The 55514-nt window shown below is 57.0% G+C and carries 53 protein-coding genes and 1 tRNA gene (1 of these 54 running past the window's edge); 23 read left to right on the top strand and 31 right to left on the bottom strand.

All coding sequences use genetic code 11. The features are described from left to right. The 3 genes from H6F57_RS11000 to H6F57_RS10990 all read left to right on the top strand — a co-directional run. Window positions 1–272 carry the final stretch of a glycosyltransferase family 9 protein gene (locus H6F57_RS11000; RefSeq protein ID WP_190630830.1) on the top strand. The gene continues 670 nt to the left of window position 1, outside the view, so 272 of the gene's 942 nt are visible here — the last part of the coding sequence; its start codon lies beyond the left edge, outside the window; its stop codon occupies window positions 270–272. 115 nt (window positions 273–387) lie between these two features. Continuing rightward, complete coding sequence (locus tag H6F57_RS27980) at window positions 388–918, top strand: hypothetical protein (RefSeq protein ID WP_190630829.1); 531 nt, start codon at window positions 388–390, stop codon at window positions 916–918. Window positions 919–1125: 207 nt separating this feature from the next. Further along, window positions 1126–1809, top strand: coding sequence for a ferritin-like domain-containing protein (locus tag H6F57_RS10990; protein WP_190630827.1), 684 nt, complete (start codon window positions 1126–1128; stop codon window positions 1807–1809). 12 nt (window positions 1810–1821) lie between these two features. On the opposite strand, the gene glsA is transcribed toward H6F57_RS10990, so the two are convergent. The 12 genes from glsA to lysA all read right to left on the bottom strand — a co-directional run bounded on the left by glsA (window position 1822) and on the right by lysA (window position 15860). Further along, window positions 1822–2808 carry a glutaminase A gene (glsA, locus tag H6F57_RS10985; RefSeq protein ID WP_190630825.1) on the bottom strand — a complete coding sequence of 329 codons (987 nt, stop codon included), beginning with the start codon at window positions 2806–2808 and terminating at the stop codon, window positions 1822–1824. Window positions 2809–2945: 137 nt separating this feature from the next. After that, window positions 2946–4010, bottom strand: a complete 1065-nt coding sequence (locus H6F57_RS10980) for a TIGR00730 family Rossman fold protein (RefSeq protein ID WP_190630823.1) — start codon at window positions 4008–4010, stop codon at window positions 2946–2948. Window positions 4011–4246: 236 nt separating this feature from the next. Next, window positions 4247–4567, bottom strand: a complete 321-nt coding sequence (gene trxA / locus H6F57_RS10975) for a thioredoxin (RefSeq protein WP_190514528.1) — start codon at window positions 4565–4567, stop codon at window positions 4247–4249. 741 nt (window positions 4568–5308) lie between these two features. Continuing rightward, on the bottom strand, window positions 5309–7018 hold the full coding sequence (gene ureC / locus H6F57_RS10970) for an urease subunit alpha (RefSeq protein ID WP_190630822.1): 1710 nt from the start codon (window positions 7016–7018) through the stop codon (window positions 5309–5311). A gap of 222 nt (window positions 7019–7240) precedes the next feature. Beyond that, window positions 7241–8197 carry an RNA polymerase sigma factor, RpoD/SigA family gene (locus tag H6F57_RS10965; RefSeq protein WP_190630820.1) on the bottom strand — a complete coding sequence of 319 codons (957 nt, stop codon included), beginning with the start codon at window positions 8195–8197 and terminating at the stop codon, window positions 7241–7243. A gap of 96 nt (window positions 8198–8293) precedes the next feature. After that, a complete protein-coding gene (locus H6F57_RS27975; RefSeq protein WP_277873667.1) occupies window positions 8294–8425 on the bottom strand; it encodes a hypothetical protein in 132 nt (43 codons plus the stop codon). 252 nt (window positions 8426–8677) lie between these two features. Next, the gene (locus H6F57_RS10960) at window positions 8678–11683 is read right to left on the bottom strand and encodes an SMC family ATPase (protein ID WP_190630818.1); all 3006 of its coding nucleotides are present in this window, start codon (window positions 11681–11683) and stop codon (window positions 8678–8680) included. Between the two features lie 138 nt (window positions 11684–11821). After that, window positions 11822–11911 (bottom strand) — tRNA-Ser (locus H6F57_RS10955). 91 nt (window positions 11912–12002) lie between these two features. Continuing rightward, window positions 12003–12536, bottom strand: coding sequence for a CDP-diacylglycerol--glycerol-3-phosphate 3-phosphatidyltransferase (gene pgsA, locus H6F57_RS10950; RefSeq protein WP_190630816.1), 534 nt, complete (start codon window positions 12534–12536; stop codon window positions 12003–12005). Window positions 12537–12675: 139 nt separating this feature from the next. Beyond that, window positions 12676–13431 (bottom strand): isoprenyl transferase, encoded by a 756-nt coding sequence (locus H6F57_RS10945; protein WP_190630814.1) that lies wholly within the window; start codon window positions 13429–13431, stop codon window positions 12676–12678. Continuing rightward, the gene (gene cdaA / locus H6F57_RS10940; RefSeq protein ID WP_190630812.1) at window positions 13428–14348 is read right to left on the bottom strand and encodes a diadenylate cyclase CdaA; all 921 of its coding nucleotides are present in this window, start codon (window positions 14346–14348) and stop codon (window positions 13428–13430) included. Before cdaA ends, H6F57_RS10945 begins: the two co-directional genes overlap by 4 nt. Before the next feature lie 96 nt (window positions 14349–14444). Beyond that, window positions 14445–15860: a diaminopimelate decarboxylase gene (lysA, locus tag H6F57_RS10935; RefSeq protein ID WP_190630811.1), complete on the bottom strand. Its 1416-nt coding sequence runs from the start codon at window positions 15858–15860 to the stop codon at window positions 14445–14447. A gap of 214 nt (window positions 15861–16074) precedes the next feature. On the opposite strand from lysA, the gene H6F57_RS10930 reads away from it, so the two are divergent. The 6 genes from H6F57_RS10930 to H6F57_RS10905 all read left to right on the top strand — a co-directional run bounded on the left by H6F57_RS10930 (window position 16075) and on the right by H6F57_RS10905 (window position 23033). Continuing rightward, window positions 16075–16740 carry a GNAT family N-acetyltransferase gene (locus H6F57_RS10930; protein ID WP_277881774.1) on the top strand — a complete coding sequence of 222 codons (666 nt, stop codon included), beginning with the start codon at window positions 16075–16077 and terminating at the stop codon, window positions 16738–16740. A 199-nt stretch (window positions 16741–16939) separates the two neighbouring features. After that, complete coding sequence (locus H6F57_RS10925; RefSeq protein WP_073607044.1) at window positions 16940–19405, top strand: ATP-dependent Clp protease ATP-binding subunit; 2466 nt, start codon at window positions 16940–16942, stop codon at window positions 19403–19405. A 146-nt stretch (window positions 19406–19551) separates the two neighbouring features. Continuing rightward, complete coding sequence (locus H6F57_RS10920; RefSeq protein WP_190630807.1) at window positions 19552–19725, top strand: hypothetical protein; 174 nt, start codon at window positions 19552–19554, stop codon at window positions 19723–19725. A 218-nt stretch (window positions 19726–19943) separates the two neighbouring features. After that, window positions 19944–21311 carry a 23S rRNA (uracil(1939)-C(5))-methyltransferase RlmD gene (rlmD, locus tag H6F57_RS10915; RefSeq protein ID WP_190630805.1) on the top strand — a complete coding sequence of 456 codons (1368 nt, stop codon included), beginning with the start codon at window positions 19944–19946 and terminating at the stop codon, window positions 21309–21311. A 37-nt stretch (window positions 21312–21348) separates the two neighbouring features. After that, entirely contained in the window at window positions 21349–22386 is a 1038-nt protein-coding gene (lpxD, locus tag H6F57_RS10910) for a UDP-3-O-(3-hydroxymyristoyl)glucosamine N-acyltransferase (RefSeq protein WP_190630803.1), read from the top strand. A gap of 20 nt (window positions 22387–22406) precedes the next feature. Next, window positions 22407–23033 (top strand): hypothetical protein, encoded by a 627-nt coding sequence (locus H6F57_RS10905; protein ID WP_199289958.1) that lies wholly within the window; start codon window positions 22407–22409, stop codon window positions 23031–23033. On the opposite strand, the gene lexA is transcribed toward H6F57_RS10905, so the two are convergent. The 4 genes from lexA to H6F57_RS10885 all read right to left on the bottom strand — a co-directional run bounded on the left by lexA (window position 23023) and on the right by H6F57_RS10885 (window position 27119). Further along, window positions 23023–23637: a transcriptional repressor LexA gene (gene lexA, locus H6F57_RS10900; RefSeq protein ID WP_190630802.1), complete on the bottom strand. Its 615-nt coding sequence runs from the start codon at window positions 23635–23637 to the stop codon at window positions 23023–23025. The two genes, H6F57_RS10905 and lexA, sit on opposite strands and share 11 nt — an antisense overlap. Window positions 23638–23957: 320 nt before the next feature. Further along, on the bottom strand, window positions 23958–25097 hold the full coding sequence (gene rpoD, locus H6F57_RS10895; protein WP_073606743.1) for an RNA polymerase sigma factor RpoD: 1140 nt from the start codon (window positions 25095–25097) through the stop codon (window positions 23958–23960). Between the two features lie 675 nt (window positions 25098–25772). Further along, the gene (gene cysE, locus H6F57_RS10890; protein WP_190630800.1) at window positions 25773–26510 is read right to left on the bottom strand and encodes a serine O-acetyltransferase; all 738 of its coding nucleotides are present in this window, start codon (window positions 26508–26510) and stop codon (window positions 25773–25775) included. A 126-nt stretch (window positions 26511–26636) separates the two neighbouring features. Then, entirely contained in the window at window positions 26637–27119 is a 483-nt protein-coding gene (locus H6F57_RS10885) for a hypothetical protein (RefSeq protein WP_190630798.1), read from the bottom strand. 143 nt (window positions 27120–27262) lie between these two features. Here H6F57_RS10885 and H6F57_RS10880 point away from each other — a divergent pair, with 143 nt between their 5' ends. Next, a complete protein-coding gene (locus H6F57_RS10880; RefSeq protein WP_190630797.1) occupies window positions 27263–27418 on the top strand; it encodes a hypothetical protein in 156 nt (51 codons plus the stop codon). A gap of 26 nt (window positions 27419–27444) precedes the next feature. On the opposite strand, the gene H6F57_RS10875 is transcribed toward H6F57_RS10880, so the two are convergent. After that, on the bottom strand, window positions 27445–27840 hold the full coding sequence (locus H6F57_RS10875) for a polymer-forming cytoskeletal protein (RefSeq protein WP_190630795.1): 396 nt from the start codon (window positions 27838–27840) through the stop codon (window positions 27445–27447). Between the two features lie 472 nt (window positions 27841–28312). Between H6F57_RS10875 and H6F57_RS10870 the strand changes: the two genes are divergently transcribed. Next, entirely contained in the window at window positions 28313–28756 is a 444-nt protein-coding gene (locus tag H6F57_RS10870) for an orange carotenoid protein N-terminal domain-containing protein (RefSeq protein ID WP_190630793.1), read from the top strand. A gap of 205 nt (window positions 28757–28961) precedes the next feature. Further along, a complete protein-coding gene (locus H6F57_RS10865; protein WP_190630792.1) occupies window positions 28962–29948 on the top strand; it encodes an ATP-binding cassette domain-containing protein in 987 nt (328 codons plus the stop codon). Between the two features lie 127 nt (window positions 29949–30075). On the opposite strand, the gene H6F57_RS10860 is transcribed toward H6F57_RS10865, so the two are convergent. The 3 genes from H6F57_RS10860 to H6F57_RS10850 are packed head-to-tail and all read right to left on the bottom strand — an operon-like array spanning window position 30076 to window position 32470. Beyond that, entirely contained in the window at window positions 30076–30411 is a 336-nt protein-coding gene (locus tag H6F57_RS10860) for a cupin domain-containing protein (RefSeq protein WP_190630790.1), read from the bottom strand. 33 nt (window positions 30412–30444) lie between these two features. Beyond that, complete coding sequence (gene aroC / locus H6F57_RS10855; protein ID WP_190630789.1) at window positions 30445–31533, bottom strand: chorismate synthase; 1089 nt, start codon at window positions 31531–31533, stop codon at window positions 30445–30447. Window positions 31534–31582: 49 nt separating this feature from the next. Further along, a complete protein-coding gene (locus H6F57_RS10850) occupies window positions 31583–32470 on the bottom strand; it encodes a M23 family metallopeptidase (RefSeq protein WP_190630787.1) in 888 nt (295 codons plus the stop codon). A gap of 255 nt (window positions 32471–32725) precedes the next feature. Here H6F57_RS10850 and H6F57_RS10845 point away from each other — a divergent pair, with 255 nt between their 5' ends. The 3 genes from H6F57_RS10845 to H6F57_RS10835 all read left to right on the top strand — a co-directional run bounded on the left by H6F57_RS10845 (window position 32726) and on the right by H6F57_RS10835 (window position 35981). Further along, window positions 32726–33523, top strand: a complete 798-nt coding sequence (locus H6F57_RS10845; RefSeq protein WP_190630785.1) for an MBL fold metallo-hydrolase — start codon at window positions 32726–32728, stop codon at window positions 33521–33523. 99 nt (window positions 33524–33622) lie between these two features. Continuing rightward, the gene (locus tag H6F57_RS10840; RefSeq protein ID WP_190630783.1) at window positions 33623–33793 is read left to right on the top strand and encodes a ssl1498 family light-harvesting-like protein; all 171 of its coding nucleotides are present in this window, start codon (window positions 33623–33625) and stop codon (window positions 33791–33793) included. 115 nt (window positions 33794–33908) lie between these two features. Next, complete coding sequence (locus H6F57_RS10835; protein ID WP_190630781.1) at window positions 33909–35981, top strand: hypothetical protein; 2073 nt, start codon at window positions 33909–33911, stop codon at window positions 35979–35981. 94 nt (window positions 35982–36075) lie between these two features. On the opposite strand, the gene rpsU is transcribed toward H6F57_RS10835, so the two are convergent. The 5 genes from rpsU to polA form a co-directional block, all read right to left on the bottom strand. After that, a complete protein-coding gene (gene rpsU, locus H6F57_RS10830) occupies window positions 36076–36252 on the bottom strand; it encodes a 30S ribosomal protein S21 (protein ID WP_073606751.1) in 177 nt (58 codons plus the stop codon). A gap of 252 nt (window positions 36253–36504) precedes the next feature. Then, window positions 36505–37779, bottom strand: a complete 1275-nt coding sequence (locus H6F57_RS10825) for a metallophosphoesterase (RefSeq protein ID WP_190630779.1) — start codon at window positions 37777–37779, stop codon at window positions 36505–36507. A 219-nt stretch (window positions 37780–37998) separates the two neighbouring features. After that, window positions 37999–38745, bottom strand: coding sequence for an SDR family oxidoreductase (locus H6F57_RS10820; RefSeq protein WP_190630778.1), 747 nt, complete (start codon window positions 38743–38745; stop codon window positions 37999–38001). 120 nt (window positions 38746–38865) lie between these two features. Continuing rightward, window positions 38866–39255, bottom strand: coding sequence for a carboxymuconolactone decarboxylase family protein (locus H6F57_RS10815; RefSeq protein ID WP_190630776.1), 390 nt, complete (start codon window positions 39253–39255; stop codon window positions 38866–38868). A gap of 39 nt (window positions 39256–39294) precedes the next feature. Further along, window positions 39295–42219: a DNA polymerase I gene (gene polA / locus H6F57_RS10810; protein ID WP_199289962.1), complete on the bottom strand. Its 2925-nt coding sequence runs from the start codon at window positions 42217–42219 to the stop codon at window positions 39295–39297. Between the two features lie 249 nt (window positions 42220–42468). On the opposite strand from polA, the gene H6F57_RS10805 reads away from it, so the two are divergent. Continuing rightward, complete coding sequence (locus H6F57_RS10805; RefSeq protein ID WP_190630772.1) at window positions 42469–42639, top strand: chlorophyll a/b-binding protein; 171 nt, start codon at window positions 42469–42471, stop codon at window positions 42637–42639. Between the two features lie 375 nt (window positions 42640–43014). Here H6F57_RS10805 and H6F57_RS10800 read toward each other — a convergent pair whose 3' ends face one another. The 3 genes from H6F57_RS10800 to H6F57_RS10790 all read right to left on the bottom strand — a co-directional run bounded on the left by H6F57_RS10800 (window position 43015) and on the right by H6F57_RS10790 (window position 45236). Next, the gene (locus H6F57_RS10800; RefSeq protein WP_190630770.1) at window positions 43015–43923 is read right to left on the bottom strand and encodes a hypothetical protein; all 909 of its coding nucleotides are present in this window, start codon (window positions 43921–43923) and stop codon (window positions 43015–43017) included. 284 nt (window positions 43924–44207) lie between these two features. Next, the gene (locus H6F57_RS10795) at window positions 44208–44813 is read right to left on the bottom strand and encodes a hypothetical protein (protein WP_190630768.1); all 606 of its coding nucleotides are present in this window, start codon (window positions 44811–44813) and stop codon (window positions 44208–44210) included. 108 nt (window positions 44814–44921) lie between these two features. After that, window positions 44922–45236, bottom strand: a complete 315-nt coding sequence (locus H6F57_RS10790; RefSeq protein WP_190630766.1) for a YkvA family protein — start codon at window positions 45234–45236, stop codon at window positions 44922–44924. Window positions 45237–45496: 260 nt separating this feature from the next. Between H6F57_RS10790 and upp the strand changes: the two genes are divergently transcribed. The 4 genes from upp (at window position 45497) to lysS (ending at window position 48738) form a co-directional block, all read left to right on the top strand. Next, entirely contained in the window at window positions 45497–46150 is a 654-nt protein-coding gene (upp, locus tag H6F57_RS10785) for a uracil phosphoribosyltransferase (RefSeq protein ID WP_190630765.1), read from the top strand. Window positions 46151–46307: 157 nt separating this feature from the next. Continuing rightward, the gene (locus tag H6F57_RS10780) at window positions 46308–46634 is read left to right on the top strand and encodes a hypothetical protein (RefSeq protein WP_190630763.1); all 327 of its coding nucleotides are present in this window, start codon (window positions 46308–46310) and stop codon (window positions 46632–46634) included. Between the two features lie 108 nt (window positions 46635–46742). Then, complete coding sequence (locus H6F57_RS10775; protein ID WP_190630761.1) at window positions 46743–47027, top strand: YggT family protein; 285 nt, start codon at window positions 46743–46745, stop codon at window positions 47025–47027. Between the two features lie 169 nt (window positions 47028–47196). Then, a complete protein-coding gene (gene lysS, locus H6F57_RS10770; RefSeq protein ID WP_190630759.1) occupies window positions 47197–48738 on the top strand; it encodes a lysine--tRNA ligase in 1542 nt (513 codons plus the stop codon). Window positions 48739–49065: 327 nt separating this feature from the next. Here lysS and H6F57_RS10765 read toward each other — a convergent pair whose 3' ends face one another. Together H6F57_RS10765 and H6F57_RS10760 are read right to left on the bottom strand one after the other, a co-directional pair. Then, window positions 49066–49737 (bottom strand): helix-turn-helix domain-containing protein, encoded by a 672-nt coding sequence (locus H6F57_RS10765; RefSeq protein ID WP_190630757.1) that lies wholly within the window; start codon window positions 49735–49737, stop codon window positions 49066–49068. 27 nt (window positions 49738–49764) lie between these two features. Continuing rightward, on the bottom strand, window positions 49765–51282 hold the full coding sequence (locus tag H6F57_RS10760) for a hypothetical protein (RefSeq protein WP_190630756.1): 1518 nt from the start codon (window positions 51280–51282) through the stop codon (window positions 49765–49767). A 203-nt stretch (window positions 51283–51485) separates the two neighbouring features. Between H6F57_RS10760 and H6F57_RS10755 the strand changes: the two genes are divergently transcribed. Continuing rightward, on the top strand, window positions 51486–51851 hold the full coding sequence (locus tag H6F57_RS10755) for an NfeD family protein (protein WP_190630754.1): 366 nt from the start codon (window positions 51486–51488) through the stop codon (window positions 51849–51851). 302 nt (window positions 51852–52153) lie between these two features. On the opposite strand, the gene H6F57_RS10750 is transcribed toward H6F57_RS10755, so the two are convergent. Further along, window positions 52154–52675 (bottom strand): phycobiliprotein lyase, encoded by a 522-nt coding sequence (locus tag H6F57_RS10750; RefSeq protein ID WP_190630752.1) that lies wholly within the window; start codon window positions 52673–52675, stop codon window positions 52154–52156. 259 nt (window positions 52676–52934) lie between these two features. Here H6F57_RS10750 and hemE point away from each other — a divergent pair, with 259 nt between their 5' ends. Both hemE and H6F57_RS10740 read left to right on the top strand, forming a co-directional pair. After that, window positions 52935–53996, top strand: coding sequence for a uroporphyrinogen decarboxylase (gene hemE, locus H6F57_RS10745; protein ID WP_190630750.1), 1062 nt, complete (start codon window positions 52935–52937; stop codon window positions 53994–53996). 111 nt (window positions 53997–54107) lie between these two features. After that, entirely contained in the window at window positions 54108–54893 is a 786-nt protein-coding gene (locus tag H6F57_RS10740) for a PD-(D/E)XK nuclease family protein (RefSeq protein WP_190630749.1), read from the top strand. Window positions 54894–55514 lie beyond the last annotated feature (621 nt).

The following is a 55514-nucleotide window of genomic DNA, read 5'->3' as shown; positions in this document are numbered from 1 at the left end:
TGCCCAATCTAAAGATTCTGCGGCCTGAGACCCCAGGACAGACGGCAGCATTGATTGCCGCAGCTAACCTATTAGTAGCGGTAGAGGGCTATCCCCTAGCGCTGGCGATCGCCCTCAACGTCTACACCCTGGGACTATTCTCTGGCAATAGCAGAGTTCAGGCCATCACCGCAAGCGAAAATCGCTTGGTCGCCCTGACCTCCTCCACCGGCACCCTGGCCGATATTACCCCCGACCAGGTGCTCAAAAAAATCTGGAGCGAGGGCGCATGATGGCTCAGCTTGGTCTAGGGCTAACCTTGCCATAGCCACCCCATAGACTCGACATCTACTATGTCAGGGGGCCATCAGTACCCCAACTGTGCTCAGCTATTGGAGAGTTACACCTATGGATACGATCAAAGAGCAGGCCAATACTGTTAGCCAGCTATTATTTTCCACCGACACGGGCGACATCTACAAGCAAGCCCTTGCCCGCACCTGGGATATTCTGCGCGAAGTGGGCCTGCTGCTGTGGCTAGTTGTTTGCCTAGCCTTTGTGGGGGCCGAATGGTTTTACCGTACTGCGGTTGGCCTAGGGCGCAGCACCCGCGCCTGGTACATTGGCATCAGTGAAAAAGGCCCCACTGATGCCCAATCGATGACCTCTACTGGTCAGGCGCTGCTCGACACCGTGCAGTCAAGCACGGCTTACCTGCTAGCCCAGGCTCGCCAGCAATTGGGCATTCCAGAACCAGAGCCGCAGCCTGCCATTTCGCCTGTTCCTGCCCCCCCCATCACACCTCCATTCCCCACCCCAGTTGAGCCGCCAACCCCCAGTGGTCCGCCAGCCCCAGCTGAGCCCACCATTCCCGATGAACCCCTGTCTCCGGTTGCGACCGTGAGCGCCGGCCTGGAAGAGGACGATGATTTAGCTTAGGGAAAACATTCGCTAGGCCGTCAACCTCAACTAGCCTGGTGAAGTAACCGGCGTTATCGTCCTCTGAAACTTGTTCTCAACCACGCATGAAGCCGTAGTGACTTGGGTCGCTGCGGCTTTATGTGTTGGACGGTTGAACGAGCAGCACAAACAGCCAGAAATTTCTACAATAGCCAAAAGGATCCATGCCCTCAACTACCCCCAGCTATGCTCCAGCACTATTTATTTATCGGCTTCAGCGCCATTTACTATAGCCAAAGCACCGCCAACCCCCAGCGGCGCCCCCACTTGTTCGCCTCCCTAGCGCTGCAGGAGGCTGAGGGCAGTCGCACCGTCGCCCACATTCGCTCTGCCAAAGCCGCCGAGATTCCTCTCTGGCTAGATGAGCAGATGCAGCGCCACGTCAGCGATGAGGTGCGTCATGCTCAGATCTTTACCAAGGCTGTTGAACGCGAGGGTTACTTTATCGACTTAGACAGCGAAGCTGCCCAGCAGTCGCTCTCTAGCGTGGGCGAGTCCTCCATGCGGCGCTATCACCAGGTCGATGATTTAGCGGCGGCCCCCTTGCCCCACCTGTTGGCCAGCGTGCTGCTAGCCGAAGAACTGGGGGTGCGGGGTTTTCGCTGCATTCTCAAGGCCCTACCTGACCACCTCACCGCCACTCGGGCCGCGCTTGAGTCAGTGCTGTACGACGAAGAACGCCACGTGCGCTATCTCACTGATGCCCTGCGCTACTTCCGCGCCACCTCAGTCGTCGAGGCCTACCGCCGCGACATTGAAAGCAAGATGTTTAAGGATCTGGGCAAAGTGGTAGAATTTGTCACCAAGCCCGCCGCAGAACGGCCTAGCCTAGTGCAGCCCGGTCAAAAGCCAGAGCTATCCCTGGTGTGAGCAGGTAGGGGGCTAAGCATCTAGAGCTACGGCATCTAAGGGTTGAACGGCCTGGGCAAAGCGGCAGTGGCCCAGGGATAGGTCAAACAGATGAAACCCGTATTCTTGCGATAGGGCCTCAAAAACCTTGAGCCCGCGCACGCTGTTGCCGCGACTGTCGAGGAGCGGTGAAAACACGGCGATGCCAGCCTGGTTCGGTACCACAGCAAGAATGCCACCCGAAACACCGCTCTTGGCAGGTATCCCAACTCGAAAGGCCCACTCCCCAGCGAAGTTGTACATGCCACAGGTGTACATGACGCTGAGAATGTCGCGTATGTGCTTAGCCCCCACCGCTCGCTGCCCGGTGATGGGGTTAACCCCCTGATTAGCTAAGGTTGCGGCCATCACTGCCAGGTCATGGGCTGTAACCAGCACCGCACACTGCTGAAAGTACAGGTCGAGTGCTTCATCGATGGGCTGGTCGATCATGCCGAAGTTGAGCATCAGGTGGGCCATGGCCCGATTGCGGTGTCCGGTCGATCGTTCCGACATGAAGGTAGACACATCGACAAATACTTCGTCGCCGACATAGCGCTGAAACATTGCTAGCAGTCGGTTGAGGCGTTCAGCAGGGTCTTTGCCAGGGATGAGGCCGGTGGTGGCGATCGCCCCCGCATTCACCATTGGGTTATCTGGGCGCTTAGAGTCCTCATCTAGCCGAATTAGGGAATTGAACGGATCGCCGGTGGGCTCTACCCCCACTTTTTTGAGCAGTTTTTCACGACCATAGTCCTCCAGGGCCATGGCATAGACAAACACCTTGGAAATTGACTGAATGGTAAATTTCTGCGCCATATCCCCCACCTCGTAGGTGCGGCCATCGAGGGTGACAATGCTAATGCCAAACCAGTCGGGGTTAGCCCGCGCTAGCTCAGGAATATAAGACGCTACTCGGCCTTCAGAAACTCCCTTAAACTCGTGGTAAAGCTGCTCTAAAAACGCTTGAACCTGGGTCATTGGGGAGTCGGTGGGTAGTGGGTAAGTGAGTAGGCGAGTGCAGGAGTGAAAGATTACGGCGTGAAAACGTACTGGATTGCGGCAGGGATAACAAGCCACCTAACCCATCCACCCACCTACCCATCCACCTACATCACCTACTTCTGCTCGGGGTGCTGGGCCTCGGGGCGATGGTCGCTTAGATCGTTGAGCCGCCAGATTAGCTGGTGCAGCCGGCCAAAGTCGCGGTTGTTAAAATGCATCACCAACCGGGGCAAAGCGATGGTTTCGTCTTTCTGCTCTTCGGGCAGGGCGGCAGACTTTTCGATTGTTCCCTTGGCCAGAATGTCGCCAAATTCCTGATTGAGCAGGTCGACCGCGCCCTCGGGCAGATCGCTCTTGAGGCGAATGACGAGGCGATCGCTGGTATAGCGGCAGGAATGATATACCCGGTAAAAACTGCTGATGGCGTGGCAGGCGTCATCAACGTTGTCGGTAATCGTGTACAGGCTGGGGTCGTCGGGGCTAATGAGCCCTCGGCTCAGCAGGTGCTCGCGAATGTAGCTATCCCACCCCTGCCAGTAGTTACCGCCGGGATGATCGACCATGACGATGGGCATCGGGTCGGCCTTACCCGTCTGAATGAGCGTCAACGACTCAAAGGCTTCGTCTTGGGTGCCAAACCCTCCCGGAAACAGCACCAGAGCGTCGCTTTCGCGCAGGAAAAACAGCTTGCGGGTAAAGAAATACTTGAAATTGATCAGCTTAGGGTCGCCCTCCATCACCGGGTTAGCGCCCTGCTCAAAGGGCAGCTGAATGTTTAGCCCAAAGGATTGCTCTGCGCCCGCCCCGGCGTTACCCGCCTCCATGATGCCGCCCCCGGCGCCGGTCATGACCATAAAGCCCAGCTCGGTTATCTGCTTGGCAAACTTCTCCGCTAGCTGGTAGTCGGGGCTGATCGCCCCAGTGCGAGCTGAGCCAAAGATAGTAATTTTGCGGGTGTGCCGGTAGGGGGTAAAGACCTGAAATCCCTGCTCCATGTCCAGCAGAGCGGCATTCAAAATCTTCCAGTCGAGTCGGTCTGCCTCCCGTCCCATCATGCGCAGAATGGTCTCTAGCACCTGGCGAATGAGCTTGCCATGCTCTAAGTGAGACAATTGCTCAAACACCGTGGCCAAATCAGCCTGAATGTTGGAGGGTAAATTTGAGGGGAGCGCAACCATACGCTGTTGGGTCCATAGAGGTAGCACCCCATTCTAGCGACAATTTTGCCCCCTGCCGTGCAAAAACCCTCTAGCGAGAGACTAACTAACGCTAGAGGGTTGTATCAGATGTTAATAAGCTAGTGACCAAACCTGCAACGATGTACTTTCGCTGACGCTTAGTGAAAAGGTTGAAGCGATCGCCTTCGTCACACCGTGCGGATAAGCTGGGTAGATCTAGGCAGAGAAAGGTGGGCCTAGAGATACTTTTCGAGAGTGTTTGCTAGGGTGGTTTTGGGTACGGCACCCACCACCATGTCAACCCGCTGCCCCTCTTTAAAGATCATCAGGGTGGGGATGCTGCGAATACCATACTGGCTGGCCACGCTCGGATTCTCGTCGGTATTGACTTTAACGACCTTGATTTGGCCGTCGTACTGCTCAGAAATTTCTTCGACTACCGGAGCCACCATACGGCAAGGGCCACACCAGGGGGCCCAGAAGTCAACCAGTACGGGAACGGTGCTTTCAAGAACTTCTTGCTTAAATGTAGAGTCTGTTACCTGAGCGGCTGCCATGCCTTGTGTTCCTTGCCGTTATTAACCACACGCAATCTTATCATAGCCAACCCCCGGCTTCTTAGGCGAGCGGTCAATATCTACCGAGTGGATGGGCGCTAACTCAGCTAAACCGACCGTATTTCAGCGTTTTTGAGCCGAAGCTCCTTATAAATAAGGAACCGCCCAGACCAATGGCCTGGGCGGAGTGTGGTGTGAGGAGTGAACTCAAACATAAATGTTTGAGCGCAATTATATTCTACTGTGGACGCTTGGAAATCTGCCACCGCTCAATGACATTCGCAACAAATTTATGGTAACCACAAATTACCCCTGCCTTCAGGAACTTATGAAGTGGTTCAAGGTCTGCTGCTAGGGCGTTTTGGCAGCAGACGCCACTATCACTATTTAGAACTACGCTCTAGCTTCAGCACTAGCAGCCAATGCCACTTTTAGAAGCATTTTGTCAATCAATGTTCTGGCCTAGCCTGCCCAGCTAGCTGGTGACCTAAATGGATTGTTGCTGGCTGTCATTTACTCTGTCTCAACAACCAGGGCACGGGCTTCGGTTTTGCCGCTATTTCAACTTGGGTTATCTAGGCCATTGTAAACGTCTTCCGAAAAATCTTTGGTTTAATTTACTGGTGTTTTTCAATTGAGCTATTGGCTGGCCTTGCTTGTCGACAGCTGCTCAAGCAGCCAACACAGTCGATGTACCAACCCTGGCCCGATCCGTTGGGAATGCGCTTAACTCGACTGGGTTCAAAACAGAAAGTATCGCTGGGCCATAGGTAGAACCTCGGCCGGTTCACAGGTCAGCAACTCACCATCGGCCCGCACTTCGTAGGTTTCGACATTGACCTCCATGTGAGGCTGGTAGGCGTTGAGCTTCATGTCGGCCTTGCTGAGGCTGCGGCAGTTAGCCACAGCAGCGGTGGATTTGGTGAGGCCAATTTGTTCAGAAATGCCCAGATCCATCGCAGCTTGGGAAATAAAACTGAGGGAGGTGGCAGCGATCGCCCCCCCAAAACTTCCAAACATGGGTCGCATGTGCACTGGCTGCGGCGTCGGAATGCTGGCGTTGGCATCGCCCATCTGCGCCCAAGCGATTAAGCCGCCCTTGATTACAATTTCGGGTTTTACCCCAAAAAAGGCGGGCCGCCACAGGCAAATATCTGCCAGTTTGCCTGCTTCGATGGACCCTACGTGATTTGCAATGCCGTGGGTAATGGCGGGGTTGATGGTGTATTTGGCCACGTAGCGCTTGGCTCGTTGGTTGTCGTTGCGCTCAGAATCCTCCGCCAATGGCCCCCGCTGTACCTTCATTTTGTGGGCGGTCTGCCAGGTGCGAATCACCACTTCCCCCACCCGGCCCATGGCCTGGGAGTCGGAGGCGATCATGCTAAACGCCCCCAGATCGTGGAGGATGTCTTCGGCCGCAATGGTTTCGCGGCGAATGCGCGACTCAGCAAAGGCAATATCTTCGGGAATGCTGGGGCTGAGGTGGTGGCACACCATCAGCATGTCGAGGTGTTCGTCGAGGGTGTTGCGGGTGTAGGGTCGGGTGGGGTTGGTCGATGACGGCAGCACATTGGCCTCGCCACACACTTTAATAATGTCCGGCGCGTGGCCGCCGCCAGCCCCTTCGGTGTGGTAGGTGTGAATTACTCGATTTTTGAAGGCGGCGATGGTGTCTTCTACAAAACCCGCCTCGTTGAGGGTGTCGGTGTGGATCGCTACCTGGACATCGTACTCGTCAGCTACTCCAAGACAGGTGTCGATGGTAGCGGGGGTTGTGCCCCAGTCTTCGTGAAGCTTGAGGCCCATGGCACCCGCTTTCACCTGTTCCGTCAAGCCTTCCGGCTGAGCACTGTTGCCCTTGCCCAAAAAGCCCAGGTTCATAGGAAAGGCGTCGGCGGCTTGCAGCATGCGCCAGATGTTCCAGGCACCGGGGGTGCAGGTGGTGGCGTTGGTGCCGGTGGCCGGGCCAGTTCCGCCGCCGATCATGGTGGTGATGCCGGAAGCGATCGCAGTGTCGATTTGCTGAGGGCAAATGAAATGAATGTGGCTGTCAATGCCGCCAGCGGTGACAATCATGCCTTCCCCGGCCACTACCTCGGTGCCGGGGCCAATGATGATGTCGACATTGTCTTGAATGTAGGGGTTGCCGGCCTTACCAATTTTGTCGATTTTGCCGTCTTTAATGCCGATGTCGGCCTTGACAATGCCCCACCAGTCCAAAATTAGGGCGTTGGTGATCACCATATCCACAGCGCCCGCGTCGCGCCCGATCGGCGACTGACCCATGCCGTCGCGGATCACCTTGCCGCCACCAAATTTCACCTCGTCTCCATAGGTGGTGAAGTCTTGCTCGACCTCAATAATTAGCTCGGTGTCGGCTAAGCGAACGCGATCGCCTACCGTCGGGCCAAAGGTTTCGGCATAGGCACGGCGGTCCATGCGATAGCTCATGGGGACTCCTCAGTGGGGGCGAATCTAGCTAGAACCACTCTAGAATGCGGGATTTCCCCGGTTTGGTCAATTGGGCTACGGTTGTTAAACTTGGCGCGAAGGATCCCTTACCACCGTCATCGCCCTTTGTCCAACGCCAAAAAGATAGCCCAAGGGAATTTTCCCTTAGGCTATAGGGCTTAACGCGATTTGCGTTGCGACCCTACAAGAAGCGCATTTGCACTAGCTAGCCAGATATTCGCGAATGTCAGACTGGCGCTTGCGCAGTTTGGTCAGGGCTTCCCGTTCAATCTGGCGCACACGCTCACGACTGATGGAGAGCAGATCGCCAATCTTGGCCAAGGTCATTGTCTTGCCGTCGGTCAAACCGAAGCGAAGCGAAAGCACCTCTCGCTGTTGAGGAGTCAGATCGCCCATCAGCCGCTCCAGATCTTGGCGCAGCGAAACCTGGGTGGCAAAGTCTTCTGGCGAAGGGCCGTCATCTTCGAGCAGTTCACCCAGTTCGGTGTCCTGGTTATCGCCCACCTTTAGATCTAAGGAGAGGGGCTGGCGAGACTTTTCTAAGTAGTCGCGCACTTGCTTGGCGGTCAGGTCACACTCGATGGCTAGCTCAGCCACTGTGGCCGCTCGACCGTAGCGCTGAGACAGGGTGCGCTGGGCTTTCTTGAGCTTATTGAGCTTTTCAGTGATGTGAATAGGCAGGCGAATGGTGCGGCTCTTCTCCGCAATGGCACGAGTAATAGCCTGCCGAATCCACCAATAGGCGTAGGTAGAGAACCGGTAGCCCTTAGTGGGGTCAAACTTTTCAACCCCGCGCTGCATACCAATCGTGCCTTCCTGAATCAGGTCAAGCAGATCAACATTGCGCTTGATGTATTTCTTGGCTACTGAGACCACGAGGCGCAGGTTGGCTTCTACCATCTTGCGCTTGGCTAGGTTGCCGTCGCGCACGATCGCTTTGAGTTCAAGGATGGGCATGTCGACGGTGTTGGCCCACTGTTCCAGGGTCAACCCGTGGCCGGCTGTCTCTTCTAAAGCCTGTCGCTTGGCCTCTAGGGCCGACAGCTTTTGCACCTGCTTACCCAATACAATCTCTTCTTCGTGGGTAAGCAAAGGCACTTTACCAATTTCTTTTAAGTAAGTGCGAACTAGGTCGGTGGAATTTTGCACAGTTCTCATAGCGGCACGATGGGGAGAGAGCGACGGGAAACGGCGGGGCTCAAAGCCCAGCAAACCAGCAGTTGTCTGGCACAGAAACGACGGTTGGTTCGCAGCCTAGCGGCGAACTCGCACCGGCACCGGAATGGGCTCAGCCTCTAGAGCCGCTTCCTTAGCCTGACGCTTGAGAATGAGACCGGCAGCAACGGCGGCAATACCAACTTCTAAAAGGGATCCAACAACGCTCATAGGTAAAAGGTTATTAATGGGATATGTAAACAACTGTAACATTTATGAGGGGAGTCGTGAATGGTCATTAATACTCAGTTCGTTTTGATCCCGCAGGCTCTTACCCTTTAGATTAAAGCGATTGACTAGGGCGTATTGCATTCCAGAAGACATATTTCTGAGGTGGCTAAAGGGGAAATTCTTAAAATCTAAAAAGAATGTTAATAAAACTCTGAGAAGCTACTTAAAGATTTACGGAGTTTGGGGCTAGTTCTAAGCAGAGAGAGAAAGCTGCGATCCCTGAAGGGTTTTGGTCACATCGATACGGGTTTGAAAGGCCGCTCGAAAATGGGGAACGTGGGTAACGGTAAGAATGCAGGCAAAGTCAGCAGCGATCGCATTGATGGCCGCAATTAGGCGATCGCACCCCTGCTGATCTTGGGTGCCAAAGCCCTCATCGATGACGAGTAGCTGTAACGCCCGCCCCGATCGCTGAGCCAGTAGCCGGGCCAGGGCTAGGCGCAGGGCAAAGTTAACCCGAAACGCTTCCCCACCCGAGTAGGTTTCGTAGGGGCGGGTGCCCTGGGCGTCGGCAATCAAAATATCCAACGTGTCGATGACCCCTTGGCCCCGCTTGGTGGCCCGCTGGGTGGCAAACTGCACGTGGAGCTGGTGAGCACTCAGACGGCCCAGCAGGTTGTTGGTTTCAGCCTCTAGCTGGGGCAGCAGGTTTTCGATCATCAGCGCCTGGATGCCGTTGTGGCCGAAGGCTTGGGCCAGCTCTTGGTAGACCCGCTGACGCTGGCGCACGGCGGCCAGCTCTTGCTGCTTTTGGGCTAGTCCCTGGTGCAGCTCGTCGAGGTGCTGGCGGGCCTGGCCTAGGGCACCTAGCTGGGCTAGTAGAGTGTCGCGCTGGCGCTGACGGGCGGCGATCGCCTGCTCTAACTGTTCTAAATCATTCGCATCGTAGGCTAAGGCCTGGTGCTGCTCCTCTAGGGCGGCGATCGCCGTGCTCAACTGCTCTAGCTCCTGGCGCTGCTGCCGCTCCTGAGCCTGAAGCCCCTCGATCTTGGCTTGCCGCTGGGGCTGCTGCTGGCGAGCTGCTTCTAGCTCCCGGTAGCGCTGCCGCCAAACTTGGGCTGTTAGCAGGGCCTGACGCACCTGCTGGTGATGGTCAATGCGGTAACTGAGCTGCTCAAGGGCGGCTTGGGCTGCCACCAAGGCCTGGCCCTGGGTCCCACCCTGAAGCTGGGCCAGCTCAGTCTCAAGGGCAGTTCGGTCGGCCTCAAGCTGCTGCCGCCGCCGCTCGAGCTGCTGGCGTCTGCGGCGCGCCTGGGCCAGCTCGTGGTGCTTGATCTCAGCCCAGCGCAGCCGATTGACCTGGCCCCGGGTCAGGGCGTGGTTGCGATCGTCGTAGGCCAGCTGGGCTAGGGTGTCGTTGATCTGGTGCAGCTCCATGCGCAGGTCGAGGGCGTACTGGTTCTCGGTTAGGCACTGCTCTAGGCGCTGCTGCTCGGCCTCTAGGGCCTGAAGCCGCTCGTGGACGGTGGCTTGGGAGGCCATCTCCGCTGTGAGCTGGCCCTGCTTTTGCAGCACTGGGGCGTAGGCCTCCAGTTCGGCTTCGACCGCTCGATACTCCTGCCGCAGCACCTGAATTTCGCGCTCTGAAACAGCCAGCTGCTCGCGAATGACCCAAATCTCCTCTTGCAGTTCTTGCTGCTGGTGGCGATGGCGACCTTCAACCAGGGCGCGGTGACGGGCTTTGAGGGCGCGATCGCACAGCGGGCAGACGGCCTCCGGTTGAGCCAGCATGCCTAGCTTTTGGCCAAGTTGAGCAATTTGGGTTTCGCAGGTGCGCTGGTTAGACTGGAGCACTTCCATAAAGCTGCGCCGCTCTAGTCCCTTTTCGCGCACCTGTTCCTGGTAGGCCCGGCGCTGCTCTAAATAGCTCAGGGTTTTTGACACCTCCTGGGCGGTCGCCACCAGCTGGGGCGGATTCCCCTGATCCTGTTGGAGCTGCTGGGCGGCGGCGGCGAGTTCTTCTAGCCGAGTTTGAAGCCGGGTTTGAGCCTGCTGTAACCCGGCCTCTAGCTGTCGTCGTCGCTGCTGCAAGGGTTCAGCCTGAAGCTGAATCGCATCCAAGTGTTTAAGGCGGGCTTTGGCAATAAGAAACTGCTGGCGGGCCGCATCAACGGCTTCGCTTTGCAGTAGAGCTGTGTCTAAATCGGCGATCTGGGCCTGCAATGCCGCCAGCTGGAGCTGGGTTTGACCCAGGCGCGTGCGGGCTTCGGCCGACTGGGCTTGCCACTCAGTTTCTAAGCTCTGACGCTGCGCCTCTAGTGCCTGGTAGCGTTGGAAGTGCTGATTGAGCTGGGCATCTTCCGCCTCTAAAGCTGCCAGTTCAGCTAGCCCGATCTCAATTTCGGCGGCCTGGGCCAAACGCTGGTCCTGCTGCTGCTGCTCGCGGGTCAGCGCCGCCAGGGAAGTTTCGGTTTGGTGCAAAAGAGCCGTCAGGTGCTGGTGCTGTTGCCGCTGCATCTGAAGCTGTTGATCGCAGACACGGTGGGTTTGCTCCAGGGAGCGAAGCTGGTAGTGGTGCTGGCGATCGCGCTCCTGAGCCTGATCGATCTCGTGCAGCGACTGCTGGAGCTGGGCCTGCCGCTGTAGCGTCGGTTCGTAGTCAGCTAGGGCAGCGGTGAGTTCATCGAGCTGGGTCTGACGCAGGGTGGCCTCGGCCTTGGCCTGGCGAGCTTGCTCTTTCGCGCCCTCAGCTAGGTGGTCATACTGGTGCAGCTTAAGCAGATCGGCCAAAATTTGCTTGCGCTCGCCGGGCCGCTTCAGCATAAAGTCGTCGGCCCCACCCTGACGCAGGTAGGCAGAGTTAATAAAGGTGTCGTAGTCGAGCCGGAGGTGGCGGCAGATCAGCAGTTGAGTGGCCCGCACCCCGCGCTGGGTCAGTACCCGCCAGCCCTCCTCGGTGTGCACTTGAAACTCTAAACTGGTGCCCTGGCTGCGGTGGCGGCTGCGTATCACTCGGTAGGTGTGGTCACCCTGGTGAAACTGAAACGTCACCTGGGCTTCCATCTCGCCCTGGTGGATGATGTCGTCATCGGCGGCTACTCGGCTCTGGCCCCACAGCGCCCAGGCGATCGCCTCTAGCAGCGACGACTTGCCCGCGCCGTTAGGCCCCGCCACGCAGACCACATGCAGCCCGCTAAAGTCTAGGCTGGCATTGCGATAGCTAAGAAAATTCTTAAGGGCAATGTGCTTGGGAATCATGGGTACATTAGCACCATTATTCCTAGCCTACAGTACAGGAGAACTTTAAGTACACCTGTATCTTTAAGAGCCGCTGGTTTAGAAACAAAAGCAGCTGATATGAGTGCTCATATCAGCTGCTTTTGTAGACTCAAAATACGGAAGCGGTGGGATTTGAACCCACGAGGGAAGGTTTACTCCCCTACCTCCTTAGCAGGGAGGCGCTTTCGACCACTCAGCCACGCTTCCAAGAAGTAGTTCTTCGTTAGTTTAGCAGACACTCGGCAGAGACATAAAGCAACCCCCAGACTTTTTATGGCATTGGGCCCTGCCGTCCTGCTTAAGCGCTGCGGCTGGGCTGCATTTGGGGCCATAAATAGACCAAGCCTGATGCCAGGGTCAACGCCACCGCCGCCCAAAAGCAAATCTGCGCTGGCCCATCCCAGACTGCCGGTAGCGGAGCTAGGAGCAGGGCGATCGCCACAATCTGCACCACAGTTTTGGCCTTGCCCCACAAGTTTGCCCCCGGCACCGCGCCCCCCTGCATGGTCGGGTTGACCCGCCAGCCCGAAATTGTAATTTCCCGCGCCACGATTAAAAACACGCCCCAGCCGGGCACCTGGCCCAGCCCCACCAGCATAAGCAAGGGAGCCAGTACCAGCAGTTTATCCACCAGAGGGTCTAAAAACTTGCCTAGCTCGGTCACCTGGTTAAGCCTGCGAGCCAGGTAACCATCGAGCCAGTCGGTGCTCGCCGCCACCACAAAAATGCCCGCCGCCCACCACCGCTGGGTCGCCGTCGGTGCCTGGAGCAGCAGCAGCAGCAGGGGAACACCAAGCAGCCGGGAGACAGTGATCCAGGTAGGAATATTCATAAATTTTTGAATGTTTAGATTTGGGATGAATAGGTCAGCACCTAGCGTTTCTACATCAAAGTTCTTTTTGACCCAAAGTTTCTCTCCCCCTATGGAAAGGTATTTAGGGTGAGGGAGCGCTAAGGCGGATTAGGCAACTCTATCCCTTAACCTTGCCAAATCGGCGATCGCGCTGTTGGTAGGCGTAGATCGCTCGGTGAAATTCTGAGGTGTCGAAGTCGGGCCACAGGGTATCAGTCACATAGATTTCGGCGTAGGCCAGTTGCCACAGCAGAAAGTTACTAATGCGCATTTCGCCACTGGTGCGAATCAGCAGGTCGGGATCGCTGATTTCGGAAGTATAGAGGTGGCGGCTAAATAGTTCCTCGCTGATATCGCTGGGGTTTAGCTCGCCCTGCTGCACTTGCTCTGCGATCGCGCGGCAGGCCTGCACAATCTCCTGCCGACCGCCGTAGTTGGTGGCTACCGTAAAATCGATGCCGTGGTTGCCCTGGGTCTGAGTCACCGCCTGGTGAATCTCGCCCTGGAGCGATCGCGGTAGGGCCGCTAGGTTGCCCACAAAGCGAATGCGGACGTTTTCCTCCATCATCTCCAGCAGTTCCTGGCGCAGCACCCGCTCAAACAGCGCCATCAAAAAATCTACCTCTTCAACGGGACGGCCCCAGTTCTCCGTCGAAAAGGCGTAGGCCGTCAGCGCACCAATGCCCCAGTCGCGGCAGCAGCGCAGCAGGGTTTTGAGAGTATCTACCCCGCGGCGGTGGCCCATGATGCGCGGCAGCCCCCGGCGTTTGGCCCAGCGTCCGTTGCCGTCCATAATCACCGCTACGTGCTGGGGTAGGCGATCGGGCTTGAGGTCGGCAGGCAGGGCGTAGCGAACAACAGGCTTGGTGGTCATTTTTTCTCTCGGGGAGACGATGAGGGGAGACGAAACAAGCGCAGCACGTAGTTAACTCCAAGGCTGCCCAGCCGCCGACCAAGGCTTCTAAGCTGGGGTGCCACTGCCTCGCGATCTACCGATTTAGAAAACTTAGACCGCAGAATACTGCGCAGGCGACTGCTGGTTAGAGGCCGATCTAGAATACCGCCTTCCGCCAGCGAAATAGAGCCGGTTTCTTCGGATACCACAACACAAATACAATGCTCTACCCGTTCGGTAATGCCCATCGCCGCCCGGTGGCGCGTGCCGAGCTGGCGTGAGGCCACCCGCTCAGAAATCGGCAAAATTACCCCCGCCGCCGCAATGCGCGAACCTCGCACCAGCATCGCCCCATCGTGGAGCAGGGTGCTGGTTTGAAAAATGGTTTGAATCATTTCCTTCGACACTTCCGCATTGATGCGCACCCCCGGTACCGTAAAGTCGCGCTCGTCAATCAGCTTGTCGATTTCGAGAATGAGCAGCGCCCCGGTGCGGTTTTGGGACAGTTCCTTAACAGCGTCAACAATTTCATCGATCACGTTGTCGGGCTGGGGCATGGCTTCCCGAGACGGGCTGAGCAATTCCCATACCCGCCCCTGGCCCAGCAGCTCCAGCAGTCGCCGAAACTCCCCCTGAAGCATAAAGGCCATGGCCACCGCCGAGCCAATCACCAGCTTGTCGAGCACAAAGCCCAGTAAAGCTAGCCCCAAGAACTTGCTCAGGGCAGCCGCCAGCATCAAAAAAATCAGCCCCCGCACCATCCACAGGGTGCGCTTCTCGCCAATGATGACGAGCACCACATAGCTCAGCAGCAGCACCAGCGCAATATCGAGCGCCTGGAGCACGAACCTAACCTGGTCAAGGTTTGTTAGCCATTGCTCCCAGAGATAGTTCATGCAGCGTTAAAGGATGGTGTCTGAGCGGCTGTGTGATGGGTTGGCCCGGACAGCCCCCTGGCAAAACCCTGCCCAAGACTAGCAACGGTTAGCTGGCTAGGTAGACTTTGCTTTTGGCCTGAGGGTTTCGGGCAGACAGTCTTGCCGAAGCAAATCCGCCACGGTTTCTCGGCGAATAATGAGGGTGGCATCGCCGTCGGCCACCAGCACCGCCGCAGGCCGAGGTACCCGGTTATAGTTCGAAGCCATGCTGTAATTGTAGGCACCCGTGCCCGCAATAGTAACCACATCGCCACTCTTCAGCTCGGGCAGAGCCGCATCCTTAATTAGAATATCGCCAGACTCGCAGTGCTTACCGGCCAGGGTTACGGTTTCGGTCAGGGGATCGGCCATGCGGTTGGCCACCAGCGCCCGGTATACCGACTCGTAGGTGATCGGGCGGGGGTTGTCGGACATGCCGCCGTCAATGGCAGCGTAGGTGCGCAGACCGGGGATCACCTTCTGGCTGCCGACTCGGTAAGCGGTAACACAGGCGGGGCCAATCAGCGATCGCCCCGGTTCACACAGCAGCTTGGGCAGCGGAATGCTGTGTGCTTCACAGGCCGCAATCACGCTCTCGCATACGGTCTTCACCCAGGTGTCGATGCTCGGTGGGTCATCGCTCTCGGTGTAGCGAATGCCCAGACCACCGCCCACATCCAGTTCTGTCAGGGTGAGCCCGTAGCGCTGGGCCGTCACCATCCACTGGGCCATCACGCCCCCCAGGTCGGTGTGGGGGTTCAGCTCAAAAATCTGCGAGCCAATGTGGGCATGAACTCCCAAACACCGCAGCTGTGGCTGGCCCGCTAGGAACTCAAACACCGATTCGATCTGGTCGGGGTCAAAGCCAAACTTGCTGTCGAGGTGGCCAGTGCGAATGTATTCGTGGGTGTGGCACTCAATGCCGGGGGTAACCCGCAGCAAAATCGGCACGGTCTTGCCCTCTTTGGTGGCGATCTCGCCTAGGGTTTTGAGTTCTAGCCAGTTGTCAACGACGATGCGGCAGCCCACCTCGACCGCCAGGGTCAACTCTTCAAACGCCTTATTGTTGCCGTGGAAGTAGATGCGATCGGGATCGGCCCCGGCTCCGGTGGCCGTGAGCAGTTCGCCCGCTGACACCACGTCAATGCCCAGCCCCTCATCGGTCACAATGGCACACACCGCTAGGCAGTTCCACGCCTTCGAAGCGTAGATCACGAGCGCCTCGCCGGGGTAGTAGCGCTCAAACCCCTGGCGATATTGGCGGCAGGCCGTGCGCAGGGTGTGGTTGTCGAGAATATATAGAGGAGTGCCAAAGCGCTCAACCAAGTCCACCACATCGCAGCCGCCGACGCTGAGATGCTCGTTGGGGGTAGTGGTGGCGGTCAGGGGCAACAGCTGCTGGTTGGGGGACAGCGTTCCTTCGGTGTTGGCTGGGGGGAGGTACTGGCGGCTATCGGCGATCGAGGCCGGCAGGGGAGAAGTCGAAACCATAGACGTTGCGCTCACAGAAAAACGTTGTTCGAGGATTGATTTGAGACAGCTGTGACCTTGAACTGGCCAACCAGTTCTTTGACCTTGCGCCCGTGACCCCAACCCCCAGTGTACAATTAAGGGCTGTGCCAGTTTTCTTGCCCCAGAAATAAAAGCCGTAAAATTGGTGGGCTACCTTTCTTGCCAAGCTCCGTGCCACGACGACATTGCTGCCCTGGTGGCCCTTGACCAGCGCACTTTAGGAGGGCTGTGGTCAGCTGAGGGCTACGAGCGTGAGCTAAATAGCCCCAACAGCTGTCTGCTGATGCTGTTGCATAAACCCCATAGTATCCAGGGAGATCAGGCCGATCTATCGACAGCGTCGATGGCGGCCCTGCAAACGGCTTCAGATGCAGAAGATGCAGAACCACAGCCCGGCCCAGCACTGGGCTTAGACCATAGGGATGAACCCACTCTTCTGGGTCTGGGCTGCTATTGGGCAATTTTGGATGAAGCTCACATCACGGTGCTGGCCGTCGATCCCCGCTACCAGCGGCGGGGGTTGGGGAAATGGCTGCTAGTGAACCTGCTGGCGGATGCTTGCGATCGCCAAGAACCCGCCCCAGAAGGGGGCGATCGCGCTCTGACCCGCGCCACTCTAGAGGTGCGCCCCTCCAACAGCCGCGCCCTAGCCCTCTACGAAAGCTTTGGGTTTGAGATCTTGGGTCGGCGGCGGCGCTACTACGCTGACGGCGAAGATGCCCTGATTCTGTGGCAAAATTCCCTCAAAACCGCTGAATATCGCGATCAACTCCAGCAGCAACGCAGTGCGGTGAGTGAGCGACTTGAGCGGCAAGGATGGCAGATAGCGAATAAAAAATTGCCCCTCAACCGAACCTGAAACCGAACCTTAAAAGTTGAGAAAATTTACATTTTTCACAAACTCAACCTATTGACAGTGGGCGATCCCAACTATTTTCTAAGCCCAAAGGAGTAGTTAAAGGAAGCGCGGTAAACCGCCTGTTTAGTAGGGCACAACTGACAAAAATCGCTGTGCTAGAATTTGCCTATCCGGCACGCACCAGGTGATTAATACCATCATGTTTGAACGCTTCACAGAAAAAGCAATCAAGGTCATCATGCTGGCTCAAGAGGAAGCTCGTCGGCTCGGCCACAACTTTGTGGGTACTGAGCAGATCCTCCTGGGGTTAATTGGAGAAGGCACGGGCGTAGCCGCCAAGGTCTTAAAGTCAATGGGCGTTAACCTCAAGGACGCGCGCATTGAAGTTGAAAAGATCATTGGTCGTGGCTCCGGCTTTGTGGCCGTTGAGATTCCTTTTACCCCCCGAGCCAAGCGTGTGCTTGAACTCTCCCTGGAAGAGGCCCGTCAGCTCGGCCACAACTACATTGGCACTGAGCACCTGCTCCTGGGACTGATCCGCGAAGGCGAGGGGGTCGCGGCCCGCGTTCTTGAAAATCTGGGGGTTGACCTGTCTAAGGTGCGCACTCAGGTAATTCGCATGCTGGGTGAAACGGCGGAGGTGTCTGCCGGAAGCAGTGGTGGGCGCACTAAAACCCCCACTCTGGATGAATTTGGCTCTAACCTGACCCAAATGGCCGCCGATGGCAAGCTCGATCCGGTGGTCGGTCGTCAGAAGGAAATTGAGCGCGTCATCCAAATTCTGGGTCGCCGCACCAAAAATAACCCGGTGCTAATTGGTGAGCCTGGTGTGGGTAAAACGGCGATCGCCGAAGGTCTAGCCCAGCGCATCGGCAACGGTGACGTGCCCGATATTCTTGAAGATCGCCGCGTGGTCACCCTCGATATTGGTCTGCTGGTGGCCGGTACCAAGTACCGAGGTGAGTTTGAAGAGCGTCTGAAAAAGATCATGGATGAGATCCGCACTGCGGGCAATGTCATCCTCGTGATCGACGAAGTCCACACCCTGATTGGGGCGGGGGCTGCCGAGGGGGCGATCGACGCTGCCAACATCCTTAAGCCTGCCCTGGCGCGGGGCGAACTCCAGTGCATCGGGGCCACCACCCTAGATGAGTACCGCAAGCACATCGAGCGCGACGCTGCCCTCGAACGCCGCTTTCAGCCGGTGATGGTGGGCGAGCCCAGTGTGGATGAAACCATCGAGATTCTGCACGGTCTGCGCGATCGCTACGAGCAGCACCACAAGCTGAAGATCTCTGACGATGCCCTAGAGGCGGCCGCCAAGCTGTCGGATCGCTATATCGCCGATCGCTTCCTGCCCGACAAGGCCATCGACTTGATCGACGAGGCGGGCTCTCGCGTTCGTCTACTCAATTCCCAGCTGCCTCCGGCGGCGAAGGAGCTCGATCGCGAACTGCGCCAAGTGCTCAAGGACAAAGACAACGCTGTGCGTTCCCAGGACTTTGATAAAGCTGGGGAGCTGCGCGATCGCGAGATGGAGATCAAGGCCGAGATCCGGGCGATCGCCCAGAACAAGGTCAACGAAGACGCTGGCGGTGAAGACATGCCCGTGGTAGGCGAAGAAGACATCGCCCATATCGTTGCCTCCTGGACTGGGGTGCCGGTGAGCAAACTCACCGAGTCCGAGTCCGAGAAGCTGCTGCATATGGAAGATACCCTGCACCAGCGGTTGATCGGCCAAGACGAAGCGGTGAGGGCCATTTCCCGAGCCATTCGTCGCGCTCGGGTAGGCCTTAAAAACCCCAACCGACCGATCGCTAGCTTCGTGTTCTCCGGCCCTACTGGGGTTGGTAAAACCGAGCTTGCCAAATCTCTGGCCGCCTACTTCTTCGGCTCCGAAGACTCCATGATTCGTCTGGATATGTCCGAGTTTATGGAGCGCCATACGGTTTCTAAGCTGATTGGCTCTCCTCCGGGCTATGTGGGCTACAACGAAGGCGGTCAGCTGACCGAGGCTGTGCGTCGTCGGCCCTACACTGTGGTGCTATTCGACGAAATTGAGAAGGCTCACCCTGATGTCTTCAACATGCTGCTGCAAATTCTAGAAGACGGCCGCCTGACCGATGCCAAGGGTCGCACGGTTGACTTCAAAAACACCCTGCTGATTATGACCTCGAACATTGGTTCTAAAGTCATTGAGAAGGGTGGCGGTGGCCTCGGCTTCGAGTTTGAGCAAGACCAAGCTGAGTCGCAATACAACCGCATTCGCTCCCTAGTGAACGAAGAACTCAAGCAGTACTTCCGGCCTGAGTTCCTCAACCGCCTCGACGAGATCATCGTCTTCCGTCAGCTCACCAAGGACGAGGTCAAGGAGATCTCCGACATCCTGCTCAAGGAGGTGTTTGGTCGACTGACCGAGAAGAACATTCACCTCCAGGTCACCGAGCGCTTCAAGGAGCGCTTAGTGGAAGAAGGCTACAACCCCAGCTACGGGGCGCGGCCGCTGCGTCGGGCGATTATGCGACTGCTCGAAGACACCCTCGCCGAGGAGATTCTCTCTGGTCGTTTGGGCGATGGCGACACCGCCACCGTCGATGTGGACGACACCGGCAAGGTCGTTATCCAGTCCGAACAGCGTCGAGAGCTGATCTCCGCCGAGAGCTAGACGCTAAGAGCAAAACACTGGTGTAAATCATCTGCTGTTGGAAATGCCGTTCTCCTGAGAGGACGGCATTTTATCTCTTACTTTCAAGGGACATGCGACAGCGCCTTGAGCCGGTATGCTGACATCACCATTTGACAGGTTTCACCATGGGCGATACCACCAACTGTGAAAAATTGGCCAGCGTCTTTAACCAGGCCAGCCAGCAGGGCAAAAGTGCCTTTTGTAAAATGCTTTGGGGTAATCAACCGGAAACCGTGCAGGCGCAGCTTAAACCTCTACTCAGTGCTGAAACTGTAGAGGCTTTGCGCGACGAAGATTAGCTACGAACCCGTTCGTCTCCATCGATTTAGGTTAAAGCGCTGGGTTCAGGGTGCTGCCGCAAACCTTACTTCCTAGGGCTTAGATCGTTCACCGTCAAGCTCTCCCCCTATTTTCTAGCCAACGGGTTGGGTTTCGTTAGGTCACGGGTCCCCCCATCGGTCGTTTCCCTTGCTACAGTCGATAGGCAGATGAGCACAAGCACAGCAGGAGTACGGCCATGGACCAGTGGCAACAGGGGGAAACCCTTGATCTGGAAATTACTGACCTGAGTAGCAGCGGCGACGGCATCGGCCGCTGGCAGGATCGGGTGGTATTTGTGCCCGACACCGTACCCGGCGACCTGGTGCGGGCCCGGTTGGTGCAGGCTAAGCAAACCTTTGGTCGGGCCAAGGTGCGGCAGTTGCTGACCCCTTCTCCCGATCGCATTCGAGCAGCCTGCATCGTGGCTGACAAGTGCGGCGGTTGTCAGTGGCAGTCCATCAGCTACCCATCCCAGCTGGCGGCTAAACAGCAGCAGGTGCTCGATGCCTTTACGCGTCTAGGTGGCTTTGAAAATCCCAATGTGCTGCCGATTTTAGCGTCTGAAGCTCCCCTAGGCTACCGCAATAAGGCAACCTATCCCCTAGGGCGATCGCCCGAAGGTCAGGTTAAGGCAGGCTACTTTCGCCAGGGCAGCCACAAGTTGGTTAACCTCAACCAGTGCCCCGTGCAGGACGAGCGTCTGAACCCACTGCTGGCTGAGATCAAGCGCGACATTCAGGAGAGGGGCTGGTCGATCTACAGCGAGGGCAAGCACCAGGGCAGGCTGCGCCACCTGTCGCTGCGGGTAGGCCGCCGCACCGGGCAGATGCTGCTGACCCTGGTATCCACAGCGCCTAATCTCAAGGATATAGAATTGCAGGCCCAGGAGTGGCGAGAGCGTTACCCTGACCTCGTCGGCGTGTGCGTCAACCTCAATCCCGAGAAGACCAACGCCATTTTTGGGGCCGAAACCCTAGTGATTGACGGCGTGCCCTACATTGAAGAAGTGTTTGCCGGGCTGCGGTTTCGCATTCACGCCACCACGTTCTTTCAGGTCAACACCGAGCAGGCTGAACAGGTGTTGCAGATTATTTTGGATGAGCTACAGCTCACCGGCAGCGAAACCATCATCGACGCTTACTGCGGTGTGGGCACCTTGACTCTGCCTCTGGCTCAACAGGCCAAGCGGGTGATGGGCTTAGAGGTTCAAGCAGAAGCTGTGGCTCAGGGCTTAGCTAACGCAGGGCTCAACGGTATTGACAATGTCGAATTTCGTGCCGGGGATGTCGGGGCATTGCTGGCTGAGGCTGCCGCCAGCCTGAACGATCCGCTAGATATAGTCGTGCTTGATCCGCCCCGCAAAGGTTGCGATCGCCCGGTGCTCGATGCTCTGATCGAACTTCGTCCACCCCGCATTGTTTATATGAGCTGTGACCCCGCTACCCTGGCTCGAGACCTCAAAATTCTGCGGGATGAAGGCGGTTACACCCTGACCAAGGCCCAACCCGCCGACTTCTTTCCCCAGACCCCCCACGTAGAATGCGTCGCATTTCTGGTAGCGTAAAAGCCAGATTGGTTTTACTGCGTTTCTCTCAGCTCCTATGAAGTTCAGCACCATTGCCGACAAAATTCAGATTACCGCTGCCTCTAGTCTGACTGCCAACCCCGGCTACGATCCTGATATTGCTGGGGTAGCGGCCGTCGACCAGGCCTCGGTCGGCACGCTGAGCTACATCGAGGGAGACAAGTTTGCCAACTTTGTGGGTACTACTCAGGCCAGCGCCCTAATTTTGCCTCAGAATCCCCTGTTGCAGGCCAAAGCCACCGAACGCGGCATCGCGTGGCTCAGCACCTCCGACCCACGCCTGGCCTTTGCGCGGGCCATTGCGCTGTTCTATACGCCCTACCAGCCGGCCCCTGGTATTCACCCCACTGCCGTTATCGATCCCACGGCCACCTGTGGCGAAAATGTCTCCATTGGGGCCAATGCGGTGATTCAAGCCGGAGCCTACTTAGGAGAGGGGGTCTGCGTTCACCCAAACGTGGTGCTCTATCCCCAGGTGCGGGTGGGCGATCGCACCGTGCTGCACGCCAACTGCACCATTCACGAGCGCACCCAAATCGGCGCTGACTGCGCCATCCACAGCGGTGCGGTGGTTGGGGCTGAGGGCTTTGGCTTTGTGCCTACCCCCCATGGCTGGGAGAAAATGGAGCAGTCAGGCATTGTCATTATTGAGGACGGCGTGCGAGTGGGCAGCAACTCCACCATCGATCGCCCTGCTGTAGGCACAACTCGCGTGGGGCGCGGCACCAAGCTCGACAACCTGGTACACATTGCCCACGGCTGCCAGGTGGGCGAAGGGGTGGTGATGGCCGGTCAGGTGGGCATGGCCGGGGGCGTTACCATCGGCAACCGGGTGATTTTGGCGGGGCAGGTAGGCATTGCCAACCAAGCCGTGATTGGCGACGGCGCGATCGCCACTGCCCAAGCCGGCGTCCACGGCGACGTCGCCCCAGGCGAAATCGTTACCGGCTCGCCGGCTCTACCCCACAAAGTCTCTCTTAAGGCCTCAGCGGTATACCGTCGTCTGCCCGAACTGTACAAGACGATTCAGCGTCTGCAAAAGCACTTATCCTAAGCTCCCTGTAGTCTCATCCCATGACCTCTGCCTCCCCAGATGACACCCCCGACATTCAGCAGGAATTGCGCCTCAGCCGTCCGTTTACCCTAGCTGACGCCATTGGCCAGGAAGCGGGCAACTTCATGAAAGGGGAATCGCCAATTCCGCGGCTCGTGCAGGCTAGTCATGGTGCCCAGCAAGCGCTGAAAGAATCTTTGGTGGATGGCCCTGGCGCTCTGCACCGGGTGCTGGAACAGTGGCTGGTGGATGATGAGCGCCGCCTCAGCCAATACGTGGGGCACCCTGCCGAGGCGGTGAAAGATTTGCTGGTAACGGTGCTGCGATCGCCGGTAACCCTCTACGAACTGGTGCGCCAAACCGATGTCGCCTGGGGCCAGATTTACGACAGCCGCCCCCACTTTCAGCAGCCCGGGCAGCCCCCTCACCCCGATGATCAATATACCCACGAGTCGGTACGAGAGACGTTGGAGCAATGCCTGTACTGCCTCAACCACCCGCCCGTGGCAGAACCGGAACCAGACTCCGAAGCTACCCTGCCGCAGACAACCGCTCGAACAAACTTACTGCTAACCATTAAAAAACCGCTGTTGTGGTTAACAACAGCGGCCAGGAGCACTAATCGCTTGAAAAACGTCAGACGGTAAAGTCTGGATCGATGCCGCGCCACACGGCCACTAGTCGACCCTGTACGTCTACGAGGTCTGCCGGAAACTCCATAACAGGGTACTTAGGGTTGGCAGGTTTGAGGTGCACCTGGTTACCCTGACGATGAAATGACTTGAGGGTAGTGCCGTTCTCAACCCGAGCTGCAACAATGGTCCCCTCACGAATGCCTTGGGGATCTTTTACCGGACGCATAATCACCACATCCCCATCCTGAATCATGGCCTCGATCATGCTGTCTCCAGTGACTTTAAGGGCATAATCGCCAGACTGAATGGGCAGCCCGTTGAGATCGAGACGCTCAACGGTATCGGTAAACGCTTCGTTGACAAAACCAGCGGCAATAGTGCCAAGAATGGGCACACCACGGACATTATCCCGAACGCGAATGGTGCGCGCTTTCCCTTCGCTCCACTCAATGTAGCCCTTGTTCTTGAGATGCTCTAGGCGACTTTGAATGGGTGCAGGAGAACGCAGGTTCATCGCCCGCATCATTTGGCGAATGGAGGGGGAGTGCTGATTAGCCCGGATGTATTCAACCAGCCAGTCGTAGAGCTCTTGTTGGGCAGTTGTTAAGGATTCCATAGAGATTTAGCCACGGCATTGGATCATATCATGGAACAAGTGTACCAACTGAGCGGCAATCTGTCTACTTTATCAACAAACCGTTGGGTAAGTCAGTACTAATGCCGAACCTGATGACAATTATCCAATACGAGTCAGCTACGTCACAGGAGCAACGGCCATCTGTCCCTATTAATTAGCTAGTGTCTAACTTAGAATTAGCCTGGCCAGGGCAGCCATTGCCGTACCAATAAAAAAGGCTGCCTGCAGGCAGCCTTTTTTATTGGTTTCGTTCAGTATTGTTCTAATACTTCAACCAAAGAACCGAACTAAGGTTGACCCTAGCGAATGTACTCTTTCAGGATGCTGTTGCGGTTAGGGTGACGCAGCTTGCGCAGGGCCTTGGCTTCAATCTGGCGAATGCGCTCGCGGGTAACGTTGAAAATCTGGCCAATTTCTTCCAGAGTTTTCATCCGACCATCGTCGAGGCCGTAACGTAGGCGTAGCACATCCCGCTCGCGGGGGCTGAGGGTGCCCAGAACGCTTTCCAGGTCTTCCCGGAGAAGGCTCTTAGATACTTGATCTTCAGGGGTTTCGCCGTCCGATTCGATAAAGTCGCCCAGGCGAGAATCTTCTTCTTTACCGATGGGAGTCTCAAGGGAAATGGGCAGCTGGGCCGATTTGGCAATAAACCGCAGCTTCTCGATGGTCATTTCCATGCGAGTGGCGATTTCTTCTTCGGTGGGCTTGCGGCCAAGTTCTTGGGAGAGCAGCTTGGTGGTCTTTTTGATACGAGAGATGGTCTCGTAAAGGTGCACCGGCAGGCGAATAGTGCGCGACTGATCGGCGATCGCCCGGGTGATGGCCTGACGAATCCACCAGGTGGCGTAGGTCGAGAACTTGTAGCCCTTTTCGTGGTCAAACTTCTCAGCGGCGCGAATCAGGCCCAGACTGCCTTCCTGAATCAGGTCTTGGAAGGAGAGGCCACGGTTCATATACTTTTTGGCGATCGACACCACCAAGCGCAGGTTTGACTGCACCATTTTATCTTTGGCGCGGCGACCAATGTGCAGACGGTGGCGGAAACTGGCTAGGGTGTAGTCTTTGCCTTCGTCTTGGCTGACGGCAGCAGCCCACTCAATATCAGAGGGATCGCGCTCAAGGGAGTCGAACAGCTCGTCGTGGAGTCGCTCTAGCTTGAGTAGGTCGGCGATCTTACGGGCTAGCTCAATTTCTTCTTCGGCCCGCAGTAGGCGAATACGGCCAATCTCTTGCAGATAGAGACGAATAGAGTCTTCGGTGTAGTGGCGCTTTTTGGTTTGAGCTCGGCGGCGGGTTACCTTCCCCTTCGGCGCTTTGTCATCGGCGCCGGCCTCGTCATCTTGGGCAACAAAATTCTCGTCACTATCATTACCGTCGATCAGTAGATCGAGTTCAGTTTCAGGGTTGATGGTGCCGAGCAGATGATTTGCTTGGGTCATGCCGCGATCCTCGTGCTCCTTAAAGTTGAAAGACAAAGACTGTGATCAGATTAACAGCTCCTTCGATAGATGCCCACAGTTCCGAAAAAGTGTGGATCTACTTTTGGAGAATCCAGTGATAAGTGCCTAGCCACCTAGACGTTTACGACACTGGCTTGGTGCTGTTGGCCCAGGTCGCCGCCGCCTCTATCTAGAGAAATACTTCAGCGCCGCCATGGCCTTTCAATTTTAACTGCAATGTCAGGTGATGTACCACCCTAACTTTGGCAGAAACGATCGAATCGGCTGAAATGCTTAAGCTGCAACCAAAACGCCCTCTCTAAAACTAAAGGCGATCGCTCAAAAACTGACCTACTAGAACAAGTAAACTACTCTCTTTCTTAATATTTTCTTTCTTATAGAGATAATCACACAGCTTTTCGGGACTTCCCAGAGTGTAATTTGTCCCAATTGGTTTAAATATTACTCAGGCAAATCTACTGTTTCGATCGCCAGATTTTGTAAGCAATTCCTTACATTTGAGATTGATTGGCGGAAATTTTCTCAGCGTCATTACGGAGCATGTTTTCGTAATAGACTTGGATCCAAAATAAACGTCAAGCAGGCCCGGCGTTACGATGCTGGGCCTGCTTGACGTTCAATAACACTTTCGTTCTGAAATATAGAGATGCTTGATTAAATACCGCTACCGTCTAGAAATTCTTCGAGGACGCGGTCTTGCAAGCGGCAGTAAACTCCGTCTTGAGCGCGAACCGCACCCACTAAAACAGGTTCGCGGCGCACTTGCCCTAGAGACTGGACTTCTTTTTCTAGCGCTTCAATGCGATCGAGCAGGGCGCGAATCACTTGGGCTTCAGAGTCCGGTAGGCGGCCGTGCTCTAGGGGTTCTACCCGCTCCCCAGCCCGATACACGATGCGTCCGGGTACACCGACTACAGTGCAGTCGGAGGGTACTTCTCTTAGTACTACCGAACCAGCACCAATGCGTACATTGTGGCCGAGATAAATATTGCCCAGTACCTTGGCACCGGCTCCAACGACCACGTTGTCGCCCAGGGTGGGATGACGCTTGCCAACTTCCTTGCCAGTTCCCCCTAGGGTGACGCCCTGGTAGATCAGGGCGTAGTCACCAATAATCGCGGTTTCACCAATCACCACCCCCATGCCATGGTCGATGAAAACGCCCTTGCCGATGGTAGCCCCTGGGTGAATTTCGATGCCGGTGAGAAACCGCGCTAGGTGAGAAATGATGCGAGGCACCACGGGCAGGCCCAGGTTCCAAAGCCAGTGACTGAAGCGATGCAGCCCTAGGGCATGCAGGCCAGGATAGCAGGTGAGTACCTCTAGCCAGTTGCGGGCCGCTGGGTCACGCTCGAAGACGATGCGAAAATCGGCAATCAGGGTGGTGAGCACAGGCAATAGAGTTAACTGCAGCTTCACTATCCTAACGTGGCCACGTCCTTGACCAACACCCTTCGCTGGTGTGGATTGCTCTGGGTCGGCGTTACGGCCTAGCACTATGGCCGTAGCAGGCAAAACCTAGGGCTTAGCATTGAGGGAATAGTTGTAGCGCTGCCCCTGCTGGTGGGAGCCTACCCAAATGCTGTAGGTACCTGTTGGCCAGTTTTGGTCTTGGACAAGGGCATCAGGATTGCGGCGATCGGTGTCGCTGCCGCAGCGCACGGTGCTGTCTGGCCCTTTAATGAGCAGGCTGGTGTCGTTGCCGCCGCTGTTGACCTGAAGGGTGAGGGTGGCGAAATCTTGCTGCAACACCATGATGTGATCGGGGGCGGTGTCGGCAAACCCAGCGCAGATGGTGCCGTTGCGATCGCGCCCAGCAATACTAGATAGCGCAGAAATCCCGTTGGTAAAACCGCTGACGCTGGCGGTTGGGGTAGCGCTCGACAGCGTAAACGAATCAAAGTTGGCCTGCTGGGCCAGGGTGGGTAGCGCTGATGTCAGACCCACGGCAAGTCCTGCTGCTAGTGCCAGTGCCCCACGACGTTGATGCTTAATGGTCATGGCCCCAGCCTCCTACGGTTCAATTCTATGGTGCTCGGTAACCGCCGCGATCGGTAGTCATAATAGACAGAAGTTGAACTGTCTCCATTGACACCAGCCCAATATAAGTAGCGTATCTAGTGACGACCGCAGGAGGCACAGCGATGGAATCTGTGATGTTGATAATCTGCGTGATGGCCACGTGGGCGATCGCCAGCCTATTCGACAGCCTCACCCACATCAGCCAGCTATTAGCGCCTTCACCCTGGGTGCTAGGAGGCATAGCCCTGGTGTTGACTACCTGGATCATGCGCGATTAGCGGCGCGGCACTAATCGCTAGTTGAGTTAAAGCTCAGTCGTGCCGTAGAGCTCGGGCACCTCACGCACTGGCGGCAGTGACTTGGCATCTCGGGTCTCTATATATCCGGTGTAATAGGCACCCGGCTCTATTTCTAAAGCTCCGGCCACTACATCACCTTCTAACCGGGCCGTGCGGCTGAGAGTGAGCTTGCCTTCAGCAAACACCCGAGCCTTCAGCACTCCCTGCACCACAATGTTTTGAGCCTTCACCTCAGGGCCTTCGATCAACCCCGTAGAGGAGATCTCGAGATCACCTTTGATGTCTACGGTGCCGTGAATTACGCCGTCTACCCGCAGCATCCCCTCAGCGTGGAGCACCCCTTCAAACTCAGTTTTTTGACTCAAATAGGTCAATGGCGGAGCCGGTTTGCGTTTGAACATCAAGATTGCCTTCATAACTCTAGAGAACAGCACTCTAAGCAATGGCCTGAGCGAGATTAGCCCTAAAGGCGCTAGCTAACACTGCTGGAAGGGCACCTTAGCTGTGTAACTAAATATTAAAAGACAATGGCTCCGGCTCGGCAACAATCCCTTAAATAGCCAAGATTTCCCTCTCTTTGGGAGGGTGGGCGCGGCCATCAACCCTAGTTATGCTTTAAATCAAAAGAAACTTGGAAGAAAAACCCTGTAGTCAAAAACCTCAGGGATCAATATGAATAGACGCTAAACCCTGCTAAATTGACACGGCCTATTCTTCCTTTTTTCTGCTTTGACCCTTAAATTCACAGTTTTAGATCTGACTAGCCAGAGCTAAAATTCTCCCTCCAGCGATCGCAAACTGTGCGACAGAGCCCTCACCTGTTCTGCCGCATTGTTATCTAACCCCATAACAAGCCCTTACAGGAAACCTACCATGACCGCTATAGACGTTCGCCTTCAGTTTGAGCAAGCCGTTGAATCGTTTGAATCAGTCGATGTAGACTGCAAAATTGCTGTGCTTTGGCAGATTTACGACACCCTGGGGCAAGCTTTTGCGGCGATCGCTCCAGTGGCGCTCTTCTCCCAAGCCGTGCAACAGCTGCTGGGCCAGATTCAGCAAGTTGACCGCGACGATCAAGCGGCAATCTTGCGCGATATTCTCGCTGGGGCTGATACCCGATTCACGCAGGCTTACCAAACCCTCAACGCGAACATGAAGCTGGCCTTCTGGCACCGCCTGTTCAACCTCATGCCCGCTAACCGCCTGCCCTTAACCACTTGCCAAGACGGTTCAGCCGCAACTAAGGCGCTGCTCGCCCGCATCAACACCATGGGGCTGAACGAGCGCCTCCATTTTTTGCGTCGGGTGGTGGGCTAAGCCTGGGTGAAGTTACTTTTCTGCGCTCCGTAATGCTCGGGTGGGCAGGCGCTGGGGCGAACTTGGTTAAGGGGTAGCCAGGCTGCGTGAATTTGCTAACCTGGCTACTGGTCTGGCGATCGCGCAGCTTCTGCAGAAGGTTAGCGGTAAAGTGAAAGCCATAGGCCCCAAGTTGGGGTTCAGCTGCTCTATTCGCTGTTCTGCTATGCCCACCATTGATGTCAACCAGCTCAGCAAGCGCTATCCCATCGCCATCAAAGAGCCTGGGCTAGGGGGCACGCTAAGGCATTTCTGGCGTCGTCAGTACCGTTTGGTAGACGCAGTGCAGTCCATTTCCTTCCACATTGAGCCCGGCGAGGTGGTGGGTTTTTTGGGGCCGAATGGTGCCGGCAAGACCACCACCCTCAAGATGCTCACCGGGCTGATTCACCCCTCTGGTGGCACCGTGCTAGTTGGTGATCAGGTGCCTTTTCAGCGGCGAACTGAGTTTTTGCAGGATATTACCCTGGTTATGGGGCAAAAGCAGCAGCTGCTGTGGGACCTGCCTGCCCTAGATTCGTTGCGCATTAATGGCGCTATCTATGGTCTTTCTGACAAAGAATTTCGCTATCGCATTGACGAACTCACCGAGATGCTGGCCCTCCAGGACAAGCTGACTCAGCCTGTGCGCAAGCTGTCCCTCGGTGAGCGCATGAAGGCCGAAATGATGGCGGCGCTGCTGCACCGTCCCCGTGTCTTGTTTTTAGATGAGCCTACTCTAGGACTAGACGTTAACGCCCAGGTGGCGGTGCGAGAATTTTTGCGCGACTATAACCGTCGCTACGAAGCCACCATTTTGCTCACTAGCCACTACATGGCCGACATTACTGCCCTGTGTCGTCGCGTGCTGCTAATTTACCAGGGGCGGTTAATTTATGACGGCAGCCTAGAGGGGCTGCTCGATCGCTTTGCCCCCTACCGAGAAGTCACCGTAGATTTGGCCGCTGGCTGCGATGCGGCTACCCTGAGCCGCTACGGCGAATTAGAAAGCCTGGAGGGCTGCACCGCCCGGCTAATTGTGCACCGCGACACCCTGACTCAAACTGTCGCTCAGCTGCTGGGAGATTTAGACGTGCGGGATTTGACCGTCAGCGATCCGCCGGTGGAGGAGGTGATTGGGCGAGTGTTTGCGGCAGGATCCGCAGAGAGGTGAGAGGTGAGGGGTGAGATTGGTGGCTATAGCAAAAGAACGAAAAAAAAGAGCGAAGAATGCCTGACAGGCTTGAATCCTCACATTTTCGGCTTTTCTAACCCAGACTTCACTGGCTATGGAGCAATCGCTAAGTGCGGATGCCGAAGTAGGTGAGGATGAGTTCCTGAGCGCCGGTATTGGCGACTTCGTGGTATTCGCCGGGCTCGATCGCAATGCAGGTGCCGGGAGTCAGTGGATAGGCTTGACCGTCGACGGTAATGGTGCCATCGCCCGCTTCGACAAAGAACACTTCAGCCATGTCGGCGTGGCTATGGCCCTGGGCGACCTGGCCGGGGGCAAAGCGGGCCTGGGCAAAGTTAGTCAGATGGGGCAGGTCGTGCGATCGCAGCAGCACCCGCTTTTTAATTGCCGGGTTGTGGGAAACCGACTCCTCCTGTACTTGATCAAGGCCGGTGATTTTCATGGTCTGGCATCAGCTCCTTAAAACTGCCCTCAATTAAAACAGCTCACACTGACCGTGGTGGCGCAGCAGGTGATCACACAGCACCAAGGCCACCATGGCCTCGACCATGGGCACGGCCCGGGGCAGCACACAGGGGTCGTGGCGGCCCCGGGCGGATAGCACGGTGGCTTCGCCAGTGTTGGTGACGGTGTTTTGGGCTTTGCGAATCGTGGCGGTGGGCTTAAAGGCAACGCGAATGATGATGTTTTCCCCATTGGAAATGCCCCCCTGGGTGCCGCCGGAGCGATTGGTGCGAGTGCGCAGAGTGCCCGCCTCGTCGGTGTAGAACTCGTCGTTGTGCTCGCTGCCGGTGAGCAGGGTACCTGCAAACCCAGAGCCAATTTCAAAGCCTTTGCTGGCAGGAAGCGACATGACACCCTTGGCCAGGTCGGCTTCGAGCTTGTCGAACACGGGGGAGCCCAGCCCGACCTTGACCCCTCGAGCCACGCACTCTACCACACCGCCAACGGAGTCGCCCTGGTCGCGGATGGCTTCGACCCGGTCGATCATCTGCTCGGCGGCGATCGGGTCGGGGCAGCGAACGATGTTGCTCTCGACCTGCTCTAGGGTGACGGTGTTGGGATCCACGCTGCCCTCTAGATCCTGAATACGCTTGACGTAGCCAATGATTTCGGTGCCGGTGACCTGGTGGAGGATCTTTTTGGCGATCGCCCCGGCCGCTACCCGACCAATGGTTTCGCGCGCCGACGATCGCCCGCCCCCCTGGTAGTTGCGTAGGCCGTACTTAGCGTCGTAGGTGGCATCGGCGTGGGAGGGGCGATAGGCGGTGACCATCTCGCTATAGTCTTGGGGGCGGGTATTTTCGTTGCGCACCAGAATAGAGATGGGTGTGCCCAGGGTTCTGCCCTCAAAGACGCCAGAGAGAATTTCGCAGCGATCGCTCTCTTTGCGGGGAGTGGTAATTTTGCTCTGACCGGGGCGACGGCGATCGAGTTCGGCCTGGATTTCCTCGGCGGAAATTTCTAGGCGGGGTGGGCAGCCGTCGATGACCACCCCCACCCCACCACCGTGGGATTCACCAAAGGTGGTAATGCGAAATAAATCCCCAAAGGTGTTGCCCATAGATCGGTAATGCCGGCGTCGGCCCAGGTAGTTTTACCGATCCTACTATCTAGTTTCCTTGATTAGTTTCCGCCAGCTTCAAATAATAGTGAGGATTCACCGCCTGACCGTTGCGGTAGACGCTGTAGTGCAGGTGAGGACCAGAGGAACGCCCGGTGCTGCCCAGATAGCCCACTACATCGCCCCGCTGGACGCGATCGCCAATCTTGACCTCCAGCTTTGACAGGTGGCCGTAGAGGGTTTCGTAGTCGTAGCCGTGGTCGATTCTGACATGGTTGCCGTAGCCGCCGTTGTAGTCGGCCCGCACCACCACACCCTCGGCGGTGGCCAAAATGGGCTTGCCCACTGGCCCTTCGAAGTCGATGCCCTCGTGCATTTCGTAGCTCCGCTGACCGAAGGGGTTGGGGCGCAAACCAAACTCTGAGGAAATCGATGGCTTGCCCGCGATCGGTTTGCCATTAGGGAAGGCTGCCGCCTGCTCGGCCTCGGCCTCCAGGGTTTGCTCAAGGGCTGGCTTTACGGCCCGAGTCAGCATCACCTCTAGACTCGGCAGTTGACGGCGGGCCTTGTCGAACATGACCTCAGCCGGAGCCTCCTCCGCCACGCCGCCTCGGGGAGGAATCTCCGCCTTGGAGTTAGGGACGCGGGTATTTTCGGGGCTTTGCTCGGGTAAGCCAGCTCGACTTTTGAGCACCTCAATTTCGTTGCCGATAGCATCTAGCTCGGTGAGCACTTCGCTGGCGGTTTCAGACAAACTTTGATTGCGCTGGGCCAGCTTCACGTTTTGGTAGAGCAACAGGCTAATCCAGGCGAGGGGTAGCCCTACCAACACCGCTAGCCCTACCAGCAGCGGCACCGGGCGCAACCGGAGGGTGATAGGCGACTTGCCCGTTGCCGTAATCAGCACGGTGTAGGGCTTGGGCAAAAGACGGGGCATGGCAAAATTGGCGGCAAGCAATGATAGCAAACGTCAACTCTTAAACCAAGATGGATTATACGGGGATCAGCGCATTTGCACAATTTCGGGGATCGTTTGCAGAACAATGCTCCAGCGGCCCTAAAGCGCAATCTTGAAATGGCAGCTTGTCCTGGCACTGTTTCACCTGCTCTGGTTGCGCCTAGCTCGTTGGTCATGGATTTTGTAAAGAATCCGTTACACTAGGCGATATAGCGCTCTATAGAGAATCGTGCGATGGAAGTCACCTGGCTCGACAGCAACTCTTGGTTAATTACCATGGGCGAGCAGCGCATTTTGGTCGACCCCTGGCTGGTAGGAGAGCTGGTGTTTGGTCAGCAAACCTGGCTGTTTAAGGGAGAGCATCCCCAGCCTCAGCCGCTACCCGAGGCGATTGGCCTGATTTTGCTCAGCCAAGGGCTAGAAGACCACGCCCATCTCCCTACCCTCAAGGCCCTCAATCGCGCCATTCCGGTGGTGGGTTCGCCCAGTGCGGCGAAGGTGGCAGAGAGCCTTGGCTATAGCCAAGTGACCGCCCTTGGCCATGGCGAAACCTTTACCCTCAACCAGCGGGTGACCATTAAAGCGCTCCCCGGTTCTCCGGTGGGACCGCTGGTGGTTGAAAATGGCTACATTCTGCGAGACGTTTCTTGCGGTGAGGCTGGGGCCTCGCTGTTCTACGAACCCCACGGCTTTCACCGGCCTGAGCTGAAGGCGGAAGGGCCAGTGGATGTGGTGATTACCCCGGTGGTCGATCTGACCCTGCCCGTGGTGGGGCCAATCATTCGCGGTCAGCAAGGGGCTTTAGAACTGGTGGACTGGCTGCGGCCCCAGGTTGTGCTACCCACCGCTGATGCGGGCGCAGTCACCTATAGCGGAATGCTGATCAACTGGCTCAAGACGGTGGGTGATCCCCAAGCGCTACAGGCGGCGATCGCAGCCCAGGGATTTTCGACCCGAGTGCTTGCCCCAACCGTGGGTCAACCGCTGCCTTTAGACCTTGTGCCGCGCCAGCCTCTGTCAACGGGAGCTTAGTGGCACAGTGCGATCCCCATCAGTCGGAGGGTATCCAGAAAGGCTGTATTCAGGTAACCTTCTCTTAAGGTTAGTCAAGTTTTAAGAAGGATTATAGCTATGCCTTACACCACCGAAGAGGGCGGTCGCCTCAACAACTTTGCCACTGAGCCTAAGATGTATGAGGCTGAGCCCCCGGACCCTAGCCAAAAGCGCAACTATTTGATTTTGGGTGGTCTAGCCTTCGCTCTAATAGGTGGGTTGTTGGTGGTGGCGATCTCTGTCTCTTAAGAAATCTCTGCGGTTCAGCAAACGAATCTCAGCGGCAGCCGAGGCAGTCTATTGCCTCGGCTGCCTTGTATCTGGAGTCGGGATAGAGTAAACATAGCGTTTACCTCGGGTTAGCATGGCAAACTCGCCCCAATGGCTTGAGGGTGCAACGGGCAGCGGCAAGACCACCTGGCTGCTGGAACAGCTGCGCCCAGATACTTCGGCGCTACTAGAACTTGGCCAGAGCCACTTAATCTTTGCGGCCAACGGCGACAACCGCCTGCGGCTGGCCGCACGGCTGGGAGATGTCGCCCCCGGTGTGGCGGCGGTCACGACTACGCCCAACGGGTTTATTCAGGATGAGGTGACCCTATTTTGGCCGCTGCTGGTGGCCGAGCTGGGCCTGTCGCCCCAGTTTCCGCTGCGGCTGCGGCCTGAGAATGAGCAAGAGCTGGCCGCCGAGCATTGGCGTCAGCAAATCTTAGATGGCACCCTAGCGGTGGAGGGCTGGCTAGAGGCCCAAATCGTGCGGCGATCGCTCGATTTTTTGCAGCTGGCGGCCGCTGGCGGCATTCCGGCAGAAGACCTGCCCGTGCTGCTGCCGGAGGGCATTCCCCCAGGCTTTGCCCCCGAAGCGGTGTGGCAGGCCATTGGCAATGCGCTAGTAGACTGGCGCGACTGGTGTCTGGCGCGGGGTCTGCTCACCTATGGGGTAATGACTGAGCTTTACTGGCGGCATTTGCTGCCCCATCCCCTCTACCAAGAGAAACTGCTGGCCCGTTACGGCGGCATATTTGCCGATGACCTGGATGAGTATCCGGCGATCGCCGCTCAGTGGATTCAGGTATTCATCGACGCCGATCGGGCCGTGGCCCTTACCTGGAACCGCCACGGCAAAGTGCGGATGGGGCTAGGGGCAGACCCTGACGCCCTCGAACAGCTCCGAGATCAGTGCCAGGTGACCGACCAGACTATCCCGGCGACCGAGTCCTTGGCTTACCAGTGGGGCGATCAGGTGGTGGAGTGGGTGATGGATCCTCTAGCGCTACCGGAACCTCTACCCTGTTTTCAAACCCTGCAAACGGTGTCGCGGGGAGAGCTGTTGCGCCAGACGGCGGAGCGAGTAGTCGAGGTGGTGAATGAGGGAGTGGCTCCCCAAGACATTGCAATTATTGGACCGGGTTTAGATGCGATCGCCCGTTACACCCTGGCTGAAATTCTCAGCGATCGCGGGCTGCCTGTGGCTTCCCTCAGCGACCAGCGCCCCGTGATTCACTCGCCGCTGGTGCGATCGCTGCTCACCCTGCTGACCTTTGTATATCCCGGTTTGGGTCGGCTGGCCACTGCCGAGGAGGTAGCCGAAATGCTGGTGGTGCTGAGCCAGATTCCCCAGGCCCCTGAGGTCGGTCCCTGGTTTGAGGCTGTGCAAATTGACCCGGTGCGGGCCGAGCTGCTGGTTGACCACTGCTTTGAACCCAGCCTAGAGCAGCCCGAACTGTTGCCGGTAGAGCGCTTCGATCGCTGGGATCGGCTTGGTTACAAAGCCACCGAAGCCTACAGTCGCCTGCGCCAGTGGATCGAGCAGCAGCGTCAGCAGCGTCAGCAGCGCTTGACTCCGGGGGTGCTGAGCGTACTCGATCGCGCCATTCAAGCCTTTTACTGGGGCGGTAGCCACCTGCCCGCCGACCAGCTCGCCGCTCTGCGAGAGCTGATGGAAACCGCTCAGCACTACTGGGCAGTGGACGATCGCCTGCGTCAGGTAACGCCCATGCTGGTCAAAAAAACGGCTGAACCGATCCGCAATTCCTTAGAGCGGTTTATTCTGCTGCTGCGCCAGGGCACCGTGACCGCCAACCCCTACCCGGTAGAGTCGGCTCAGGTAATCACCATCGCCACGGTGTACCAATACCGCTTGCAACGCCTACGCCACCGCTGGCACTTTTGGATCGATGCCGGGTCGCCCCGCTGGCTGGCTGGTACCGACAACCTGCTGTTTGGCTATCCGCTCTTTTTGGGCTCGTACCGAGGTCGCCCCTGGACCACTGAGGATATCGAAATACTGCACCGCGATCGCCCCGAGCGCATTTTGCGCGATCTGCTGGGGCGAGTCAGCGATCGCGTCGTGCTCTGTCATAGCGAACTAGCGGTCAGCGGCCAAGAGCAAATCGGCCCCCTGCTCACCCTGGTCACCGCCAACGCCGACGCCTAGCCCCTTCCTACCGCCCACAACAAAAGAGGGACACTGGCTAGCAGCATCCCTCTTTTATCGTAGTTGCCTTGCCGTGTCTTACACGAACTGGGGCTTAACGAAAGCGCTTCTTGCGACGCGCGACGGCTTTGCGCTTTTGCTTCTCTTGAGGCGTCTCGAAGTGGCGACGACGCTTGACTTCTGAAAAAACACCGGCCTTTGAGACCTGCCGCTTAAAGCGGCGTAGGGCCGATTCAATGCCTTCGTTTTCACCTACAACGACTTGAGTCATACGAAATCGCTTCTAAACTCCTTGGATATGCACTAACGAATCAAACAACAGGTTGTTAAACCCACGGACTGTTCGAGATTGCCCCGGAGCGGTCGAGCCACCTCCCATTGCTCCAGGCAGAGTCGTTATGATTAGCTGTCAGTACGAAGTATATACAGACAGAAAAATTCGGGCATAGTTGTCCGTAATTTTTATCAGACTAGCACAAAAAATGCCGTTGCCCAGCCCAACCCCTCTGGGGCTAAACAGTGGCTAGGTAGCGTAGGTTTTGGGCCTAGGGAAGGGCAATTGCCCAGTGCAAAGTCCCTGGCCCAACCGCTGCTCACAAAAGGATTTTTCGTCGGGGGCCAGCTCGTCGTAGCTGACATCCCGCCGCAGCACAATGCCGTTGTGGCCCGCTAAAAACCGAGGCAGTTCTGCATACTCAATGGTGCGCAGGGTTTGCATGTCGTAGCTGGTGTAGGTGGTCAGCTCCGGGTCGGCAAAGTCAACGTCGATTACTGTTAACACCTTTCTGGGCGGCAGACTGCTGTCGATCAGGGCGCGCGGCCCAGACCCCAAAAGGCCAGTGTGCAACAGCTGGAGATTGCCCCGGTGGCCAGGATAGTAGGCGTGCTGGTGACCGCTGATGTAGGTGTGCACGTTGTAGCGCTCTAGCATGGCCCGCAGCTGATCGGCATTGTCGAGCACTTCGCCCGGTTTGTCGCGCCCCACCGATATGCCGTAGAGGGGCAGGTGGCTGAGCAAAATGCGGGCCTTGGCCTGCTGGGCCGCATCGCTGGCTAGAGCTTGCTCCACCCAGGCCAGCTTTTCCTCAGGCAGGCGGCTCGACGAGCCATCCCAGGCCATAAAGAAAATTCCCTGCTGCTCAAAGGTGTAATAGAAAGGAAAATCGGTGCGATCGATAAAGTTAACCCCAGGGCTATGCTCGGCGGCCGTCCAGTAGGCCGTGGCTAGGTCGCGCTCTTGCTGAAACAGAAATTGGTTGTTTGGTCCCCTGGCGCTAGAGGCATCGTGGTTGCCGATGGTAAAGCCAAAGGGCACGGATTGTTGGCGCAGGGGGGCCGCCACGTGGTCGTCAAACGCCTGCCACATGGCCCGAATTTGATCGGGTGTCAGTGATGGGCTTTGCCCCGCTACCATGTCGCCGCCGCATACTACCAGGTCAGGTTGCCAAAAAGGCAGTAGGGCGATCGCCTTATCCACCTCAGGGTCGTAGTCGGTCGAGCCGTAAGCGCTATTGAGATCGCTAATCGCTACCAGTCGCACATCTTTGCGAGGCGGGTTAGCTAGCCCTCCATCGACGCTGGCCACGATCGCCTGGGCTTCGGCAGATAGCTCTGGCGGAGCTAGAGTCACATCTGTCACTGCACCCTCGCGTGCCTCAGTGGGAGATACTGCCTCAGCCTCAGGGGCCGGGTCGGCTGGGGCATTGGGCTCAGAGAGCAGCGCCCGCTGGGAGCAAGAAAGGCATACGCTGAGCACTACGCCCAGGCAAAGTCCGGTAAAAAAACGTTTAAAACCCATAACCGAGGAAGGCCAAACCACAGGCCTAAACTTACCCTATCCATCCGACTTTTGTGCGGGGGATTAGGGCAAGTTTGCTGGTTGGATAGCTGGGTCGCAAGTCGAAAGGTTGGCAGGTTCGAACGTTCGGGCTTGCCCATCCAAGCGGCAACCTTGGGCGTTCAGATTGTCTATCTCAAACTCAGGTTCCCATGGCGGGAATTTGAAGAGATTTTCGGCTCACTTGCCGCCCGCTATATCGATAAATGACCCGGTGGTATAGGAGGCCTCCGCCGACAGCAGCCACAGAATCGCCTGGGCCACTTCCACCGCCTGCCCGCCCCGCTGCATGGGCACAGCCGACTTTACCCGCTCAACGCGATCGGGCTCGCCGCCGCTGGCGTGGATGGCGGTATAGATAAAGCCGGGGCGCACCGCATTGACGCGAATGCCTTCGGCGGCCACTTCTTTAGCGAGGCCAATGGTTAAGCTGTCGATCGCCCCCTTAGACGCGGCGTAGTCCACATATTCCCCCGGTGACCCCAGTCGCGCCGCCACCGACGACACGTTGACGATCGCCCCACCCACCCCGCCATACTTCGTTGACATGCGCTTTACAGCTTCACGCGCGCAGAGAAAGCTGCCGGTAACGTTGGCGGCAAAAACGCGGTTGAGCCGGGCAGCATCAAGTTCGTCTACGCGCCGCTGCTGCTCCAAAATTCCGGCGTTGTTGACGAGGGCCGTCAGCGTGCCCAGCTGCTCATCTACCGTTTGAAAGAGGCGCAAAACCTCGTCTTCTAGGGAAATGTCCGCAGCGACGGCGATCGCCCGTCCGCCCGCCCGATCGATCACATCAACCACCCCATAGGCCGCTGCTGAATTGTGGAGATAGTTGACGCATACTGCATACCCTCGCTCGGCGGCGAGACGGGCTGTGGCAGCGCCAATACCCCGACTGCTACCGGTAACAACTAAAACCTGTGCCATTTGCAAAGCTGAAACGACAATATTGGCTCAAACTCGGCAAATTTAGCGATTAGCTGCTACTGGGTGCAGGCGTGGCCCAGTTAAACGCTCACCCAGTCATCTACATTACTGAATTACTCTTTAAACCTGTTGGTTTAGGTCCAGCTCTGAAAAAACGTCTTTGGCGATTAACAGTGCATTGACCGCAGCGGGGAAGCCAGCGTAAACCGCCATTTGCATGATGATTTCAACGATTTCGTCTCGGGTGCAGCCCACATTCAAAGATCCCTGAATATGGGCCCTCAGCTCAGTGGGTGCATTGCCAAGGGTGACTAGGGATGCGATCGTGGCGATTTGTCGCTCCTTGGGCGACAGCCCCTCGCGGGAATAAATGTCGCCGTAGGGAAACTCAATGATAAATCGCGCAAAATCTGGGGCGATGTCACCCAGTGCATTCATCACACCTTCGCCAATGTGGCCATGAATTCTGGCCAGCGCCTCTTGCCCACGGGTATACCGAGTCGAATCCATCGGGATGTCCTTGCTCAAAAGTGGTTTGCCGGGCTGTTGTTACTTGGCTTCCATCCAGTTTGACCCGGCATGGGCTTCAACCTTGAGGGGCACCTTTAGCTCCACGGCAGATTCCATCACGGCGGTAATTTTCGGCTGGAGTTCTTCCCACTCGTCGGGGGGCACCTCAAAGACCAGTTCGTCGTGGACCTGGAGGAGCAGGTTGGCCTGATAATCCTTTAGCAGCTCGTGCAGGTGAATCATGGCAATTTTGATGATGTCGGCGCTGCTGCCCTGAATAGGGGCGTTGGCCGCTGCCCTAAGGGAACCGGCATCGAAGCCGTTAGAGCGCAGGGAATCTAGATCTATAGAGGCGGGATCGGTGCCGCGCAGCGATCGCAATTTCCCATCCGTAAAGTTGAAATACCGCCGCCGCCCGCAGATAGTCTGCACATAGCCGTGGGCGATCGCCTCTCTCTGCATTTGTAGCAGGTACTCAAACACCTTGGGGTAGCGCTCGTAATAGCGATCGATAAAGGTCTTAGCATCGGCGCGGTTGACCCCAGCCTCACGGGCGAAGCGAGAGGCCCCCATGCCATAAATAACACCAAAGTTGATCACCTTGCCCGCCCGCCGCTCTTCCGCTGTGATGTCGTCTTTCTCGAACAGCAGCCTGGCAGTGAGGCCGTGTACGTCGTCGTTGTTTTTGTAAGCCTCCACCAGCACGGGTTCACCGCTGAGGTGAGCCAAAATGCGCAGCTCAATCTGCGAGTAGTCTGCCGCCACCAGTTGCCAGCCGTTTTCAGGAATGAACGCTGCCCGAATCTTGCGGCTAAAGGCGGTGCGAATGGGGATGTTTTGCAGGTTGGGGTTCGACGATGACAGCCGCCCAGTAGCCGTCACCGCTTGGTTAAAGTCAGTGTGCACCCGGTGGGTTTCGGGACGAATCAGGGTGGGCAGGGCATCCACATAGGTGGATTTCAGCTTGGAGAGGGTGCGGTGCTCCACCACCAAATCCACCACGGCATGGTCGCCCTGGAGTTTCTCCAGAGTTGGCGCATCAGTGGAGTAGCCGCCCGACTTGTTTTTGCGCGACTTGCGCTTATCGAGCTTTAGCTTCTCAAAAAACAGCGTGCTTAGCTGTTTAGGAGACCCCATGTTAAAGGTTTCCCCAGCAGCTTCGTAGGCGGATTTTTCTAAACGGGCCAGGTCAGTTTCGAGCTGCTTTGAGAAAGTGGCCAGATAGTCGGGGTCAACGCGAATGCCCGTACATTCCATCTCCGCCAGCACCGGCTCTAGGGGAAGCTCAACCTCGGCAAACAGGGTTTTGAGATCGGGAACTTCATCTAACTCAGCCTGGAGCTTGGGTACCAGCAAATAGGTGGTGTGAACGTCGGCGCCGCAGTAGTTGGCCACATCGGCGATCGCCATATCGGCAATGGTCTTGCCCTTGGGCACCAAATCCTCATAGCTCTGGGCAGATAGGTTGAGGTAGCGCAGGCTCAGATCCGTCAGGTTGTGGCTGGTCTCAGGGTTGAGCACGTAGCTGGCCAGCATGGTGTCAAACACTACCCCCGCCAGCTGAATTCCCTGGTGGCGAAGGACGAGGCGATCGTACTTGGCATTTTGCAGCGCCTTGGGAAACTCATCGCTTTCAAGCACTGGGCGCAGCGCCTCTAGTACCGTTTCCAATGGCAAGGTTTCCCCCTCGCTGTGGCCCACAGGAATGTAAGCCATCTCATCGCGCCCGGTGCCCCAGCAGCAGCCGATGCCCACCAGCGCAGCATCCCTTGGCTCCAGCGATGTTGTCTCGGTGTCCCAGGAAACAGGGGTTTGAGGGTCTTTTTGGGCAGAAAGAATATCTAGCAGCTCGTAGAGCTGGGCCTCGGTGGTGATGATCTGAGGGGCGATCGCCACCTCATCCACTCCCTGGGCACTGTCGGTCTCCTCCGCCGTAAAGAAGGCCACATCCGCGCCGCCAGTATCCTGAAAGCGGCTGGAGCGACTGGGTTCTTTGCTGCTAGTGCTAGAACCCTCACTCAGCGCCTGGCTGGCTTTTGCCGCTGTTTCTTCTGCCGCTGCGCCCCCAAAGGCAATTTGCAGCTTGCCCAGCCGGTTGACAAAATTTTGAAACTCCAGCTTTTTGAGCGCCGGAATTACCACATCGGGGTCAAAGCCATCCAGCTTGCAGGTGGCTAGGTCGATAGGCAAATCTACATCGGTAACGATCTTCGCCATATAACGCGAATGGTAAGCCGACTCTTTGCCCTCGATTAGCTTCTTTTGGGTCGCCCCTTTAACGTTGTCAATGTCAGCGTAGATGGCATCAAGGTCGCCATACTCGGCTAGCAGCTTAGCGGCAGTCTTGGCCCCAATGCCCTTAACGCCAGGGATGTTGTCTGACGAATCGCCACACAGCGCTTTGTAATCCACCACCTGATGGGGAAAAATATCCAGCTTTGCCTTAACATCCTCAATCTTGAACTCCTGCGCCATGCCCGTCTTCGGCCCCTTGGCAAAGGCGTTGCCCAGGTGCAATACGGTAATGCACTCGTCGGGGTCAATCAGCTGAAACAGATCCTGGTCTCCGCTGAGAATTTTGACGCAAAACCCCTCCCCCAGAGCCTTGGTCGCCAGGGTGCCAATCACGTCGTCGGCCTCAAAGCCGGGGGCGACGTAAATGTTGAGGCCAAAGTCAGTGAGCAGTTCTTTGAGATTCCGCACGTCTTCACCAAAGCCCTCAGGGGCTTCAGGGCGACCATCTTTGTAGGTGCTGTCGGCGGTGTGGCGAAAGGTAGGCTGGTCGAGGTCAAAGGCGACGGCGGCATACTCAGGCTTTTCCACTTCCATCATGTCGAGCAGCGACTTTAAGAAGCCGTAGCACACGCTGGTGGGAATGCCGGTGGAGGTGCGCAACCCGCCGTCGGCATTTTTCGCAAAGGCGAAGTAAGAGCGAAAGGCCAAGGAATGGCCGTCTACCAGCATTAGAGTGGGCTTTTTGGCCTGGGAGGAGGTTGCTGCCACGGTTTCTTGGGGTCGAGGATTTGAGTTTCTATTGTAAGGGGCGCGGCGGTCAGGAATTGGGGTGTTGGCAGGAGCGAGGTCTACTAACCCAATGCGGTTGACTATGCCTGGGTAAGGGCCCGAACCACTACTGCTGCACCGTCACACCCCATTACCACAACGATCAACCCATAGGGTAGGCTAGGAAAGCAATCGACCCACCCTAAACCCATGGCCAACCTCGACCCCACCGTTACCCCCACCATCGAGCGCTCTAAGGCGGGCTTTAACGACTATGCCGAGCGGCTGAATGGACGTGCTGCCATGCTTGGGTTTGTGGGGCTGGTGCTGTTTGAGATGGCCACTGGGCAGGCGATCGTCACCTGGCTTGGCCTGCGCTAGGTCGGCTATTTCCCTATCTTTGGGAACGCTAGTTTATATCTGAGACAGATTTCCCCAGGTCTTTGTCGTATAAAGTTTCACCCGGTACCCTTTTTTGGGGGCAGGGGGATCTCCAGAGGCCACCTCACCGTCATTAAACCTGCTAGATCTAGGAGACCGACCCATTAAGGCGCTTTTTAGAAAACAACCGTGGCTAGCTACAGCGCTCACCGTAGGCGCTGTCGATGGTCTTATGGGGGCGACAGAAGACAAAGTCTCTTTGGCATTGTTTGGCCTGCTGCTAGCAGGCGGGGCCGCAACCCTAAGCTGGGGACAGATCCAACGTCACGCTACCTCTAGCAAGATGCCTGTGATATTGCATCCTCCAGGGCAAATTTACATTCCTGCGTCTACGGGGCGGAATGACCTACAGGCCAACACGGGCGACGAATCTACCCCCTGAAGCGGGCACTTGGCCTGGCCACAGGAACGACAGTTGGCGTTGAGCAGATATTCCAAACTCCGCTGGCGGTAGAGGCTCACGTTTTGGCGAATATAGCCCTCAACTTCGAGCTCCGATAGGTCGTCGGCAATCAGAATCGCCTGGGGAGTTGCGAGTGACTGGCGGCTGAGGTTGATGGTGGCCAGGTTGTCGCAAAAGCTGGCCTGGGGCAAATGCACCACCACCGGTAGCTTTTGGGACTGGCTGCGAAAGCCCTCGGGGCGCTGCTGAGCATAGTGGTCTTTAAATTGCAGGGTGACGGTGCCGTCGGCGTAGCAGCGGCTGCGAATGTGGCGCTGAAAGGGCACGGTGAGAAACCCATCCGGGGCGAGGCTGTACCACCACGACTTGTGCCACCCCTGAGAGGGCAAGTTGAGAATGTGCTGCACCTCGTCGGCGTCAAAACCCGATCGCGCCAGCAGTGCCTCCGCCTCAGTCAGAGAAACATTTTGCGCCAGGGTGGCGAGGTCAGAGTGGCAGGGGGTGATCGCCTGGTATTCTCGATGGTTGTGAACATCTGGCAGCGGTGGCGCATCGGGGTAGGAGCCGGCCAGCACGCAGTTGATGTGTTCGAAGGTGAGCACAGCATCTATGCGGCCTTGGCTACTGGTCAGGGGAACGCCAACTTCAACGGTGACAGCGCCAATTTCGTGGGGGTGGGCGATCGCAGGCAAACTCTCGGTGAGCAGCGATCGCAAAAAACCATCGTCGGCCACGGCCAGAGCCAGTTGCGGGTCAGCGGCAGACAGGCTACTCCCCGACTGGGCTCGTTGAAAAGGCTGGGCGAGAGGAGAGCTAACCATAGGTAAACACTCGCCAAAGAGGAGTACCGCCATTGGGTTGGCCTAGATCTAGTCACCAAACCCATGGGTTTCACTGTTCTATCAAGCCAGCCAGCCGCTGGGGCACGCAACGCCAGGAAACGTTGCACAGGTTTGCACAGCGCAACGTAACCGCCTTACTTTGTTACCGTTTTTAGTGCCCCTAGTATCAGAACCGCATTCTCGATAAAAAAAGCGCCCCGACGATGTTACGTAAGGGGGCGCTTTGAGTTTTACCTAGAGTTCCAACACACAATCAACCCAAACTAGACGTTCGTCGAGTCATTCGCTGAGGTTTCGACATCATCCAGCACAACGATGCGAACGGGAGTGGGCGTAGTGGGCGCAGCCGGCTGGCCCAGTTTGCTGTAGGCCAGCGCTACTAAGGAGCGAAAGCCGCGTACTAGGGGTCGCACAGAGTCATAGCGATCGCTATATTCCGTGGCCATTTTGGCATCGAAGCGATCGATCTGGGTCTGTAGGCCAGACAGAAGCTGCTGAGCCCAGCCGACTTTTCGATCGTCGGCCAGATAGCGCAGGTCAGCAAAGATTTGCGCCCAGGTAGGGGCAGGGCCGCCGGTTTCGGTAGCCTCAGCGTTAATCGCTTCAGCTTGAACGGCCTCGACCACCGCATCGGCAACTGCTTCGGCCGCTACCGCGTCGGCCGCTTCGTTGGCCCGGAGTTGCTCAATCATTTCTGCCAGGGTTTTGCGGCCCTGGGTTTCGATTTCGCTGGAGCCTTCTCTGAGTTCGGCCAGGGCTTCGGCAGCGGCAGCTTTGACGATTTCACGGATGCGGCTGGCGCGCTGACCACCTTCTTTTTGGGCTTTTTCCCACTCGGTCTTAACGCGGTCTTGTACGGGGTTGGTCATGGGGATTGCTCCTAATTGAAAATGGGGTTGAAAGACTGTTGAATGGAGTTCAGCTTGGCGGCGGTGTTTTCTCACCGGCAGCGCTTCAACACTGAACCTAAAACGGGTTTAGCGAACAGCAACAGCATCTACATCAATGACTGTTTCACTGGTGTCTATGGATTCTGTCATTGCGATGGTCTCATCGACCTGGCGCAGATTGCGCCTGCGATCGAGCAGGATTTGGGTGATTTCGGTAACGGCTATCGTGGCGATGAGGCCGTCATCAAGCCAGCCTAAAACTGGGAAAACATCAGGAGCAATATCAATGGGGCTCACCAGATAAACCAGGGTGCCAAACAGCACAACCCAACGATATTTGGAGTTGCGTAACAACTGACGGTACCAGTTCATAAAGGGCTTACCAAAAAGTTGCTTTGCCATTGCTATCTCCTTTAGCTGACATCACTATCTTGACAAAAACAAAGGGTGAGTACAGGTGTGGCTTACCCTTGTAAAAACGGGGTTTTTACACCGAATAGACCGTAGGAGGAGAGCCGTAGATGTGGGGGTGGGGAGCGGATGGGTAGGGGGTGAGGGGTAGGGAGTGATGGTTTAGGCGGCCTCGGGTTCAGGTTGGCGAGGAATCGCGTCTCTGGGGGACTCCGGGGTATGATGTGGCAGATTTTGGTGGTAGCTGGGCTATGTCATCCTTTCAACTGCGTATTTATGTTCCGCCGCATCCTTTGGTTAAGCACTGGTTGGGGGTAGCCCGCGATGCTGATACGCCGGGGCCGCTGTTTCGCTCGGCGATGGAAGAACTGGGCCGCTGGCTCACCTACGAGGCCATCCGCGATTGGATTCCAACGATGGATACGACGGTGAATACGCCCCTCGGCCCGGCCCCGGCTACCTTTATTAATCCTGCGGTGCCGACGATGATCGTGCCGATTTTGCGGGCGGGGCTGGCGCTGATGCCCGGCATTCAGGCGCTCTTGCCCCTGGCCTCGGTTTACCACGTGGGCTTTGTGCGCAACGAAGAAACCCTAGAGGCTAGCTGCTACCTCAACAAGTTGCCGGCTCAGCTCGACCCCACCACGCGGGTGATTATCAGCGAGCCGATGCTGGCTACGGGCGGCACCATCATGGCGATGATGGATGAGCTGACTCAGCGGGGCATTGACCCAGCGGTGGTGCGAATCATTTCAATTGTGGCGGCACCTCCGGCCCTGCAAAAACTGGCGGCGGCCTACCCTGCGGTGACTATCTACACCGCCATGATTGACGAAGAAGTGAACGAGCACGGGTTTATTGTGCCGGGGCTGGGAGATGCGGGCGATCGCACCTTTGGCACCTAGCCCAATTGCCGCCTAAAATCCGTCAGAATGAAAGCGGGATTGGGGGCGATCGCTGGCTTTGTACTGTGCAGTTGGCCGGTTGCTTTGTCACAATTAGAGTATTGTAGGCTTCGGTTGTTTGGGTTTAGGTTCTTTGGGTGAGATGGATTAACGACCTATGAGTCAGCAAGACAATTTCGTCGGTGGATTTTTGCTCGGCACCCTGGTGGGTGGCGCTCTGGGCGGCGTGGTGGGTGCGCTGGCGGCCACGCGCATTCAGCAGTCGGGGGGCAAAGTTAAGTCTGCGTTACCCAAAACCAGCGGCAGCCTGGCCTTTGGCGAATTTGACGATCCAGACGAGGAGAGCATTGAAGCCGCCCGCCTCGGCTTAGAAGACAAAATTGCTCAGCTCAACGATGCGATCGATGACGTGCGGCAGCAGCTCGGCGGCATCAACGGCCACTCTGAGCACCCTTGGGAAAGCTCCTCCCGCATAGACTCTTAAGCAAATCTACCGGCTTCGTCTCGTGCTAGACGAAGCAAACCGTTACACTAACTGACAGACTTAGACGCTCCGTGTATTGTTGATAACGATTACTGCCGAGGTTCTCAAATGGACATATTGGTACAAACCCTCACCACGTTTTTATCGATCTATACGATCCTGCTGATCGTACGCATTCTTCTGAGCTGGTTTCCCAATGTGGATTGGTTTAGCCCGCCCTTCTCGGTGCTGAGCCAGCTGACCGACCCTTACCTCAACCTGTTTCGCTCAGTCATTCCTCCCCTGGGCGGCATTGACCTCTCGCCCATTCTGGCCTTTTTGCTGCTGTCGTTTTTGCGGCAGGGGTTGGTTGCGATCGCCGCCGCCACGGCATCGTCCTACGCCTACTTCTAGGCTGCTATTGTCAGATTTAACTTAAGCCTGACCGCTGGCTCCCTCCCGTTTGGAGAGGGGCTAGCGGTCAGGCTTAACTGCTTTAAAGGATTGCCGCTCTTGGCGGTGCGGGGGCCAGGGTTCCCTATAATGGGGGCTTGTGACGTTTTGCCATTACCTGCCCCTAGCTATGTCGTCTGATTCTAACCGCTCTGGCCAAAGTGCTTCTAGCCTTGAAGAAATTCGTGCAGCTCGCCTGCAAAAGGTAGACGACCTCAAGCAGCTGGGTCAAAACCCCTTTGCCTATCGGTGGGATGTCACTGACCATACCGCCGATCTACAGGCCAAATATACCGATTTAGAAGCTGGGGCCGAGGTGGATGCTCCAGTTTCCCTCGCCGGGAGAATTTTGGCGCGGCGGGTGTTTGGTAAGCTGGCCTTCTTTACTCTGCAAGACGAGAGCGGCATCATTCAGCTCTACCTTGAAAAAGCCACGATTCAAGAGAACATGAGCGCAGCGGATGAGCAGGCCTTTGAACACCTGAAGCAACTCACCGATGTGGGCGACATTCTCGGCGTGCGCGGCACCATCAAGCGCACCGAGAAGGGCGAACTCTCGGTTAAAGTGCAGGAATACGCCATACTCACCAAGGCGCTGCTGCCTCTGCCCGATAAGTGGCATGGCCTGACGGATGTGGCCAAGCGCTACCGCCAGCGCTACGTTGATTTGATCGTCAACCCCACCGTGCGCGACACCTTTCGCAAGCGGGCGCTGATTACCTCCGGCATTCGTCGTTACTTGGAAGACCGAGGCTTTTTAGAGATTGAAACCCCGGTGCTGCAAAGCGAGGCCGGGGGGGCCGAAGCGCGCCCCTTCATTACCTACCACAACACGCTGGAGATGGATCTCTACCTGCGCATCGCTACCGAGTTGCATTTGAAGCGACTGGTGGTGGGCGGCTTTGAGCGGGTGTTTGAGATTGGCCGCATCTTTCGCAACGAGGGCGTGTCGACCCGCCACAACCCTGAGTTCACTAGCGTAGAGTTTTACCAGGCCTATGCCGATTACCACGATCTGATGAATCTGACGGAAGACCTGATCGCTACTCTCGCTAAAGACATTCTAGGCACGCTCAAGATTACCTACCAAGGCGTAGACATTGACCTGACCCCACCCTGGAAGCGGGTGACGATGCATGACCTGGTGCAGGAGCACACCGGGCTAGATTTTCGCCAGTTCACCACGCTTGAAGCCGCCCAGGCAGCCGTTAAGGATCTCAAGCTGCACGGTGTCGGAGACTGCGACTCAATCGGCAAACTGCTGAATGAAGTCTTTGAGCAAAAAATTGAAGAAACCCTAATTCAGCCCACGTTTTTGATTGACCACCCGATCGAGATTTCGCCCCTGTCGAAGCCCCACCGCAGTCGGCCTGGGGTGGTGGAACGATTTGAGCTATTTGTGGTGGGCCGAGAGACCGCCAACGGCTTTTCGGAGTTGACTGACCCCATCGACCAGCGGCAGCGCTTTGAGCTGCAGGCGGCGCGCAAGGCGGCGGGCGATCTGGAAGCTACGGGGGTAGACGAAGACTTCCTCACGGCCCTAGAGCACGGTATGCCCCCAACCTGTGGTGAGGGCATTGGCATCGATCGCCTGGTGATGCTGCTCACCGATAGTCCCAGCATTCGCGATGTGATCGCTTTCCCGTTGCTGAAGCCAGAGCGGGAGGAGTAGGCGGGTAGGGGAGTGGATGGGTGGATGGGTTAGGCGAGGGAATGAGGAGGGAAATCCAAAATCGCCATTCCAAAATTGCTTGGCCTAACGAAAAGCTCCCCGCCTAGGCGGGGAGCTTTTCAAATATAGGGAGTTCAGCTAGAAAGTGGGGTTCTGTATAGTTAAGGATGCAGTGGGCTTGCCCGGTTATGACGTACCCATGCATAAGATTCCCATGCTGAGGCCCAAATTCCTTAGGAAGTCGAAAAAAAACTGAAACTTTGTTGGGTATTTATAGCTAGGGTAAAAGTTTTTCTTGAGCTGGCACCAAGTTGAGGACAATGGCGTCTAGGCCTGGATCTGCGCAACTTTGGCCCGATACAGCAGGCGATCGCCCTGCCGATATCCCACATGGCTGACCCTCACTGGCTGTCCTGGCGACAAAATGCCTGCCTTGGGTTGATGAATTTGCGGATCATAGGACACTTCGGCCCCAACCATTTCTATGGGGGTGACCCCCCAGCTCTGTACGAGGGTTTCTACGGGTCGCACCAGGGGAAGCAGTTTTTGGGCGGGAAGATCGGCCTTTTGCTGGGCGGCGTGGGCGGCGGTGGGCCACTGCACCAGCCAGGGCTCTAGCTGGGCAATCGCCTCCTGCTGCACCTGCTGGCGCACGGTTTCGGACTGGGTGGCGAGCTGGGTTTGGAGGCGATCGCACTCCTGCCGCAGAGCTTTAATTTGCTCCATCGCCTCAGTCCCAAAGCCCTCTCTTGACTGAGGCTTACTGGGCAAGCTAAACCTGTCTACCAAAGCCTCTAACGACAGTCCCAGAGCTTGGCCGAGGCCTTGCAGCACATCTACCCGCAGCCGCCTGACCTGTCCCTGGCGCAGGCTATTGATCGCCGAGCGGGGCACGCCGCTGGTCTGGCTGAGGGCACGGTAGCTGGCAATATTTGCCTGGGCCATCAGTGATCGCAGCGCTGGGCTGTGGTCTACCCGGTCAGAACTAGAACTTGCCATAGCCCTCCGCCAACGGTTGATGCTGTCTTAAAACTTGAGGTCTAACTCCTCCGGCGGACGGTTTTGCAGATCGGGGAGATTGCTGCCAGGAGTTGACTCCTGGCCGCGGAGGCCTTCGCCTAGGGGGTCGCGGGGTCGAGTTGCCGGCGGGGTCGTCGGACGAGCCGCTGGTGCCGTTTGACCAGTTGCTGGTGCCGTTTGACCACTGCCGCTGGCGGTACCGCCGCCCTGATTAATAATGACGGGCTGATTGGGTCGAGGGTTAAAGGTCTCGAAGGTAACGGCCCGCACTAGGGGCGGATTTTGACCATCGGTAACCCGCAAGGTCACGGTGGTAGTGCCCGATGGGCTGAGGGGCATCGACAGCGCCCCCTGGAGGCCCACCGTCCCCGGTGAAGGCAGCAGTTCAACTTTGGCCGTTGAGCCACCTTCTACCCGCCAGGCCACCTGGAAGCCAGGTATTTGCTGACCCGGTTCTACCGGCACTAAATATTTGGGCTGGGCCTCGCCCCCGTTGATGGTGAATGAGGCAATGCGCACTGGGCGGGGCTGAATATTCACTACTTCGCTCTGTTTAGCCGCCGGTAGCTCGCGATCGCCCAGGTTAGCCGGTACTGGGGTGAGCTCAAACTGGTATTGCCCCACCTCCAGCATGCCGCTGGGTACCCCCTGGCAAATCAGCCGGTCTTCAAGTTTGCAAAAGGGCTGAAGTTCTTCGGGCAGAGACACCTGGGCTGGGCTATCTGGTTTGCGCAGGGCAAACCGCCGTCCCCCTATGGTCGTGCCATCGGGCCGCTTGACCACCAGCAGTAGGTCTTGCAGACTGGCGGGGTTGGTCACAATCCAGCTGACACGAATGCCGGCATCGGTGACCGGCGGGGCCAGGGTCGGCGTGTTGGCCGAAACTTGGGTACCGGCTTCGGAATAAATCACCTGGTCGGGGGCAAGCTCGACCACGGTGGGCTGGGGCAGGTCGGCCACGGTGACTAGACTGCTCTCGGCCTCGATGGGGGCCAAGTTCAGATCCATATCGGGCAGCAGAGTCAGCTCAAAGCGGTATTGGCCAGGCTCACGCAGTTCGAGGGGCACTTCGCGACAGGTGAGCAGCCGTCTGGTCTGGTCGCAGTAGGGCAGCAGGCCAACCGGCAGCCCCTCCGACAGGTCGTAGGTCTCAGGGCCAAATACTAGGGTGCCGTCGGGGGCGTAGCCGCGCAGCAGCATGGTCTGCACCTGGCGAGGGTTGCTCACCTGCCAGCTCAGGAGTGGGCTTTCTCCCTGAGCGATCGCATACTCACTCTGGGAGGGTGAAATATCCATCACGTAGGGATGGGGTGGCGATCGCCAAAAGAACCACCACAGCAGACCGCCGAGGCCGCCAAGCGCTCCTGCCCCAGCGGCGATCGCCAATCTTCTCTGCCACCGAGGGCGCGGCAGCGGCGCGGGCAACGGTGCCAAGGTGATGGCCGCCGCTGTGGCTGCGCTCTCCACCTCCGGGTCGGATTTGAGTTCTGGCTCATGCCACTGTTCGATCTGAGACCCTGCCATAGCCGTTGTTTGTCCTCACATTCCAGGGCAGCATAGCGACTTAGCGGTGCCTCTGCCAACCACCCCGACCACCCATGCTCTAATGGTGACATTCTATCTATCTCAAGCGGCCCCTCTCTCTGAAGCTGTTATCTATCTCCAGGATGAGTTCTAAACTCTAGAACCCGTCGAGACTAGTCCTTATCCTACAAAAAGTTCGAGCCATGACAGACGACATGATAGAAGATGTCTTTCCCGAAGCTGATTCACCCCAAGATATTCAGTGGGCGTCTGACTCGGCTGATGAACCGACATTTCCAGAGGGAGCCTGGACGGATAAAACAGCTGTAGTTAGGGACTTTCTGGAGGGCAGAAAATACCAGGTCAAGTTTGAAGGAGTCTACTGGACTGCGATCGCCGCGTCCGCTGAAGCAAAGCTAGAACTCGGCGACACTGTAGTCGTTTTAGGCCGCGACGGCAACGAACTCATCGTGCAAAAGCTGCCCGAGGCTCAAACTAGCTTACAGCAGCCGTCTAACGTTGCAGTTGGCCCCGAGGAGCAAGCGCCCCTGCCAGAACCCCTGATCTAAATCATCTTCAGCGTCGTTTGGTTAACCGCAAATTTTGGTTGAGGTGCCCGCGACCAAGCGTTACTATCACTGAGCAGTGAGGATAGCTCTCACCCGCCAAGTTGAGTGACCGGGCGACGATAAGAGGTTTTTTTGCCTGGAGACATTACCGCACTACCGCAATGGTTTTGCCCGCTGAGCAGCTGCGTTTCTTGGGCCAACTCTACACCCGTTAGCCAGGGTAGCCTCACTGTTTCAACCGTGCTCAACATTAGGGAATGTCAACCCTCGGCTGTCGTCGGGGGATTTTTGGAAGAGAGTGCTCAGGCGGCAGGTTTGACTACGCCCATGCGAATTTCTGAGCAAAACGACGCTATTTGCACGTCATCCCCAATTTTGAGCACGCTGGTGCGCATGCGCAGGTTGGGATTCGCAAACCACAGGCGTTCTTCTATCTGCCCCGCGTCGGTGGGGGTCATGATAGTTAGCACGTCATCCTCAACCCGATAGCTGCCTTGGAGCGCTGGTGACGACGTAGGTGCCTGCACCAGTACTCCATCCCCGGCATCGGTGGGCGTCATCATCACCATCAGGGCACTGCTTTGAATTTTTTGGCTTTCGCCCTCAAGCTGGCTGTCTTGATGAATCCGCAGACCACAGGCGATTTGACCAGGGTCGTGGCCGAGGGTGGTGCAGACCTGGGCTAGATCGCCGTCGGTGGCAGGCAGAAACTCAATCAGCAGATTAGACTGCCCCGCTTGGGAACTCTGACTAGCCAGGTTGTGAATGGTGCGCTGAGAAAACCACTTACCGGCCAGGGTTTCAAAAAAGTTCACAATTTCCATGGGGATAATCTGCGTCTCGACAAATAGTCACAGTCTTTAATTCTACGGCGAAGCGCTCCATTTCTGGGCTTGTATTGAGGAGCATTTGCTCCGTAAAGAATCCCCTTCAATAGCTGGCTAATTGTGTACAAATGTTGCGAGGTAAAAAGTGCTGAACCCCTTTTCCCGTAAGAATTTAGAAGCATCACAGAGTGATAAGCTAACGGTTACGCTGAAAACTGTTTTGTAACGCTGTTCTTGTAAATTGGTGACGCCTTCCATGACCGCAGTGAACCAGGTACCTTTGTTGCTCCGCGCTGCCCGCCACGAAGTGCTGGAGCGCCCGCCGGTATGGATGATGCGTCAGGCGGGTCGCTACATGCAGGTGTACCGCGACCTGCGCGACAAGTATCCATCCTTTCGCGATCGCTCTGAGAACGCCGACCTGGCCATTGAGATCTCGCTTCAGCCCTGGCGCGCCTTTCGCCCCGACGGGGTGATCATGTTCTCCGACATTTTGACGCCGCTGCCGGGCATGGGCATTCCCTTCGACATCATTGAGAGCAAGGGGCCAATCATCGACCCGCCCATTCGCACCCAGGCTCAGATCGACGCGGTGCATGAGCTAGATCCTGAAACGGCGCTGCCCTACATTCGCACCATTCTGCAAACCCTGCGCCAGGAAGTCGGCAACGACGCTGCCGTACTGGGCTTTGTGGGGTCTCCCTGGACTTTGGCGGCCTACGCAGTGGAGGGCAAGACCTCTAAGAGCTACACCAACATCAAGGGCATGGCCTTTAGCGAGCCCGCCATGCTGCACACCCTGCTGGGCAAGCTGGCCGACAATATCGCCACCTACGTGCGCTACCAGATCGACTGCGGCGCTCAGGTGGTGCAACTGTTTGACTCCTGGGCCGGGCAGCTCAGCCCCATGGACTACCGCACCTTTGCCCTGCCCTACCAACAGCGGGTGGTGCAACAGGTGAAGCAGACCCACCCCGACACCCCCCTGATTCTCTACATCAGCGGTAGCGCCGGTGTGTTTGACCTGATGGGCGAGTCGGGGGTCGACATCGTCAGCGTGGACTGGACGATGGACATGGCCGAGGCCCGCCGCCGCCTCGGTCCCAGCATTGGCGTGCAGGGCAATATCGACCCGGCGATTTTGTTTGGTTCCCAGGATCTGATTCGCGATCGCATCCTCGATACCATCAAGAAAGCAGGCAATCGCGGCCACATTCTCAACCTGGGCCACGGCATTTTGCCCGGCACTCCTGAAGAGAACGCTGCCTACTTCTTTGAAACCGCCAAAAACATCGACAAGCTACTGGCGACTGTTTAGAGCAACGCCATAGAGGACTGTTGGAGGAGGGGTGCAGGGTTTAAGGTTTAAGGTACAAGGTTTGAAATAAAGCCTTGAACCCTAAACCTTGAACCCTGCACCCCTTTCCCTATGCTCTCCCTTACCCAGGGCCATTTACGCCTGCTGGAGATCTGCCCCCGGCGCTACCAATACACCTACCTGGAGCACCACACGGCACCCATGGATCCTGCTATGGCAGAGCGGCAGCGGTGGGGCACTGAGTTTCACCGGGTGATGCAGCAGCGAGATCTGGGTCTGCCTGTCGATGACTTGTTAAAAGAAGACGCTGCCCTAGAGGCGGCGGTACATAGCTTACTGGCCGCTGCGCCAGAGCTATTTTTGCCCCAGGTCGATGGCTTTCGCCAAAGCGAGCACCGTCGCACCCTGGCCTTTAACGGCTATGGGCTAACCGCCATTTATGACCTGCTGGTGATGGGGCCGACCAACGGCCAAATTGTCGATTGGAAGACCTACCAAAACCCGCCCCAGCTGGCCCAGCTAGCCCAAGATTGGCAGACTCGCCTATACTTCTATCTGCTGGTCGAAACCAGCCACTTGGCCCCAGAGCAGGTGACGATGACCTACTGGTTTGTCGCCCCTCCGACGGCTCAGGAGCGGTCTAAGCCGCCCAGCAGTATCACCATTGCCTACACTGACGCCCAGCACCGTCGCACCGAGGCCGACCTGCGACGATTGACCGACACCCTGACCGCCTTACTGGCCACTGAGAACAATCTGCCCAAGGTCGACCCGGCCTTGGGCTACTGTGCTCAGTGTCCCTTTGCGGTGCGCTGCCAGCGGTGGTCGGAGCGCTTTGGTCAGGAGGGGGTAATGACCTTGCCGGCGATCGCAGACATCGCCGAGGTGCCCCTATGAGCCTACTCCTGAGAATGTAAGGTCACGGAGTACCTACAGTTACCCTCGTTTTGACTGTAATGCAAGCAGTTAAGATCGGAGTTGTCGGTAGGCTGACCAAGGTCTTGCACAACTTATCTTCAAGGGCGTTTTCTCGATGACGCACCCCCTTATTTATGCAGTCTATGGCCCAGCAATTGCAGGCCTGCGAAGCCCGTTACCGCACCCTGTTTGACTACGCTCAGCTCGGCACCGTACTGGCCACGCCGAGAGCTATTACCTCGATGCCAACCCCGCCGACTACAAGATGTTTGGTTACAGCCGCGAGGAATTTGCGAGGTTGCACGCTGCTGACTTGGGAGTGCAAACCATCGTAGCCGCCTTAAAGGCCATCCAAAGTGGAGTTGACTACCAGCAAGAACGGCAGTTTCGCCGCTAGGATGGCACCCTATTTGCGTCGGAGGTGATCCGCACCCATTCTCACTGCAAAGTGCTGTTTCTCTCAGGCTATACCGACGATGCTGTGATTTATAGCTAAAGCCACTTAGGTTAGGACACTGCTTGCTTGAGGATTGACTCGATGGCAGCCCGCAAGCCATCGTCATGGGGAAGGAGTTTTCGAATGCGGCTTTTTAACCAACC

Origin of the sequence: Leptolyngbya sp. FACHB-60, from assembly GCF_014695775.1 — a bacterium.
In the GTDB taxonomy this organism is placed as follows: domain Bacteria; phylum Cyanobacteriota; class Cyanobacteriia; order Phormidesmidales; family Phormidesmidaceae; genus Nodosilinea.
Note: the sequence above shows the minus strand (reverse complement) of the source record. Positions and strands in the feature narration are given on the sequence as shown.

What these genes read in the sequence shown, in the direction of transcription:
- H6F57_RS27980 (WP_190630829.1), top strand. Translation starts at nt 388, where the DNA reads ATGGATACGATCAAAGAGCAGGCCAATACTGTTAGCCAGCTATTATTT.
- H6F57_RS10990 (WP_190630827.1), top strand. Translation starts at nt 1,126, where the DNA reads ATGCTCCAGCACTATTTATTTATCGGCTTCAGCGCCATTTACTATAGC.
- glsA (WP_190630825.1), bottom strand. Translation starts at nt 2,808, where the DNA reads ATGACCCAGGTTCAAGCGTTTTTAGAGCAGCTTTACCACGAGTTTAAG.
- H6F57_RS10980 (WP_190630823.1), bottom strand. Translation starts at nt 4,010, where the DNA reads ATGGTTGCGCTCCCCTCAAATTTACCCTCCAACATTCAGGCTGATTTG.
- trxA (WP_190514528.1), bottom strand. Translation starts at nt 4,567, where the DNA reads ATGGCAGCCGCTCAGGTAACAGACTCTACATTTAAGCAAGAAGTTCTT.
- ureC (WP_190630822.1), bottom strand. Translation starts at nt 7,018, where the DNA reads ATGAGCTATCGCATGGACCGCCGTGCCTATGCCGAAACCTTTGGCCCG.
- H6F57_RS10965 (WP_190630820.1), bottom strand. Translation starts at nt 8,197, where the DNA reads ATGAGAACTGTGCAAAATTCCACCGACCTAGTTCGCACTTACTTAAAA.
- H6F57_RS27975 (WP_277873667.1), bottom strand. Translation starts at nt 8,425, where the DNA reads ATGAGCGTTGTTGGATCCCTTTTAGAAGTTGGTATTGCCGCCGTTGCT.
- H6F57_RS10960 (WP_190630818.1), bottom strand. Translation starts at nt 11,683, where the DNA reads ATGATTCCCAAGCACATTGCCCTTAAGAATTTTCTTAGCTATCGCAAT.
- pgsA (WP_190630816.1), bottom strand. Translation starts at nt 12,536, where the DNA reads ATGAATATTCCTACCTGGATCACTGTCTCCCGGCTGCTTGGTGTTCCC.
- H6F57_RS10945 (WP_190630814.1), bottom strand. Translation starts at nt 13,431, where the DNA reads ATGACCACCAAGCCTGTTGTTCGCTACGCCCTGCCTGCCGACCTCAAG.
- cdaA (WP_190630812.1), bottom strand. Translation starts at nt 14,348, where the DNA reads ATGAACTATCTCTGGGAGCAATGGCTAACAAACCTTGACCAGGTTAGG.
- lysA (WP_190630811.1), bottom strand. Translation starts at nt 15,860, where the DNA reads ATGGTTTCGACTTCTCCCCTGCCGGCCTCGATCGCCGATAGCCGCCAG.
- H6F57_RS10925 (WP_073607044.1), top strand. Translation starts at nt 16,940, where the DNA reads ATGTTTGAACGCTTCACAGAAAAAGCAATCAAGGTCATCATGCTGGCT.
- H6F57_RS10920 (WP_190630807.1), top strand. Translation starts at nt 19,552, where the DNA reads ATGGGCGATACCACCAACTGTGAAAAATTGGCCAGCGTCTTTAACCAG.
- rlmD (WP_190630805.1), top strand. Translation starts at nt 19,944, where the DNA reads ATGGACCAGTGGCAACAGGGGGAAACCCTTGATCTGGAAATTACTGAC.
- lpxD (WP_190630803.1), top strand. Translation starts at nt 21,349, where the DNA reads ATGAAGTTCAGCACCATTGCCGACAAAATTCAGATTACCGCTGCCTCT.
- H6F57_RS10905 (WP_199289958.1), top strand. Translation starts at nt 22,407, where the DNA reads ATGACCTCTGCCTCCCCAGATGACACCCCCGACATTCAGCAGGAATTG.
- lexA (WP_190630802.1), bottom strand. Translation starts at nt 23,637, where the DNA reads ATGGAATCCTTAACAACTGCCCAACAAGAGCTCTACGACTGGCTGGTT.
- rpoD (WP_073606743.1), bottom strand. Translation starts at nt 25,097, where the DNA reads ATGACCCAAGCAAATCATCTGCTCGGCACCATCAACCCTGAAACTGAA.
- H6F57_RS10885 (WP_190630798.1), bottom strand. Translation starts at nt 27,119, where the DNA reads ATGACCATTAAGCATCAACGTCGTGGGGCACTGGCACTAGCAGCAGGA.
- H6F57_RS10880 (WP_190630797.1), top strand. Translation starts at nt 27,263, where the DNA reads ATGGAATCTGTGATGTTGATAATCTGCGTGATGGCCACGTGGGCGATC.
- H6F57_RS10875 (WP_190630795.1), bottom strand. Translation starts at nt 27,840, where the DNA reads ATGTTCAAACGCAAACCGGCTCCGCCATTGACCTATTTGAGTCAAAAA.
- H6F57_RS10870 (WP_190630793.1), top strand. Translation starts at nt 28,313, where the DNA reads ATGACCGCTATAGACGTTCGCCTTCAGTTTGAGCAAGCCGTTGAATCG.
- H6F57_RS10865 (WP_190630792.1), top strand. Translation starts at nt 28,962, where the DNA reads ATGCCCACCATTGATGTCAACCAGCTCAGCAAGCGCTATCCCATCGCC.
- H6F57_RS10860 (WP_190630790.1), bottom strand. Translation starts at nt 30,411, where the DNA reads ATGAAAATCACCGGCCTTGATCAAGTACAGGAGGAGTCGGTTTCCCAC.
- aroC (WP_190630789.1), bottom strand. Translation starts at nt 31,533, where the DNA reads ATGGGCAACACCTTTGGGGATTTATTTCGCATTACCACCTTTGGTGAA.
- H6F57_RS10850 (WP_190630787.1), bottom strand. Translation starts at nt 32,470, where the DNA reads ATGCCCCGTCTTTTGCCCAAGCCCTACACCGTGCTGATTACGGCAACG.
- H6F57_RS10845 (WP_190630785.1), top strand. Translation starts at nt 32,726, where the DNA reads ATGGAAGTCACCTGGCTCGACAGCAACTCTTGGTTAATTACCATGGGC.
- H6F57_RS10840 (WP_190630783.1), top strand. Translation starts at nt 33,623, where the DNA reads ATGCCTTACACCACCGAAGAGGGCGGTCGCCTCAACAACTTTGCCACT.
- H6F57_RS10835 (WP_190630781.1), top strand. Translation starts at nt 33,909, where the DNA reads ATGGCAAACTCGCCCCAATGGCTTGAGGGTGCAACGGGCAGCGGCAAG.
- rpsU (WP_073606751.1), bottom strand. Translation starts at nt 36,252, where the DNA reads ATGACTCAAGTCGTTGTAGGTGAAAACGAAGGCATTGAATCGGCCCTA.
- H6F57_RS10825 (WP_190630779.1), bottom strand. Translation starts at nt 37,779, where the DNA reads ATGGGTTTTAAACGTTTTTTTACCGGACTTTGCCTGGGCGTAGTGCTC.
- H6F57_RS10820 (WP_190630778.1), bottom strand. Translation starts at nt 38,745, where the DNA reads ATGGCACAGGTTTTAGTTGTTACCGGTAGCAGTCGGGGTATTGGCGCT.
- H6F57_RS10815 (WP_190630776.1), bottom strand. Translation starts at nt 39,255, where the DNA reads ATGGATTCGACTCGGTATACCCGTGGGCAAGAGGCGCTGGCCAGAATT.
- polA (WP_199289962.1), bottom strand. Translation starts at nt 42,219, where the DNA reads ATGCTGGTAGACGGCCATTCCTTGGCCTTTCGCTCTTACTTCGCCTTT.
- H6F57_RS10805 (WP_190630772.1), top strand. Translation starts at nt 42,469, where the DNA reads ATGGCCAACCTCGACCCCACCGTTACCCCCACCATCGAGCGCTCTAAG.
- H6F57_RS10800 (WP_190630770.1), bottom strand. Translation starts at nt 43,923, where the DNA reads ATGGTTAGCTCTCCTCTCGCCCAGCCTTTTCAACGAGCCCAGTCGGGG.
- H6F57_RS10795 (WP_190630768.1), bottom strand. Translation starts at nt 44,813, where the DNA reads ATGACCAACCCCGTACAAGACCGCGTTAAGACCGAGTGGGAAAAAGCC.
- H6F57_RS10790 (WP_190630766.1), bottom strand. Translation starts at nt 45,236, where the DNA reads ATGGCAAAGCAACTTTTTGGTAAGCCCTTTATGAACTGGTACCGTCAG.
- upp (WP_190630765.1), top strand. Translation starts at nt 45,497, where the DNA reads ATGTCATCCTTTCAACTGCGTATTTATGTTCCGCCGCATCCTTTGGTT.
- H6F57_RS10780 (WP_190630763.1), top strand. Translation starts at nt 46,308, where the DNA reads ATGAGTCAGCAAGACAATTTCGTCGGTGGATTTTTGCTCGGCACCCTG.
- H6F57_RS10775 (WP_190630761.1), top strand. Translation starts at nt 46,743, where the DNA reads ATGGACATATTGGTACAAACCCTCACCACGTTTTTATCGATCTATACG.
- lysS (WP_190630759.1), top strand. Translation starts at nt 47,197, where the DNA reads ATGTCGTCTGATTCTAACCGCTCTGGCCAAAGTGCTTCTAGCCTTGAA.
- H6F57_RS10765 (WP_190630757.1), bottom strand. Translation starts at nt 49,737, where the DNA reads ATGGCAAGTTCTAGTTCTGACCGGGTAGACCACAGCCCAGCGCTGCGA.
- H6F57_RS10760 (WP_190630756.1), bottom strand. Translation starts at nt 51,282, where the DNA reads ATGGCAGGGTCTCAGATCGAACAGTGGCATGAGCCAGAACTCAAATCC.
- H6F57_RS10755 (WP_190630754.1), top strand. Translation starts at nt 51,486, where the DNA reads ATGACAGACGACATGATAGAAGATGTCTTTCCCGAAGCTGATTCACCC.
- H6F57_RS10750 (WP_190630752.1), bottom strand. Translation starts at nt 52,675, where the DNA reads ATGGAAATTGTGAACTTTTTTGAAACCCTGGCCGGTAAGTGGTTTTCT.
- hemE (WP_190630750.1), top strand. Translation starts at nt 52,935, where the DNA reads ATGACCGCAGTGAACCAGGTACCTTTGTTGCTCCGCGCTGCCCGCCAC.
- H6F57_RS10740 (WP_190630749.1), top strand. Translation starts at nt 54,108, where the DNA reads ATGCTCTCCCTTACCCAGGGCCATTTACGCCTGCTGGAGATCTGCCCC.